This is a genomic window from Kumtagia ephedrae, assembly GCF_003012745.1.
Classification (GTDB): domain Bacteria; phylum Pseudomonadota; class Alphaproteobacteria; order Rhizobiales; family Rhizobiaceae; genus Kumtagia; species Kumtagia ephedrae.
Window position 1 is genome coordinate 1 of sequence record NZ_PXYK01000030.1, and the last position, 56,645, is coordinate 56,645.

Here is a 56,645-nt window from a genome sequence, read left to right on the forward strand (position 1 = left end):
GCAAAGCGCATGCCCCGTCCCTTTCTGAGTCTCGACAACCAGAAGGTAGACGGAAAATCCCCGTCTCTCGGGGCATGCGCCTGCGGCATTTCGATTCACCAACAACTTTCCCCGGACAGCCCTGCCGTAAACGGGGGAGGATCGACGGCGCGGCCGGCCGCGACCCTGGATCCTCCCCTGCGAAGCGGGGGAGGGGGACCACGCGAAGCGTGGTGGAGGGGGCGTTTGCGGGGCACGACCATGACTGATCTCACCGCCGCAGCCATGCTGGAGCAGCCCGTGGTCGGCCGCTCCTTCTGGGGCGATGCCTGGGCGCGGCTGAAGGCGAACCGCGCCGCCATGGTCAGCCTGATCTATCTCTGCCTGATGGCCGTCGTCTGCATCGTCGGGCCGTGGTTCGTGCCGCACCAGTACACCACCATCTATGCCGACTATGTGCGCACGCCGCCGAGCCTGTCCGCCTATCCCAAGGCCGAGATGATCGAGACAGCGCTGGGCGACGTGGTCAAGCGCATGCGCGTCGATCTGAAGGAATGGCGGCAGGAGGAGGAGCGGGTCTACGCGACAGTGACCTCCTCGCGCGAGATCGATGATCGCGTCACGCGCTATGTCGACCGTTCCGACACGTTCGACGATGCCAGGGTCGAGGAGAAGTCGGCCGACGGCATGACGATGGTGGTGAGCGGCGCCATCAAGCAGCAATATTTCCTGTTCGGCACCGACAACACCGGCCGCGACCTGCTTTCGAGGACGCTGATGGCGGGCCGCGTGTCGCTGGCGATCGGCCTGCTTGCCGGCGTCGTCGCGGTGGCGATCGGCGTGCTCTACGGCGCCACGGCGGGCTTCCTCGGCGGCCGCGTCGACGAGGTGATGATGCGCGTCGTCGACGTGCTTTATTCGCTGCCCTTCATCTTCTTCGTCATCATGCTGGTGGTGTTCTTCGGCCGCAACTTCGTGCTGATGTTCCTGGCGGTCGGCGCGGTGCTGTGGCTCGACATGGCGCGCATCGTGCGCGGCCAGGCGCTGTCGATCCGACGGCAGGAATATGTGCAGGCGGCCGAGGCGCTGGGCGTGTCGCGGCGCGGCATCCTCGCCCGCCACATCGTGCCCAACCTGCTCGGCGTCGTCGTCATCTACATGACGCTGCTGGTGCCGCAGGTGATCATTCTGGAGAGCTTCCTTTCCTTCCTCGGCCTCGGCGTGCAGGAGCCGATGACCAGCTGGGGCGTGCTGATCTCGGTCGGCGCCAAGAACATCGGCACGGCCAACTGGCTGCTGCTGTTCCCGGCGGTGTTCCTGGTGTCGACGCTGTTTGCGCTGAACTTCGTCGGCGACGGGCTGCGCGACGCGCTCGACCCGAAGGACCGCTGACGATGGCCGGGGGCGATCCGATCCTGGCGGTAAGAGACCTGCATGTGCGCTTCCGCACGCTCGACGGCACGGTCGAGGCGGTGAGGGGCATCAACCTTCACGTCGACGCCGGCGAGACGGTGGCGATCGTCGGCGAATCCGGTTCCGGCAAGAGCCAGACAATGATGGCGGCGATGAGCCTGCTTGCGTCCAACGGCAGTGCCGTAGGGACGGTCGATTATCGCGGACGCAACCTGCTCGACCTGCCGAAAAGCGAGCTGAACAGGATCCGCGGCTCCCGGATCAGCATGATCTTCCAGGAGCCCATGACCTCGCTCGACCCGCTCTATTCGATCGGCAGCCAGCTGATGGAGCCGATCCGGCGGCACCGCGGCCTCTCGGCGGCGCAGGCGAAGGCGGAGGCGATCCGGCTGCTGGAGTTGGTGCGCATTCCCGAGCCGCGGCGCCGCTTCAAGTCCTATCCCTACGAGATGTCCGGCGGCCAGCGGCAGCGCGTGATGATAGCCATGGCGCTCGCCAACGATCCAGACATCCTGATCGCCGACGAGCCGACGACGGCGCTCGACGTCACCGTGCAGGCGCGCATCCTCGAGCTGCTCGCCGAGCTGCAGCGGAAGCTCGGCATGGCGATCGTCTTCATCACCCACGATCTCGGCATCGTCCGCCGGCTCGCCGACCGCGTCTACGTCATGCGCTCTGGCGAGGTGGTGGAGGAGGGGGCGACGGAGGCGATCTTCGCGGCGCCGAGACACGACTACACGAAGATGCTGCTGGCGGCCGAGCCGACCGGTTGCAAGGCGTCGCCGCCGGCCGGTGCGCCGGTGGTGCTGGAGGGGCGCAATGTCGAGGTGACGTTCCAGATCGGCGGCGGGCTGTTCGCCGGTCCGCCGATGATGCTGCGCGCCGTCGACCGGATTTCGCTGGCGCTGAGGCAGCGGCAGACCATCGGCATCGTCGGCGAATCCGGGTCGGGAAAGTCGACGCTCGGCCGCGCCCTGCTCCGGCTGCTGCCGAGCCAGGGCGTCATCCGCTTCGGCAGGAAGGACATCGACGGACTGGACCGCGAGGCGATGCAGCCGCTGCGGCGCGAGCTGCAGCTCGTCTTCCAGGATCCGTTCGGCTCGCTGTCGCCGCGCATGACCGTCGGCCAGATCGTCACCGAGGGTTTGCTCGTGCATGAGCCCTCCCTGTCGAAGGCCGAGCGCGACCGGCGCGCGATCGAGGCGCTGCGCGAGGTCGGGCTCGACCCGGCGATGCGCAACCGCTACCCGCATGAGTTCTCCGGCGGCCAGCGCCAGCGCATCGCGATCGCCCGCGCCATGATCCTCAAGCCCAAGGTGGTCGTGCTCGACGAGCCGACCTCAGCGCTCGACCGCTCGGTGCAGAAGCAGATCGTCGAGCTGCTGCGCGACCTTCAGCAGGCGCACGAGCTGTCCTACCTGTTCATCAGCCACGATCTCGCCGTGGTGCGCGCCATGGCCGACTACATCATCGTCATGCGCGACGGCAGGATCGTCGAGCAGGGGGAGACGGCCGCGATCTTCGACGAACCGCGCGAGGATTATACCCGTACGCTGATGGCCGCTGCCATGGACGCCACCCGGTTCCGGGTCGCCGTCGGCTGAGCTTTGAAGAAAAAAGGACCCGGCGTTGGGGCAAGTAGCCGGGTCCCTAAGGCATATCCATCTGGAAGCCCGAACAGTAACGGGCCCGTGTAACGGCTGCGTGCCGCGCGGTGCCGGTCGAATGTAACCATGCGAAAAGATTGGTCATGTGCCCGCTGGGGGCGCAGCTTGCGGGCGGGCCCATGGAACGTTACGCTTGAGATGGCGTTGATACGCGTCACAGAGAGAGGAAGTTCCGCGCATGAAGAAGATACTGATCGTCCTGGCAGTCGCGGCCGCCGTCGCCGGCTGCACGAGAACGGAAAAGGGCGCAGCGATCGGCGGTCTGGGTGGCGCTGCGCTCGGCACGGCGATTTCGGGCGACGCGGGCGGCGCCATCATCGGCGGCATCGCCGGCGCTACGGCTGGCGCGCTGATTGGCAACGCGAGCGAGCCGGGCAAGTGCCGCTATCGCGACCGCTACGGCCGTGTCTACATCGCCCGGTGCTGATCCGGTAAGGTTCGCCGGCCGATAAGGTTTGCCGCGACGACGCCCGCGCCTCTTGCGCGGGCGTTTTGCGTTTCGGCGGAGCCTGGCTTGCCCTCGGACGGCCTTGCCGGACGCGGTGTGCAACCGGGTGCAAGTATGGGCGTTTCCATCCCGAGGAGACTTGCCATGTCCAGCTTCGCACGACCGCCCCGCCTGACCCCGGATGGAAAGCCGCAGCAGCCGCGCCGCACGGGCGAGCAGCCGGAACGCAGTACCGTCGACCAGGCCGAGGACCCGGAAATCGCCGGCGACACCGAAGACGGCGGCTACGCCAACACCGACGAGGCACGGCCGGACGAGGATGGTCTGGTGCGCCGCGGCGAGGATCGCGATCGGCCGCTTATCTGAAGTCTGTTCCCCAAAGAGATGTCGCAGTCACCTGCGGGCGTGGCAACGCGTTCCCTTTTTCGTCGAAAACTTGGATATAGCGGGTGAATTGTGCCGCAAATTCTTCGAATAACGGCGATTTTGGATAGCAGAAAACGGATTTCCTTGGCAGAAAGCGGGTCCGGCCTCGGCGTTCACCCATGCGAGATAGAATATGCTTTTCGGTTTGACCCTGAAAAAGAAGGCTGCCTCGCCGGAGAAGACGCCTACCCGGAAAAGGGGTCGTTCGAAGGAAAGTCAGGGCGAGAGCTGGCAGAGGGTGCTCGACAAGGTCGAGAAATTTGTCGTCGAGCGGCCGGACGACCACATAGCCAGCCTGCTGGCGCGCTTCCGCGAACTGGACATCGGCAGGAAGGATCCGAAGCTCTTCTACAAAAAGACAAATCTGGTCAGGCCGCTCGGCGAACGCATCGCCGCCTCGGGCGGCTACGATCTTGACGATACCTTGTATTATCCCGACGTATGCGAAGGCCGCTACACCACCTCGACTGTCAGCGTGATCCGCTATCTGATGGGCTGCATCCGTTCGGATACCCGGGCGGTGGTCGAATTCGGCAGCGGCTGGTCCAGCAATCTGTTCCAGCTCTATGTCGCCCTCGGCACCACGCGCTCGCGGCGTATCCACTATCACGGCGCCGAATATACTGACGAAGGGCAGGAATGCGGCAGGAAGATCGCCAAGCACGACGGCAAGATCAACTATACCGCCCATCCGTTCGACTACAGGAAGCCTGACGCCTCGTTTCTCAAGGACTGCAAGGGCCACGTCCTGGTCTTCACCAAGCACTCCGTCGAGCAGGTCGACCTCATCGACCCCGATCTGTACGAGCAGCTCTGGCAGTTGCAGGCCGACGTCACGCTCGTCCATTTCGAGCCGGTCGGCTGGCAGCGATCATCCGCGCTGATGGCGCGGCGCGCGGCCGACGATGACAAATTCTTCGACAAGATCGGCGAGCGCCTCGGCGGCGACGTAAAATCGGTCGACCGGCAGATGGCAAACGCGGCATGGTGGTCCTGGCGCAATGCCTACAACACCAACCTGCTGTCGATCGTCGAGGACTATACCGCCCGAGAGAAGTTCAAGCTCGTCAAGCGGGAATATGACTTCTCGGGCACGGCGAATGTCCTCAACCCGTCGACCCTGCTGCATCTCGAGCGCCGGGCCTGAGCGCGTAGGCCGCTCGGACGCGGGAGCTTCCGCATTCCGCTGCCGGCGCTGCACCGGTCCGCACTTTTGGCGGCCCGGAAGCTGCGGATCGCCCTATGTCGGCGCATTCTCGCGGATGAGGCCCTGCTTCTTCAAGGCAGCCCAGAACTCGCCGGGAATGGGATGCCCGATCAGGGCGACGTTCTCGTCGAGGTGCCGCTTCGTCCGGGTGCCGGGGATGTTCGTCGGGATCGCCGGATGGGCGAGCACGAACTGCAGCGCCGCCGCCTTGAGCGGCACGTCGTAGTCCCGGCACACCGCCTCGATCTTCGCGACCCGTTCGAGGATTTCCGGCCCCGCCTCGCTGTAATTGTAATGGGCGCCCTTGACCGCCCCTGCGGCGAGAATGCCGCTGTTGAAGCCGCCGCCGAGCACTATGGCGACGCCGCGCTCCTCGCAGAGCGGCAGGAAGGTGTCGAGCGCGTCCTGCTCCAGAAGGGTGTAGCGGCCGGCGAGCAGGAAGCAGTCGAAGTCGCGTTCGCGCAGCGCCGCCTCGCACACCTGCCATTCGTTGCAGCCGACGCCGATGGCCGACACCAGCTTTTCCGAGCGCAGCTTCTCGAGCGCTTTCCAGCCGCTGTCCATGGCGGTGCGGAAATGCTGCTTCTGCAGCTCCGGCCCGTGCGAAAAGACGTCGATGTCGTGGATGAAGGCGATGTCGATGCGCGACACGCCGAGCCGCTGCAGGCTGTCCTCGAAGGAGCGCATGCAGCCGTCGTAGCTGTAGTCGTGGACGACCTCGAACGGCGGCATGTCGACCCAGAAGAAGGAGGTGAGGCCGCCCGCCGGTACCGGCTTCAGCAGCCGCCCGACCTTGGTGGAGAGCACGTATTCGTCGCGCGGAAAGGCGCGCAGCGATTCGCCCAGGCGATGCTCGGACAGGCCGTGCCCATACATCGGTGCGGTGTCGAAATAGCGGAGCCCTGCATCCCACGCTCCCTTGATCACGGCGCGGGCATCCTCCTCCGGCACCGCGCGGAACTGGTTGCCGAGAGGTGCCGTGCCGAGGCCCATCGCCGTGACGTCGAGCCCCGTGCGCCCGAACTTCCTCTTTTGCGACGCCTTCATGTTCTCACTCCCTGTCACTTGATGAAGAGATATTTCGAGCGGTCGATGGTGAGCGATACCGCCAGGATGATGACCACGCCCTTGACGATGTCCTGGGTGAAGCTGTTGACCTCGGTCACGTCCATGCCGTTCGTCAAGATGGCGATGACCAGCACGCCGAGGAAGGTGCGGTGCGGACCGCCGATGCCGCCGGAGAGCGCCGTGCCCCCCATGACCACGGCAGCGATCGAATTCAGCAGCAGGCTGCCGCCGGCCGTCGGCGTGCCGGCGCCGACCTGTCCCGTCAGCATGACGCCGGCCAGGCCGCAGATCGCGCCGGCCAGCACGAAGGCGAGGATCTTGTAGAAGGTGACGGGTACGCCCGCATGCGCGGCGACGATCTCGCCGCCGCCGAGCGCATAGAGATAGCGGCCGAGTTTCGTACGGAAAGCGACGACCGTCAGCACCGCCGTGGCGATCAGCGCGAACCAGATGACGTTGGGCACGCCGAGCACCACCGATCCGTTGACGATGTCGGGCAGCAGGCTGTCCATGAACAGGATCGACTGTCCTTGCGATATCTGGTTGGTGACGCCGGAGAGGATGGACAGCATGCCGAGCGTGACGAGGAAGGACGGGACGCGCAGCATCGTCACCAGGCTGCCGTTGATCAGGCCGACCAGTGCGCCGACGCCGACGCCGGTGAGTATCGCGCCGGGTACGCCGAAGCGGTCGACGGTGAGCGCCGCCAGGATGCCGGCGAGCGTCACCAGCGCGCCGACCGACAGGTCGATCGAGCCGATCAGGATGACCACCGTGCCGGCCAGCGCGACCATCAGCAGCACGGCCGACTGCCGGCCGATGTTCAGCGCGTTGGCCGAGGAGAAGAACAGCGGGTTGATGTAGGTGAAGTAGGCGATCAGCACGACGATCGCCACCAGCGGCAGGATGATCGTTCGGAGGTCGAGGTCGCCCATGGTCTTGACTGCGCTTGCCGGTCTGTCGGCCATCTTCGCCCCTATAGCATGGCCGAAACCACGTCGACTTCGCGTGGCTTGGCGTCCCTAGGCGCCTCGACGACGGCGGAGACCGCGCCGTCGCGAAGCACCATGATACGGTTGGAGAGCCCGATCAGTTCGGGCAGGTTGTCGGAGACCAGCAGCACCGCGGCGCCTGCGTCCGCGATCTCGCGCATCAGCGAATAGATGTCTTCCTTGGCGCCGACGTCGAGGCCGCGGCCCGGATCGTCGAGAACCAGGATGCGGACGCCGCGCGCCAGCCATTTGGCGAAGACGATCTTCTGCTGGTTGCCGCCGGACAGCGTCCGGCAGGCGGCGGAGGGGCCGGGAGCGCGCACTTTGAGGCGCTGCATCCACTCGAGCGTCAGCGCCCGGCTGCGCCGCGACGACACGAGACCGAGCACGCCCAGCGCGATCTGCTTCAGATTGGGCAGGGTGAGGTTCCAGTCGACCGTGTCGGTGCCGATGATGCCGGCGACGGTGCGTTCGGCCGGCACGAAGCCGATGCCGTGGCGGATGGCGTCGCGCCGCGAGCCGCGCCGCAGGCGGGCGCCTGCCACAACGACATCGCCGTCGCTCTGCGCTTCGGCCCCGGCGACGATCCTGGCCAGCGTCGACTTGCCCGAACCGAGGACGCCGGCCACGCCGAGGATCTCGCCTTCGCGCAGTGCCAGGGAAACGCCGCGCAGATGCCCCGGCTTGGCGAGGCCGGCGGCTCTGAGCACGATGGCGGAGGCCGGCTCGCGCTGACTGGCCTCGCGATAATAGGCGTCGTTGCGCTGCCGGCCGACGATCAGTTCGTGCAGGCCTGTCTCGTCGATGCTGCCGATCGGACGCTGGTCGACGACCTGCCCGTCCTTGAGCGCCACGACCTCGTCGCAAGCCGCGAAGACGTCGGACAGGCGGTGCGAGACCAGCACGAAGGAGGCGCGCGCACGCCACCGGCGGATGCCGTCGAACAGTTTTGCGGCCTCGTTGTCGGAAAGCGCGCTGGTCGGCTCGTCGAGCAGGATGATCGGCTCGACCGGGTAGATCCGGCCGAGCGCGAACGCTTTGGCGATCTCGACGAGCTGCCGCTCGCCGAACGACAGGGAGCCGGTCAGCGCCGTCGGGGCGACATCGACCTGCAATTCGTCGAGCACGCTTCGGGCTTCCGCGATCATGGCGCGCCGGCGCAACCCACCGGCGATGGTGAATTTTTGCTCGCGCCCGAGAAAGATGTTTTCGAACACGGGCAAGGTCGGGATGAGGCCCTGTTCCTGGAACACCGTGGCGATGCCGTTGCGCGCCGCCTCGGTCGGATGGCCGAAGCGCACGGCCTGGCCGTTGATCGCGATCGATCCGGTATCCGGGCGCACGGTGCCGTTGATGATCGACAGCAGCGTCGACTTCCCCGCGCCGTTCTCGCCGACCAGGCCGAGCATCTGGTGTCGGCGCAGGACGAAGCTCACCCCGGACAAAGCCCTGGCGTCGGGATAGGTCTTGGAGATGTCGCGAAGCTCGAGAACCGGCGCGCCGGCCGGCGGCGGATCGTCCGGAATGTCCGGACGACCCGCCACGGTCTGTGCGATCACTTGAACGGGCCGCTCTTGTAGTGGTCGGCGTAGAGTTTCGTGACGGCGTCGAACTCGGCCTTCCACGCCGCCGCGTCGGCATAGGCGGGGTTGAGCTTGTCCTGTCCGTCCTGGCCGGCCCACTGGGTGGCCGGATCGATCGGATAGATGTTGTTCTGCGGGTCCCAATTGTCGGGATTGAGCGTGCGGCTCATCTTCGCCCAGTCGAAGGGCAGCTCGGCGCCCTGGTAGATTTTCTCGTTGATGGAGGCGGCGGTTTCGGCGGTTGCCGTCAGCGACCCGGTGTAGAGCAGTCGCTCCGCCAGGCGGGGTTTCCAGCCGGACAGCGCATCGAACAGCGTCACGGCGGCGAAGCCGGCCTGGTAGGGCGCGAGCGAGGTGTTGGTGGCCACGAACTGCTCGCCCTTCGCGACCTCCTGAAGGCCTTCCGACAGGCCGTCGATGCCCGCGATCTTCACGTTGGTCAGGTTGCGCTCCTTGAGCACGCTGAGGGCACCCAGCGCCATCGAGTCGTTTTGCGCGAACACCGCCTTCATGTTGGGATAGGCGGTGACCATGCTGAGCATGACGGTGCGCGCCTTCTCGCGGACCCAGTCGCCGCGCAGGCCGCCGACCAGCTTGATGCCCGGGAACTCGGCCGCCGCCTTCATCAGGCCGGCGGTGCGGGCATCGTCGGTGGGCGTGGCGAGGCCCTTGATGTGGACGACCTCGCCCTCGCCGCCGATCGACTTGAACAGTTCCTTGCCGACCTGGTAGCCGGCCTCGACGGAGTTGGCGGTCATGTAGTTGACGAAGTAGTCGCCGACGTCGGAGGGCGTGAACCAAGCCGGGATCTCCCAGATCGCGGTGTAGTAGACCTTGTTCTCCTGGCAGAGCTTGGCGATCATCGGCACTTCGCCGGCGGCGACGACGGTGTTGATCAGCATGTTGACGCCCTGGGTCGGCAGGCCTCGCACCTGGCTGATCTCGCGGGCGGCGTCATTGTCGTGATAGAGCTCGACCTGTTCGACGTTGAGCGCCCCGGCGGTCGCCTTGAAGCCCTTGATGAAGGCTGCCCAATAGTCGTTGGCCGGCGTGGCGACGCAGGTGGCGGCCTTGCCGGCCGGCGCCGCGAACGCCCGATTGGCGAAGGCGCCCGCTGCCGCGCCGACGGGCACCGCGATGCCGGCGGCCGCCGCAAGCTGCATGAAGGCACGGCGCGACACCGAATTCCGGATTGCCGGAATGGCCCTGACGATATCCTCTTCCCGAGACATGCTCACTCCCCTTGCTTTGTGGATCAACAATCGATTGCAGTATGTGTTGTGAAAACCCGCCGCAACCTCCCGAGAGCGATCAGGGTAACAATCGAATCGACCTGGTTTGCCAGACGCCGCTCCTTATCCAAGGTATTTCGGTTCCTCGGGAGGGCATGCGGTCCTGTATTTTATGCTTACGAGAAGACGTGTTGTCAATCGATTGCAAAGATTCTCATATCGGTAATGTCCTCGCTTCGGCATCGCTCAGCCCGGAATCCTGGATGTGTCGCGCCGAGAGCGGCGTTGACGGGCTTCATCGTCGGTAGGTCGGACCGCGTCCGCGGCGGCGGCCTTCAGGCTGGTTGAGGACATGGATTGCCGAGCGAAATGACTACGAAGAAGCCCTTACGATCAGCGATGGGGTGAACGACCGGCTCTCGACCGTGTAGCCGGGATTGCCGATCAGGTTGCGCACGAGCTCGCCCGCGTGCCGGCTGACCTCCTCGACCGGATAGTCGACCGTCGACAGCGGCACCGCCAGCACGCGCGACAGATGCGTGTTGTTGAACCCGACGATGGCCAGGTCGGCGGGGTAGCGCAGCCCGCGATGGCGCATCGCCTCGATGATGCCGAGGGCGAGCGCGTCGTTGTGGGCGAACACGGCGGTCGGCCGCGGGCTGGCCGCCAGCAGGGCGTCGAGGGCGCGCTTGCCGGCGGCTGATGTGGCGTTGTCGGCGAACACGCCGTGGGGAATCTCGGCGATGCCGCGGTCCCGGCACACTTCCGAAAAACCGCGTGCCCGCTGCTTGAAGGTGGCGGCCATCGGCGGGCCCTGGACCTGGCAGACCACCTTGTGGCCGCGATCGGCGAAGTGCGTGGCAACCATGGCGCCGCCGGCGCGGTCGTCGCAGAGTGCTGACGGGAAGCTTGCACCGGAGATCGCACGGATAGCCAGGACGACCGGCGCCTCCTTGGCCGCGTCGCGCAGCACGTCGGCATCGGTCTCGGTGGAGGCCAGCGAGACGATGGCGTCGACGCGGCGCGACAGGAAGGTCTGCACGAGGTGGCGCGTCGCCCCCGACTGGTCGAGCGTCTCGGCGATCAGCGGCGTCAGCGGCGGCACGACGCGCTGGTCGAGATGCCGGAACATCGTGCGGATGACGTTGATGAAGGTCTCGTTGCCGAGATCGGGCACGAGGACGCCCACCGTGTGCGAGCGTCCGCGCCGCAGCGAGGCAGCGGTCAGGTCGGGCCGGTAGCCGGCGGCGCGCGCTTCCTCGCGGATGCGCTCGCGGGTTTCGGCCGCGACCAGATGGGCCTTGTCCTCGCTGAGCGCGCGCGAGATCGTCGAGCGGTCGACCCCGAGCTTGCGCGCCAGTTCGCGCATGTTGAGCCGTGTCATGCCCGCTGGGGCCTCTCGCTAACGCATTGCCCGCACGCGATGTTTCGTTCCGCCATCGGCGTCTTCCTTTTCTCCCGGCTCGCCGGCGACAGGCGGCCGGGCCGGCTTGCTACCACAGGTGGATTTTTCATTTTGAACATATTTTTCCCCCGCAGCCATCCTGCTGGGGCTTACCCTCGCGTCCATCCGATTTCATGCCCTTCGCGGCCCTGAACCCGCAGGGTAACAAGTTCGACGAGCGCACGAAACATCCTTTGCAATCGATTGACAAGCGTTTTCTTGCGGATTAATCAGTCCCGCATCCACTTTGGGAGGAACGGATGGATACGAACAGTCTGGCGCGCTTCGCCATTGCCTTCGCCCTGACGACCGCAGCCGTGCCCGCCCTGGCGCAGGCGCCGGACGGAAAGCTCGACGGCGAGGGCAAGGAAATCGTCGTGCTCATGCCGAGCCGCAGCAACGCCTATCTGGCGCAGTGGATCCGCGGCGCGGAGAAGAGCGCGGCCGAGGCCAACTACAAGCTGACGGTCATCGAGAACAATTTCGACCAGACCGAGCAGGATGCCCAGACGCAGCAGCGTATCGGCTCGGCCAGCCAGCCGGCCGCCTATGTGTGGTGGCCGGCCGACAACCAGGCGGGACTGGCGACGCTGCGGCGCCTCAGCCGCACCGGCGTGCCGGTGTTCCAGGTCAACCAGGCGCTGCGCCCCGAGGCCGAGGACCTGGTCGTCGCCTATGCCGGCGTCGACGACTTCTTCAACGGCCAGGTGGCGGGCAAGAACGCCATCGCCGCGCGCGACGCCTATGTGGCGGCCGGCGGCAAGCTTGCGAGCGACGGCGGCAATCTGGTCATGCTGAAATTCATCCCCGGCTATTCCGCCGGCGACGACCGCGAGGCCGGCTTCCTGGAGGCAACCAAGGACAAGCCCTTCAACGTCATCGCCACCGAATATGCCGGCTTCGACAACGCCAGCGGCTACAAGGCGATGAGCCAGCTCATCCCCAGCATCCGCGGCAAGGGCGTGAACTTCGTCTACGGCCTGTCGGACGGGCCGGTGACCGGCGCGGTGCAGGCGCTGGAGGAGGTCGGCCTGGTGCCCGGCAAGGACGTCTATCTGGTCAGCGCCACCTGCATCGCCGACATCTCGGCCATCCAGACCGCCAAGGAGTTCGCCACCGGTGTGCAGGCCGCGGGGCTCGAAGGCTGGTTCTCGCTCAACGTGGTCGCCCGCTACTTCGAATACGGACAGCAGGTGACGGAGGGCCAGTATGTCGCGCCGGACACGGCCGACGCGCGGCCCGAGTTCAACTTCGCGCCGAGCAAGATCAACATCATCCCGAACCCGCAGGTCGTCGTCGGCACCGACAAGGACAAGGCGGGCGAGGTGCTCTCGAGTTTCAAGCTGTGGGGCGAGACCTTCCAGGACCACTGCGTCTACTGAACGCACTCCCGAGCGGGACGGGCCCAGGGTCCGTCCGCCCCGCGATCGACGGCGCCGGGTGCGGCGCCCCGACCAGCCAGACAGCGGCACGAAAAGCATGTTGGAAATCAGCGGCCTATCGAAGTCCTACGGACCGGTCCATGCGCTGACGGATGTGAGCTTCCGGGCGGAGCGCGGCAAGGTCACGGCGCTGCTCGGCGAGAACGGCGCCGGCAAGTCGACGCTGGTCAAGATCCTGTCCGGGCTGATCGCGCCGACTGGGGGCAGCATCCGCCTGGACGGCGAGAAGGTGGATCTGTCCACGCCCGGGCGGGCCGGACGTTCCGGCGTGGCGGTGGTGCAGCAGGAAATCAGCGTGCTGCCGAACCTCAGCGTGGCGGAGAACTTCATGCTGGCGCAGCCGTCGCGCTGGCTGTCGCGCCGGACGGCACCGGCGCTCTGCAGGCCCTATCTGCAACGCCTCGGCCTCGGCCATGTCGACCCGGCGAGATCCGTCGGGGAGCTGACCATCGGTGAGCGGCAACTCGTCGAGATCGCCCGCATGCTGGCGCAGGACGCACGGGTGCTCGTCCTCGACGAGCCGACCGCCGCGCTGGCCGACAGCGACATCGCGCTGGTGCATGAGGCGGTGCGCCGGCTGGCGCGGGAAGGCAATGTCGTCCTCTACATCACCCACCGGCTGAACGAGCTTGACGAGATCTGCGACCAGGCGGTGGTGCTGCGCAACGGCCGCCTCGCCGACCATTTTTCCACCGGAGATGCGACCATAACGCGGGTCGTCCACGCCATGATCGGGCGAAATCTGGATGAACTTTACCCGAATTCCGGTCTGTCCGGGAGAAAACCCGGCGCGCAGCCGGCGGTCAGCCTGAGGGGAGTTACCACCGCCGGGCTGGCGTCTCCCGTCGGCCTCGATCTGCGGCCGGGCGAGGTGGTCGCCACCTGCGGACAACTCGGCAGTGGGTTCGTCGAGCCGCTGCGGGCGATCGCCGGCGTCAGTCCGGTCACCGCCGGCAGCATCGCCTTCGACTCCGAGCGTACCAAGGCGGGCGTCGCCTATTGCTCCGACGATCGGCAGCTCGACGGCTTCTTCCGCGACCTGCCGGTATGGGAGAACCTGAGCGCGCCGGGCCTCGCCGCCTCTGGTCTCTGGGGCATCGCCAGCGCCTCAAAACTGCGCCGCGCCGTCGAGGGTATCGCCGAGCGCATGACCATCCTGCCGGCCTATCGCGAACGTCCGGTGCGGGCGCTGTCGGGCGGCAACGCCCAGAAAGTGTCGATCGGCAAATGGCTCTCCAACAATCCGCGCGTGCTGCTTTTGGAGGAGCCGACGCGCGGCGTCGATGTCGGCGCCCGCGCCGAAATATACCGGCTGCTGCGCGCGCTTGCCGACGAGGGGCTGGCGGTGCTGTTCGCCAGCACCGATCTCGACGAGGTTCTGGGTTTCGGCGAGCGCGTGCTCGTCTTCCACGGCAACCGACTGGTGCACGAAGCGCCGTCGCGGACGTTCTCCCGCGACGGGCTCGCCAAATGGATCACACATGGCGGACTTGAGCGTGAATGACGTCGCGGCACGGCAGGGTTCGGCGCAGCCGGCAAAGGGCGGCGGGCGCGCCTGGCTGCGCCGCGCCGCGCCGTTCCTGCCAATCCTCGCTCTGGCCGGCGTCGCGGCGCTAACTGTTGACGGCTTCGGCACCGCGCCCAACCTGATCGCCGTCGTGCAGGCCTCGGCCATCACCGGCATCGCCGCCATCGGTACCGCCGCGATCACCATCAGCGGCAAGTTTGTCAGCCTGGCGATCGAGCAGCAGGCTGTGACGGCGGCCTATATCTTCGCCGCGGCCGTCTCGGCCGGCCAGCCGGCCCTCGTCGCGGTGCTGCTGGCCTTCGCCGCCGCCGTCCTGCTCGGCGGTGCGCAGGGCTATCTGGTGTCGCGCGGCCTCAATCCGATCGTCACGACGCTCGCCTTCGGCTCCGTGCTGTTCGGCTCCGTGGTGATGCTGGCCGACAACCGCACCATCACGCTCAGCCCCAACCCCATCGCCTGGCTGGGCGGCGGCACCACCTTCGGCATTCCCAACCAGGCGATCGTCTTCGCCGTGCTGCTGGTGCTCGGCTCGTTGTTCCTGTCGCGCACCAAACTCGGGCGGCAGATGGTTCTGACCGGGGCCAATGCGCGCGCCGCCGACCTGGTCGGCGTGCCGACGCGGCGCATCGTCGTGTTCGCCTTCGTCGCCGCCGCACTTGCGGCAGCCCTGGTCGGCATCCTGGTGGTCGGCCAGGTCTCGCAGGCCAAGAGCGACATGTTCCGCGGCCTCACCATCGACGTGGTCGCCGCCATCCTGGTCGGCGGCATCGCCATCCAGGGCGGGGAAGGGCAGCTCTGGCGCGCCGGTTTCGGCGCCATCGTGCTCACCATGCTCGGCAACATCATGCTGCTGCTCGGCATCGACGCCGGCGTGCGCGATCTGATCAAAGGTCTGCTGGCGGGCGGCGTGCTGTTGTCGATGACGCTGCTGAAGGCGCGCAACCCATGACCAGGCTGCTCGATCTCGACGCCGGCTTCAAGGTCAGGCTTGCCGTCTGCGCCGTCCTGCTGGTCGTGCTGTCGGCCACCGTCCCGGGCTTCGCCACGATCTCCAACGCCGCCTCGATCACCGAGAACATCGGGCTGATCGCGCTGGTCGGCACCGGCATCATGCTGACCATGGTGGTTGGGCAGCTCGACCTCGCCGTCGCCTCGGTCGCCGCCGTCGCCGCGATCATGGCGCTGTCGCTGGCGGAAACCTCGCTGACGCTCGGCATCGTCGTCGCCCTGCTGACGGCGGGCCTCTACGGCGCCGTCATCGGCTACGTCATCGACCGCACCGGCGTGAACTCGCTGGTTCTCACGGTCTGCATGCTGATCGCTTTGCGCGGCCTGGCGCTGGTGCTCGCGCCGAAACGTCCGGCGATCCTGCCGGGGGACCTCTTCCACATTTCGGACGCGCTGGTCATTCCGTGGGGACCGGTGACGCTGCTCGGCATCATCGGTTTCGCCATCGTGCTGGCCGTCGGCTGGCTGATGCGCAACAGCAAGCTCGGGCTCTCCATGTATGCCGTGGGCGGCAATGTCGAGCGGGCGCGGGGTTCCGGCGTGTCGACCACACGGGTCTACATGGCCGCCTTCGCCGGCTCGGCGATGCTCGGCGCCACGGCCGGCATCCTCGCCGCGCTGCGCTCCGGCTCCGCGTCCGGCATCGGCTTCGACGGCTTCCTGCTGGCCGGCATCACCGTCGCGGTGGTCGGCGGCGTGCCGCTGGAGGGCGGGCGCGGCACTATCGTCAACGTGCTGCTCGGCGCGCTCATCATCCGGCTGATCTCGTCGGCGGTGGCGCTCGGCGGCATTCCGGGATCGTTCGAGAGCATCGTGACCGGCGCCATCCTGCTGGCGATGCTCCTGCTAGACTATCAGCTACGCCGCAAGGGAAGGACGCGCCATGCGCATGCCTGACGGGCGGACGGACCAGTATCCGAAATTTCGAGAGGAGAAGAGAAGATGAGCACACAAGGGAAGGGCGCCGTCGTCACCGGCGCCGCCAGAGGCATTGGCCGGCAGATCGCCACGGCGCTGATGGAGGACGGCTACGGCGTCGTCATCGCCGACATCGATCCGGAAGTCGGCGGCCGCACTGTCGCCGAACTCGGCAAGGCGCATCCGGACCGCGTCGTCTTCGCCAGGGTCGACGTGACCAGCCGGGACGACCAGAAGGCCGCGATCGCCATCTGCCGCAAGCAGTTCGGCGGCATCTCGGTGATGGTCAACAATGCCGGCTTCAACAAGCCCGAGCCTTTCCTGGAGGCGACAGAGAAAACCTGGCACGCGATCATGAACGTCAACGCGCTGGGCGTGCTGATCGGCATCCAGGAAGCCGCCAAGGCGATGATCGCGGACGGCACCAGGGGCAAGATCATCAACACCGCCTCGATCGCCGGGCGCACCGGCTTTGCCGACTTCGCGCCCTATTCGGCGAGCAAGGCGGCAGTGATCAGCCTGACCCAGGCGGCGGCGCGCGCGCTCGCCGGCAAGGGCATCACCGTCAACGCCTTCGGCCCGGGCGTCGTCGACACGCCGCTGTGGGAAAAGCTCGACGCCGACCTCTTGGCCATGGGCGCCAGCTCGGCGCCGGGCGAGGCGATGAACTCGCTGGCCAGCCAGATCCTGCTCGGCCGCGTCGCCAAGCCGTCGGACGTCGTCGGCACGGTGCGTTTCCTGTGGTCGCAGCAGTCGGATTACATGACCGGTCAGGTCCTGCTGATCGACGGCGGGATGATCCTGCAATGAGCGCGCGCACCGGAGTTCTGACGGGCGCCGCCGGCGGCATCGGCCGCGCCACCGCCGAGCGGCTGGCCAGGGACGGCTTTTCGCTGGTTCTGGTCGACCTCACCGACAAGGTGAAGGAGGTGGCGCGGGAAGTCGCCGCCTCCACCGGGGCGACGGTGGTCGGCGTTTCCGCCGACATCACCGACCCGGCGCACTACGGCGCCATCGACAGGGAGATCGCGGCGATCGGCGCGCCGCTGAAATTCCTCGGCCTGGTCGCCGGCGTGCTGCAGAAGGTCGGCTCGATCGAGACGCTCGACGTCGAGGAATGGGACCGCGTCTTCAACATCAACCTGCGCGCCAACCTCTTGCTGATGAAACACTTCATCCCGGCGCTCAGGGCAGCCGACGGCGCCTCGATCGTCACGGTGTCGAGCTGGTACGGCAAGAGCGGGCACGGCTTCTTCGGCGCCTACTGCGCGTCCAAGGCTGGCGTCATCTCGCTCACCCACACGGCCGCCGCCGAGCTTGCTGGCGACAAGATCCGCGTCAACTCGGTGGCGCCGGGCAACGTCGCGACCTCCATGCATCTCGACGCCCTGCACGAGGAGGCGGCCAAGCGCGGCGTCACTTTCGAGGCGATGAAGAAAACCGAATGGGACAAGATCCCGGTCGGCCGCGCCGCCGAGCCGTCGGAGATCGCCTCGGCGATTTCCTTCCTCGCCGGCCCGGACGGCTCCTATCTCACCGGCGCCACCATCGACGTGAACGGCGGGTGCCTGTTCTCATGAGCCTGGCGCGTCGGGAAAGGGCGGTCTCGGCCAGGCAGGGCGTGTCTCCCATGCTGGAGACGGCCCGGCTCGAGACCTTCTTTCTCGACATGTGGCGCATCCGCCGCTTCGAGGAGCGGGCGGCGGAACTGTTCAAGTCGGGCGTCATCAAGGGCACCGCCCATTCCTGCGTCGGTCAGGAGGCGATCGCCGTCGGCGCATGCGCGGCGCTCTCCGATGACGACTTCGTCGTCTCGCACCACCGCGGCCATGGCCACTGCATCGCCAAGGGCGCCGACATCGGCAAGATGATGGCCGAGCTGTTCGGCCGCGTCACCGGCTACGGCCACGGGCTCGGCGGCTCGATGCACATCGCCGCGCTCGACCGCGGCGTGCTCGGCGCCAACGGCATCGTCGGCGCCGGGCTGGGCATCGGCACGGGTGCCGCACTTTCGGCCAGCATCCGCGGCACCAGACAGGTATGCGTCGCCTTCTTCGGAGATGGCGCCGCCAACCAAGGCATTTTTCACGAGGCGCTCAATCTGGCGGCATTATGGAAGCTGCCGGTGATCTTCCTGTGCGAGAACAACGGTTACGGCCTGTCGCTTGCCGTCGAGCGCGCCTCGGCCGTTCCGCGCATCTCCGCCCGTGCTACCGCCTATGGCATTCCCGGCGAGACCATCGACGGCAACGACGCGGTGGCGGTGAAGGCCGCCGTCGACGCGGCGGTGGTGCGGGCGCGCTCCGGCGACGGGCCGAGCCTGGTCGAGGCGATGACCTATCGCTCGGGCGACCATTCGATGCGCACCAATTTGCCACGCTACCGCCCGCAGGCGGAGGAAGAGGCGTGGCGCCAACGCGACCCGATCGGCGCGATGGCGGCGCTGCTGCGGCAGCGGCAGGTCGGCCAGGCGCGGCTAGACGCCATCAGGGCGGAGGCCGATGCCGAGGTCGAGCAGGCGATCGCCGATGCGGAAGCCGCGGCCGAGCCGGAGATGGATATCCTGTTTCCGGCGGTGATTGCGCCGCTCGCCCCGGCCGAAGCCGAGCCGGAACCGGGCACGCGGCAAATCGGCTATGTCGAGGCGCTGCGCGAGGCCATGCACCAGGAGATGGCGCGCGACGACAGCGTGATCCTGCTCGGCGAGGACGTCGGCGGCATCGGCGGGCTGTTCCAGTGCAGCGCCGGCCTGCAGCAGGTGTTCGGGGCTGAGCGCGTGCGCGACACGCCGATCTCGGAGAACGTGATGGCGAACGCCGCCGTCGGCGCGGCGCTGACCGGCCTGCGGCCGATCGTCGAGGTGCAGTTCTTCGACTTCGTCACCCACATGATGGACGCGATCGTCAACCAGGCGGCGAAGCTGCGCTTCATGCTCGGCGGCGAGGCGCGTATCCCGCTGGTGATCCGCGGGCCGCAAGGCGGCGGCATCCGCCTCGGCGCGCAGCACTCGCAGTCGCTGGAGACGTGGTTCGCGCACATTCCCGGCCTGGTGGTGCTGGCGCCGTCCAATCCCTATGACGCAAAGGGCCTGCTCGCCGCAGCCATCCGCGACGACAACCCGGTGGTCTTCATCGAGCACAAGCTGCTCTACCAGCAGAGTCGGGGAACGGTGCCGGAGGCGGCTTACGCCCTGCCGATCGGCAAGGCGTCGATCCGGCGACCGGGCAGCGACGTCACCATCGTCGCCACCATGGCCATGGTGGATGTGGCACTCGCAGCGGCGCGCGAGCTTTCGCGCGACGGCATCGAGGCGGAAGTCGTCGACCCGCGCAGCCTGAGGCCGCTCGACGGCGAGACGATCATGACCTCGGTGCGCAAGACCAACCGCTGCGTCGTCGCCCATGAAGGCTGGACCAGCTACGGCTTCGGCGCGGAGATCTCGGCGCGCATCATGGAAGAGGCGTTCGACTGGCTCGACGCGCCGGTGGCGCGCGTCGGCATGGCCGAGGTGCCCATGCCCTACCATTCCGGACTGGAGCGCGATCTCATTCCCAACGCGGCGCGGATCGTGAGCGCCGCCCGCGACGTCTGCTATCGAAATTGACGGCGCGGCGCGGACTCATTTCTCGGACGAAAATGCAATCGATTGTCGAACTGCAGAGGAAAGCAATGACAAAACGGGTGGACGTGGAATTCAAGTCGGAGGGCACGACGGTGCGCGGCTGGCTGTATCTCGCCAGCGAAACGAAACGCTCGCCCACCGTGGTGCTGGCGGGCGGCTGGTGCTACGTGCGCGAGATCGTCATGCCGACCTATGCCAAGGCCTTCGCGGAGGCCGGCATCAACGCGCTGATCTTCGATTACCGCAATCTCGGCGTCAGCGACGGCGACGACCGCCAGCACCTCGACCCGTGGGCGCAGGTGAAGGACTACCAGAACGCCATCAGCTTCCTGGAGCGGCACGACCTCGTCGATCCCGAGCGCATCGGCGTCTGGGGCATCTCCTATTCCGGCGGCCACGCGCTCATCCTCGCGGCCATCGACCCGCGCGTCAAAACCATCGTCAGCCAGATCCCGGTGATCGACGGCTTTGAGAACATGCGCCGCGCCCACGGGACCATGCAATACCGCGCGCTCTGGGATCTGGTGCTGCGCGACCGCAAGCAGCGCTACGAGACCGGCGAGCGGCTCTATCTGCCGCACGCCACCGAGAACTCGGCGGAGGAGGTTTCCGCCTGGCCTTTCCCGGAGACCGTGCGCACGTTCCTGGCCATCAAGGCCTCGGAGGCGCCGCTCTACGAGAACAGGAGTTCCGTCGAGTCGGTCGATCTTCTCATGAATTACGATGTCGGCCCGTTCGTGAAGCGCATCTACAACACGCCGACACTGATGATCGTGGCGGAGGGCGACGATCTCACCCTGTGGGACCTGGAGATCGGCGCCTTCAACCAGATTCCGTCGGCCAGGAAGAAGCTGGAGGTGCTGCCGCACACCTCGCACATGACGCTTTATTCCGATCAGTCGAAGGTGAAGGTGGCCGCCGCCATGGCCCGCGACTGGTTCGTCGAGACGCTGAAGCCCTGATGGATGCTGGAACGGCTGGCGCGCGGATTTTTCGCGTGCCACCTTTCCATCGGCGGGCGGCCTGATGCCGGCCTGCGCTGGGAGGCGAGCATGACGAACGACCTTTCGGGCAAATCCGCCCTGGTGACCGGCGCCTCCGGCGGGCTGGGACTGCATTTCGCGCGGCTGCTGGCGGCGCAGGGCGCGGCGGTCGCGCTTGCGGCCCGCCGTATCGATGCGCTGGAGAAGGTCTGCGCCGATATCCACGAGGCCGGCGGGACGGCTCGCGCGATTGCGCTCGACGTCGCCGATGCCGGCAGCGTCGCCGCTGCCTTCGCCGGCGCCGAGCCGTTCGACATCGTCGTCAACAATGCCGGCGTCAGCGGCGCCGGCCGGGCGCTGGAGCTCAGCGAGGAGGCGTGGGACGCCGTCTTCGACGTCAACCTGAAGGGCGCGTTCCTGGTCGCAAAACATGCGGCGGCGGCCATGAAGGCAGCGGGGCGCGGCGGCGCGATCGTCAACGTCGCGTCCATTGCCGGGCTGCGCGTCGCCGGCGACCTCTCCGCCTATTCGGCGTCGAAAGCGGGGCTGGTCCAGCTGACCAAGGCGCTGGCGCTGGAATGGGCGCGCTTCGGCATCCGCGTCAACGCGCTCTGCCCGGGCTATGTCGAGACAGACATCAACCGCGACTTCTTCGCGACGCCGGCCGGCGAGGCGATGATCAGGCGTATACCGCAGCGGCGGCTGGGCCGGCCGGAAGACCTCGACGGCCCGCTGCTGCTGCTCGCCTCCGACGCCGGGGGCTACATGACGGGTGCGGTGGTCGCCGTCGACGGCGGCCATCTGCTGTCCTCGCTTTAGGAGCGGATCATGGATTTTCGCATTCCGGCTCGCGTCGAGGATTTCCGTACGCGCATCGCCGCCTTCGTCGACGAGCACATCCTGCCGCTGGAGGCGGACCCGTCCGCCTATGACGGGCACGGCAACATCGCGCTGCCCGTACTGGAGCCGCTGCGCGAAAAAGCGCGGGCGCAAGGCCTGTGGTGCCTGCAGCTCAAGCCGGAAAGCGGCGGACAGGGGCTCGGCAAGGTCGGCATGGCGGTCTGCTACGAGGCGATGAACCGCTCGATCTTCGGGCCGGTGGTGTTCAATTCGGCCGCGCCCGACGACGGCAACATGATGGTGCTGGAGGCGCTGGGCACGCCCGGGCAGAAGGAGAAGTGGCTGAAGCCGATCGTCGACGGCCATGTGCGCTCCTCCATCGCCATGACCGAGCCGCATCCCGGCGGCGGCTCGGACCCCTCCATGATCCGCACCAGGGCGGAGAAGCGCGGCGGCGGCTATGTCGTGACCGGCCGAAAATGGTTCATCACCGGGGCAGAGGGGGCGAGCCATTTCATCCTGATCGCGCGCACCTCCGACGATGCGCGCCACGGCCTCACCGCCTTCCTCTATCACAAGGACCAGCCGGGCTGGCGCATCGTCCGCCGCATCGGGATCATGGGGCCGGAGGAGCACGGCGGCCATTGCGAGCTGGAGTTTGACGGGCTGGAGATCCCCGAGGAGAACATCCTCGGCGGGCTGGCCCGCGGGATGAAGGTCACGCAGGTGCGGCTCGGGCCGGCGCGGCTGACGCACTGCATGCGCTGGCTGGGCCTTTCCAAGCGCTGCGTCGAGATCGCCCGGGAATACGCCGCCGAGCGCAGCGGCTTCGGCGTCCGGCTGGCCGAGCGCGAAAGCGTGCAGATGATGCTGGGGGATCTCGCCATGCGCATCGAGATCGGCCGGCTGCTGGTGATGAAGGCCGCCTGGGAGCTCGACCGCGGCGGCTTCGCCCGCAAGGAGGTGTCGATGGCCAAGGTGCATGTCGCCAACCTGCTGCACGACGCGGCCGACGTCGGCATCCAGATCAACGGCGCGCGCGGTTACTCCAAGGACACCGTGCTCGAATGGATCTACCGCTACGCCCGCCAGGCGCGGCTGGTAGACGGCGCCGACGAGGTCCACAAGATGGTGCTGAACCGCCAGCTTGCCGAGGAGGGCGCCGACTTCTGGTCATGGCCGGTCGAAGGGGAGGGGTCCGGTGCGTAGCGAGCCGCATCTGACGCCGCGCGCCGCCAACTTCCGGCCGCTTTCGCCCGCCGATTTCCTGGTGCGTGCCGTCGAGGCGCATGGCGGGCGCACCGCGGTGATCTGGCGGGAGCGGCGCTGGACCTATCGCGGCTTCGCCGGGATCGCGGCACGGCTTTCGGCCTGGCTGACCGGCGAAGGGATCGGGCAGGGCGACGTCGTCTCGTTCATGTGCGTCAACCGGCCCGAGATGCTCGCAGCCCACTATGCCGTGCCGGCGATCGGGGCCGTGCTGAACAGCATCAACACCCGGCTCGACGCCGACACGGTCGCCTACATCCTCGGCCATTGCGAAAGCCGCGTGCTGGTCGCCGACGCGTCCTGCGCCGTCGTTGCCCGCGATGCCGGCCGTCGCGCCGGGGTACGCGTCGTGCTGCTTGCCGATGCCGGCGCCGACGATGCCGAGACGCTGGACCTGCTGACCGACGACGGCGAGGCGCAGAACTTCGCCGTCACCGGCGTGACCGACGAATGGCAGCCGCTCTGCATCAACTACACCTCCGGCACCACCGGCCGGCCGAAGGGCGCGGTCTACCATCATCGCGGTGCCTATCTGAACGCGCTGGGCAACGTCACGGCGCTCGGTTTCACCCGGCACAGCGTTTACCTGTGGACGTTGCCGATGTTCCACTGCAACGGCTGGTGCCACACCTGGGCGGTGACGGCGGCGGGCGGCGTCCATGTCTGCCTGGACAAGGTCGAGCCCGGCCTGATCTTCCGGGCGATCGAGGCGGAAGGGGTGACGCATTTCGCCTGCGCGCCGGTGGTGCTCTACATGCTGCTTTACCACCCTGACCGCGCGCTGCGCCGGCCGGATAGGCGGGTGCTGGTCGGCACCGGCGGTGCAGCGCCGACCGCGACCCTGATCGAGCAGCTCGACGCGCTCGGCATCGACATCGTCCATCTCTACGGCCTCACCGAATCCTACGGGCCGGCGACGCTGTGCACGCTGTCCGACGCCCTGGAAGACGCGCCGGCCGGCGACAAGGCGGCCTTCCTCGCCCGCCAGGGTGTCAGCCATGCGACGGCGAACCGCGTCCGCGTCGTCGACGCGGAAGGCACCGACGTCGCTGCCGACGGCACGTCGATGGGCGAGATCGTGCTTGCCGGCAATACGCTGATGGCCGGCTACTACCGCGACGCCGCGGCGACCGAATCCGCCTTCGCCGGCGGCTGGTTCCACACCGGCGACCTCGCCGTGCGCCACGCCGACGGCGCCATCGAGCTCAAGGACCGCTCCAAGGACATCATCATTTCCGGCGGCGAGAACATTTCCAGCCTCGAGGTGGAAAGCGTGCTGCACCGGCATCCGGCCGTGCTGCTCGCCGCCGTGGTCGCGGCGGCCGATCCGAAATGGGGCGAGGTGCCGTGCGCCTTCCTCGAGCTGAAGCCGGACGCGCAGGTCGATCCCGATGAACTGCGCCTGTTCTGCCGCGAAAGGCTGGCGGGCTTCAAGGTGCCGCGCCGCTTCGTCTTCGGCGAATTGCCGAAAACGGCGACGGGAAAGATCCAGAAATTCGTGCTGCGCGATCGGGCGGCGGCATCCTGATCGGCGACGGAGAATACCTGCGGTGAACGGGGACGGTCTTGGACAAGATTGACTTCGATCCGGCGGCGCTTTCGCGCTTCCTGGCGGCGGAGCTCGGCGGGGACGGCGCGCTCGGGCTGGAGCGCATCGGCGGCGGCCAGTCCAACCCGACCTATTTCGTCGATTTCGCCGAACGGCGCATGGTGCTGCGCAAGCAGCCGTCGGGGCCGATCCTGCGCGGCGCGCACGCCGTCGACCGCGAGTTCCGTGTGTTGTCGGCGCTTGCCGGGACCGACGTGCCGGTGCCCGCGCCGATCCTCTTCCATGCCGAGGCGGAGCCGCTGGGAACCCCGTTCTATCTGATGGAGCGGGTGGAAGGCCGCGTCTTCCACGACGCGGCTCTGCCCGGTTGCACGCCGAAGGAGCGCGAGGCTCTCTATCGCGCCATGGCCGGGACGTTGGCGAAGCTGCACGCCGTGCGGCCCGACGCAGTCGGCCTGTCGGATTTCGGGCGACCCGGCAATTATTTCGAGCGCCAGCTCGCGCGCTGGAGCGGGCAGTGGCGGGACTCGCCGACCAAGAACATTCCGGACCTCGACGAACTCTCGGACTGGCTGGCCGGCAACCTGCCGCCGGACGACGGCCAGGTGTCGATCGCCCATGGCGACTTCCGGCTCGGCAATTTGATGTTTCATCCGGCGCAGCCGCGCGTCGTGGCGATCCTCGACTGGGAATTGTCGACGCTCGGCCATCCGCTCGCCGACCTCGGCTTCTGCTGCATGCCGTGGAACACGGCGCCGGACGAATATGGCGGCATACTGGGCCTCGACCGCGCCGCCCTGGGCATTCCCGAGCAGACGACGTTCGTCGGGCATTATTTCGCCAATGCCGTGCCGACGGCGGCGCTGAAACCCTTTCACGTCGCCTTTGCGCTGTTCCGCTTCGCCGTGATCTTTGTCGGCATCACCGACCGCGCCCGCCAGGGCAATGCGTCCGGCGAAGGAGCCGCCCGCCTCGCGCCGCTCGCGGCACGGTTCGCGCGACGGGGGCTGGATGTTGCGATGGGCGCCGGCCGGGCGACAGGCGAGGCTTGAAGCGGGGAGCGAAGGTCGAGCTATCGTGAAATCAGCAGGGACGCGCGCTGGCGAGTGTCCTGGATGTTCCGCTGTGGCTGCTCGGTCGCTGTCGGTGACGGTTCGCCCGATTTTCCTTTTTGCTCATCGACGAGGCTTAGCTCATCGGCAAGACGCCGGATTTGATCTCCGAGATTTCGGAAGTCCTCCGAAAGAGCCGTTTCCGAGGTTTTATCGCCCTCAGCTGTCGCAGCTTGGCGATCTCGGTAGGCTCTGAACCGAGCGTCCAAATTCTCTCGATCGACGCGGAGTCTGTCCACGCGCTTCTCGAACTTCCACAGACCGATGCCCGCCCAGGCGACAACTGCGACCACACCTGCGGCAAGCACGAGGACATCCGGCGTCATGTGCCTAATCCTTTCTCAAGCGCACGTCGTCCAAACATATGTAGGGCAAATGCCCCAGCGAGGCAAACGGCTACGGCAAAGGCAAGATCCAGTGCAGTGAGCATCACCACGTTGCTGATCCGGTAGAGAAAGCCGATCATGGGCGTGAACACGCCGATAGTGATGAGGCCGGTAGAGGCGCGATCCCAGGAGGCGGCGACATATTTGCTATGCTCCTTGGTATACTCGCCCTCGCGGCGCAGACGCTCCGCTTCTGCCGCGAGGATCTCCGCCTCGAGCTTGTCGTCGTCTCCTGCCATCCCAGGCCGCCCCTCCAGTCCCCAGCCGTTACATAATCCGTAGGGGAGCGGCTTGGCCAGAGCGTTGATCGTCTACGACCTCCGAGGCCAGTTCCTGGATTGCCGACCCGGACGCCCGATACGTAGCATCCGTGTAAAATTTTGATTGATCAAGCAATCAATTTATTGACAGCCAAGGTACCCCGAAGCAATATGCCGGCCGATCAGGCCAGCTCGTTTCCGGTCGCGAATGAAGCCCATCTTGCGTTTTCGCGCGAACGCCCGGTCTGCGCCTAACTATATGAAAAACAGCATTTTATTCGTGCGGCGCACGAACACGTACGAAGGGCGGAATCATGGATGGGGCACAAGTCGGCGCGCTGGAGCGGGAGATGGACGCGCGCCGTCATCTCCTGTCGCCGGCGGAGGAAATGGCCAAGCTTGGCTCCACAAGCCGCCCGCTTCTGGCCTACGGCGAGGGCATCCATGTGGTCGGAACGAACGGCCGCAGGCTGATCGACGGACCGGCCGGCATGTGGTGCACGCAGATCGGCTACGCCCGCAGGGAAATCGCGGATGCGATGTCCGAGCAGGCGCTGCGGCTTTCCTACAATTCGCCCTGGTACACCGTTAATTCGCCGGCCGCGGAACTCTCGGCGCGGATCGCGGCGATGACGCCGGGCGACCTCGACCGGGTCTTCTTCACCACCGGCGGATCGACCGCCGTCGACACGGCGCTCAGGTTCACCGAGTTCTTCAACAACGTGCTCGGCCGGCCCCTGAAGAAGCGCATCATCGTGCGCAAGGACGGCTATCACGGCAGCACCAGCCTGACGGCCGCCTGCTCGGGCCGCGAGGGCAATTGGCCCAATTTCGATATCCGGCAGGACCGGATCGCCTTCATCTCCAGTCCCAACATGCGGCTGGCCGAAGGCCGGTCCGAGGCCGAGTTCCTTGACTTTCTCGTCGACGAGTTCAGCAGCAAGCTCGCCGAGCTCGGGCCGGACACGGTGGCGGCGTTCCTCGCCGAGCCGCTGCAGGCCTCCGGCGGCGTCATCATCCCGCCGACCGGCTATCACGCCCGCATCAAGGCGATCTGCGAGGCGAACGACATCGTCTACATCTCGGACGAGGTGGTCACCGCCTTCGGCCGCTGCGGCGAATGGTTCGCGTCGGAAAAAGTGTTCGGCGTGGTGCCCGACATCATCACCTTCGCCAAGGGCGTCACCTCCGGCTACGTGCCGCTCGGCGGGCTGGCGATCTCCGAACGGCTGCTGGCGCGCGTCAGCGGCGACAACGCCCGGGGCAGCTCCTTCACCAACGGCTATACCTATACCGGCCATCCGGTGAGCTGCGCCGCGGCGCTGGCCAACATCAAGGTCATTGAAGGAGAAGGCATCCTCGAGCACGTTCGCGACGTGTCCGGCTATTTCGCCGAGGCGCTGAACAGCCTGTCGGGCCTGCCGCTGGTCGCCGACGTGCGGGCGAGCGGGCTGGTCGGCTGCGTGGAATGCCTCGCCGATACGGAACGCGCGGTCGCCGGCGACCTGGACCGCAGGCTCGGCGCGCGCATCGATGCCATCTGCTTCGACCTCGGCCTCATCGTCCGGCCGATCGGCCATATGTGCGTACTGTCGCCGCCGCTGATCATCACGCGCGCGCAGATCGACGAGATGGTCGCCATCCTGAGGCAGGGCATCCTGCGGGCGGCCGACGAGCTTGCGCGCGGTGAGATTTTCTAGGCCGCGGGCAGCGCGGCATCCGGGAACCAAGGAGAGCGGCAATGACGATAACGACGACCGATTGGCATCAGAAGGCGAAGGCCGCACGGCTTCCGTCGCGCCCGTTCATCGACGGCGGCTTTGTCGATGCGAGAACCAGCGAGACGTTCGACTGCATTTTCCCGGGCGACGGCCGGCTGGTTGCCAGGGTGGCCTCCTGCGGCGAGGCCGACGTGGATGCAGCGGTCCGCTCGGCGCGCGTGGCCTTCGAAGCCGGCGTCTGGTCGCGCATGCCGCCGGTCGAGCGCAAGAAGGTGCTCATGCGCTTCTCCGAGCTCATTCTCGCCAACCGCGAGGAGCTGGCGCTGCTGGAGACGCTGAATGTCGGCAAGCCGATCGCCAACAGCTTCAACGGCGACGTGCCGAGCGCGGCGAACTGCATCGCCTGGTATGCCGAGGCGATCGACAAGGTCTTTGGCGAGGTGGCGGCGACGGCGCACGACATGACGACGCTGGTCGTGCGCGAGCCGCTGGGCGTGGTCGCCGCCGTCGTGCCGTGGAATTATCCGCTGTCGATGGCGGCCTGGAAGCTCGGCCCGGCGCTCGCCACCGGCAATTCGGTGGTGCTGAAGCCCGCCGAACAGTCACCGTTCACGGCGCTGAGGATCGCCGAAATCGCGATCGAGGCGGGCATCCCCAAGGGCGTGCTCAACGTCGTCCCGGGGCTAGGCCACATAGCCGGCAAGGCGCTCGGCCTGCACATGGACGTCGATTGCGTCGGCTTCACCGGCTCGACCGAGGTCGGCGCCTATTTCATGCAGTATTCCGGCCAGTCCAACATCAAGCGCATCGGCCTCGAGCTGGGCGGAAAATCGCCGCAGGTGGTGCTGGCCGATTGCGACGATCTCGATCTGGCCGCGCAGACGATCGCCGCCGGCATCTTCGCCAATGCCGGTCAGGTCTGCAATGCCGGCTCGCGCCTGATCGTCGAGGACAGGATCAAGGACAAGCTTCTTGAGAAGATCATGGCGCACGCAGCGGCGCTGACTCCGGGCGATCCGCTCGATCCCACGACCAAGCTCGGCTCGCTGGTCACCGAGGAGCAGATGACGCGGGTGCTCGGCTATATCGACGCCGGGCGCGCCGACGGCGCCAGTGTGGTGGCCGGCGGCCGCCGCGTCAGACAGGAGAGCGGCGGCTTCTACGTCGAGCCGACCGTGTTCGATTCCGTCGCCAATTCCATGAAGATCGCGCGGGAAGAGATATTCGGGCCGGTGCTCTCGACCATCACGGTGCGCGATTTCGACGAGGCGATGACGGTTGCCAACGACACCATCTACGGCCTCGCCGCCGGCGTCTGGACGGGCAGCGTGAAGAACGCCCACCGCGCCGCCAAGGCGATCAGGGCAGGCGTCGTCTGGGTCAACTGCTTCGACCGCGGCCTGTTCTCCGTGCCGTTCGGCGGCTTCAAGCAGTCCGGCTTCGGCCGCGACAAGTCGCTGCACGCGATGGACAAATACTCCGACCTCAAGGCGATCTGGTTCGCCCACTGAGCAGAAAGCCTCCCGCCGCGGCGGGAGGCCTTTCCATATCCGGCACGGAGCGGAAGATGGGCAAGAGGCAGGAGGTGCTGGCGACGCCGGTGCCCGACTATGCGGAGCGGCGGCGGTTGATCGAGGCGGAGCCGCTGCCCGAGAACATCGGCGCTCTGATCGACGCGGCGGCGGCGGAGGCCGGCGACGCGCTGCTGTGGGATTTCTTCGAATCCGGCGAGACGATCACCTATGAGGGCATGCGGCGCGGCGTCAACGGGCTGGCGGCCGAGCTGCTGGCCGCGGGCATTACCAAGGGCACGCATGTCGGCGTCATGCTGCCGAACATCGCGGCCATGCCGCTCACCTGGCTCGCCATCGGCCGCATCGGCGCGGTGATGGCGCCGATCAACGTCAGCTATCGCGAGCGCGAGCTGGCGCATGTGGTCGACCTGGCGGAGCTCACCTGGATCGTCGCCCACAGGGACTGCCTGCCGGTGATTTTTGCCGCCCGCGACAGCGGCCAGATCGACATTGCACTCTCCCACATAATCGTGGTCGGCGGCGCCGAGCCGGGCATGATCGCGTGGGAGGAGTTGGCTTCGCGGCCGCGCGAGGTCTTCGCTTCGCCGGAGCCGGTCGGCCATGACGACCTGCTCAACATCCAGTTCACCTCGGGCACCAGCGGCTTCCCGAAGGGCTGCATGCTGACGCAGCGCTACTGGATCGGCGCCGGCAAGGTGAACGCGTTGCGCGACGGCCGAGACTACCGGCGCATCCTCGCCTCGACGCCGTTCTTCTACATGGACCCGCAATGGCTGCTGCTGATGACCATCTTTCAGCGCGGCACGCTCTACGTCGCCGCGCGGCAGAGCACCAGCCGTTTCATGGAGTGGGTGCGGCGCTACCGCATCCAGTTCTGCCTGCTGCCCTGGGTACTGCACAACCAGCCCGACCATCCGGACGATGCCGACAACGAGATCATCCGCTCCAACGTCTACGGCGTGCCGCGCGACCTGCATGCGAAGTTGGAGGCCCGCTACGACCTCAACGCCCGCGAGGCGTTCGGCATGACCGAACTCGGACCGGCGATGTTCATGCCGATCGAGCGCAGCGACATGGTGGGGTCCGGCTCCTGCGGCGTGCCTTGCCCCTTCCGGGAATGCAGGATCGTCGACGACGAGGGCCGCGCGCTCGCCGCCGGCGAGACCGGCGAGCTGCTGGTGCGCGGGCCGGGCATCATGCTCGGCTACTACAACAATCCCGAGGCGACGGCCGAGGTATTCACCGACGGCTGGTTCCGCACTGGCGACCTGTTTCGCACGGACCGCGACGGCAATTTTTACATCGTCGGCCGCAAGAAGGACATGATCCGCCGCAGCGCCGAAAACATCGCCGCTCGCGAGGTCGAGTCGGTGCTGAACGCCATCGCGCTCGTCGCCGAGGCCGCGGTGATCGGCGTGCCCGACGCGCTGCGCGGCGAGGAGGTCAAGGCCTACGTCAAGCTCAAGGACGGTTTCGGCCGCTCCGACGAGACGGTCCGCGCCATCATCGCCGGGGCGGGGCAGGGGCTGGCGCCGTTCAAGGTGCCGCGCTTCTACGCCTTCGTCGAAGAGTTCCCGCGCACGGCATCGCTGAAGATCGCCAAGCCGCAGCTTTCCGCCGGCATGGCGGACCTGCGCGCCGGAAGCTTCGACCGTGTCGAGAACCGTTGGATCCAGGGATGAGCGCATGAGCCGGCACTATGACGCGATCATTGTCGGCGGCGGCCACAACGGCCTGGTCTGCGGCGCCTATCTGGCGCGGGCCGGGGTAAAGGTGTGCGTGCTTGAGCGGCGCCATCTGACCGGCGGCGCCGCCGTCACGGAAGAAGTCTGGCCGGGATACAAGGTCTCCACGGCTTCCTACGTCATGGGGCTGATGCAGCCGAAGGTGATTCTCGACCTCGAGCTGCCGAAATATGGCTTCGAGGTCATTCCATCGGCGCCGAGCGTCTTTCCGCTGGAGGGCGGCCGCTATTTCACCATGTGGGGCGACCCGGAAAAATTCCGCGCCGAGATCGCCAGGTTTTCGGCACGCGACGCGGCCGCCTATCCGGCCTATCGCGAGCACATGCTGGGGCTGGCGCCCTTCATGAAGCAGCTCATCTTCGAGATCCCGGTCGATCCCGGCAGCGGCAAGCTCGCCGACGTCGGCCGGCTCGCCGCTTTCGCCTGGCGATTCCGAAAGATCGGCAGCCGCTTCTACGACATCTACAATTTGCTGACGCTGAGCGCCTACGACTATCTCGGCCGCTGGTTCGAAGCCGACGAGGTCAAGCTGGTGCTGGGCTTCTTCGCCGGCGGCGGCGGGGCGAACTCCAGCCTCAAGACGCCGGGATCGGCCTATATGCTCGCCAGGGGCATCGTGCGCGACAACACCACCGCCGCCGGTCCGTCGGGCTTCGTGAAAGGCGGCATGGGCGCGATCTCCGATGCCATCCGCCGGTCCGGCGAAGCGCATGGCATGGAGGTCCGCACCGGCGCCGAGGTCAAGAGAATCCTGAGCACGTCCGGCGTCGCGCGCGGCGTCAGGCTGGGGGGCGGAGAGGAGCTTTTCGCAAAGATCGTGGTTTCCAACGCCAATGCCAGGACGACCTTCCTGAAGCTGCTGGATGGCGCCGTCCTGCCGGAGGAATTTCTGCGCGACATACGCGCGATGCGCACCGAATCCACGGTCTTCCGCGTCAATCTGGCGCTGGACGGCCTGCCCGAATGCCCATCCTTCCCGGCGGCGGAGATCGGCTTCGACTATCCGATCCAGCTCACCATCGCCCCCAGCCTGGACTACATGGAGGAGGCGCATCGCCAGTCGTGCCAGGGCGGCATGGCGGAAAGCCCGTTCCTGATCGTCAAGGTGCCGACGCTGGCCGATCCGTCGCTGGCGCCGCGGGGGCATCATGTGATGACGGTCTTCGGCGGGCATGCGCCATACACACTGGCGGAGGGCAGCTGGGACGAACGGCGCGACGAGCTTTACGCCAGGGTCCTGTGGGTGCTGGAGGGCCAGTTCCCGCAGATCCGCAGGCATATCCTCCATCACCAGGTGCTGACCCCGCTCGACCTGGAGCGGATCTTCGACCTGCCCAACGGCCATGTGCATCACGGCGAGATCAGCGCCGACCAGATGTTCTTCCGCCGCCCTGCCGCGCATTTTTCCGATTACCGCAGCCCGGTGGCGCATCTCTACCAGTGCGGGGCCTCGACGCATCCGGGCGGCGGCGTCACCGGCATGCCGGGACACAACGCCGCAAGGGTCATCCTCGCCGACCGCAAGCGCTGGAGCTGAGGAATGCTGATCGACTTCTCCAGCCGCCCGCCGGCACCCGGCTTCAACCCGCCGGCGCCGCATCTGCAGAACTACCGGCGCGTCTATGCGGCGAGCGAACGCCGATCGGCCGAAAGCAGCGCGGCGGCGGATGTGGAGGCTTATCTTGCGACCTACGAGGCGCTGGGCGCGCGTCATGTGGTGCTGAAGGCGCGCGACGTGGAGACGACCTTCGGCTTTCGGATCGCCAACGAGACGGTGGCCGACTTCTGCCGTGCCCACGGCCCGCGCTATCTCGGCTTCGCCGGCGTCGACCCGCACAAGGGCAAGGCGGCGGTCGACGAATTCGACCACGCCGTCCGCAATCTCGGGCTGCGCGGGCTCAACCTGCAATGCTTCGAACTGAAGCTGCGGCCGAACGATCCCTTGCTCCATCCGCTCTACGAAAAGGCGCTGGAGCTCGACGTGCCGGTGAACATCCACTGCGGCATCAACTTCTCGGCGGCGACGCCGATGTCCTATGGCCGGCCGGAATATCTGGACGAGGTGATGGTCGCGTTTCCGGGGCTGCGGGTCTGTGCCTCGCCGCCGGGCTGGCCGTGGGTCACGGAGCTGATCGGCGTGTGCTGGCGCCATCCCACGCTCTATATCGGCGTGCTTGCGGTGCGGCCGAAGCTGCTGGCAAAGCCGCATTCGGGTTATGAGCCGCTGCTGCAATACGGCCGCACCATCTTGCAGGACAAGATGATCTTCGGGTCGAGTTTTCCGATGATGCCGGCCGCCGCGGCTGTCGAAGAGCTGAAGGCCTTGCCGATGGAAGACGCGGTCAAGCGCAAATGGCTGCACGACAATGCCGCGCGGTTTCTCAACCTGGGCGATCCGGTATGAGAACGCGTCCGGACATGGCAACCCGGCTCGATTGACATTCCTCCGGTATCGACACAGAGGTTTTCTGCTGCCGCTCATCCTACGGTTGCCTGCCCTTCCGGCAGCCGTTCATAAGAAACCCTCGATGGAACCTCGTTTCGCATGGGCCGAACCGCGCTGAAGCAGAAAGCGAAGGGACGCAACGGCGCTGCCCTGACCCGCGAGGACCAGGTGGCGGAGCGCCGCCAGAGCCTGCTGGACGCCGCCGTGGCGGTGATCGCGCGCGAGGGACTGGTGGGGATCACGATCCGCAGCATCGCGGCCGAGGCCGGATGTAGCTACGGCGTCGTTTCCTTCCACTTCAACTCGAAGGAAGGCATCATCCTCGCCGCGCTCGACTACACGGTCGAGGAGTATGAGCAGGCGCTCAAGCTCGACGCCGGCACGCCGGCCGCGCGCCTCAAGACCATGATCGAGAGCGATTTCGGCGGCAAGGTCGCGAGCGCCCGGCGGCTGGCGTTCTGGCTCGCCTTCTGGGCCGAGTCCGTGCGCGTGCCCAGCTACCGCAAGCGCTGCGCCGAACTGAAGGCGCGCTACAACGCCTATGCCGAGGCCGATGTCGCCGCGCTCGCCGAGGCGCGGGGCGTGAAGGTGGACGCGGGACAGGTGGCACGCTCGCTCAACGCCATGATCGACGGTTTCTGGATCGCCAACCTGGTCATGGACAATGCCGGCCCGGCCGGACAGGCGGCGGCCAAGCAAGCATGCTTCGCCTTCCTGCGCGCCATCTTTCCAGAGGATTTCTGACGCGCTTGCTCAGCGCGCGGCCTCGAAGCCGGTGAGCACGTTGACGGCGTTGACGCCGATGTCCTCGACCGCATAGCCGCCCTCCATCACGAACAGGGTCGGGATGCCGAGGCTGGCGATTGTCCGGCCCATCGTGGTGAAATCGGCGTTGACCAGGCGAAAACGCGAGATCGGGTCGCCGCCGAACGTGTCGACACCGAGCGAGACGACCAGCGCCTCTGCCCCGAAGCCGGCGATCCGGGCAAGCGCTTCGGCAAGCGCCGGAGCGTAGGTCGCGTAGTCCGAGCCCCAGGCCAGCGGTATGTTGAGGTTGAAGCCGGCGCCTTCGCCTTCGCCGGTCTCGTCGGCATAGCCGCTGTAATAGGGATACTCGTGTTGCGGATCGGCATGGATCGAGACCGTCAGCACGTCGGCGCGATCGTGGAAAATGTCCTGCGTGCCGTTTCCATGATGGTAGTCGACGTCGAGCACCGCGACCTTGTCGAGACCGCGGTCGAGCCAAGCCTGTGCGGCGATCGCCGCGTTGTTGAGGAAGCAGTAGCCGCCGAAATAGTCGCGGCCCGCATGATGGCCGGGCGGGCGGCACAGGGCGAAGGCGCATTTGTCCGCTCCTGCCGCGATCTCCATGGCCGTGAGCGCGGTGTCGGCGCCGGCGGTTGCCGCCGTCCAGGTGCCGGCCATGATCGGGCTCGACAGGTCGATGCAATAGCGGCCGAGTTCCGCGCCCGGACGGTTCGTCCGCACCCGCGACGAACGCGGCGGCGGCCAGGCGTTGGGGAAGGCGTCGATCGGCCCGTTCTCGGTCGACCACGTCTCCCAGGCAGTAGCGAGGAACGTGACGAAGTCGCGGTCATGCACCTTGAGGATCGGATCGGTCCCGAAACTCTTCGGCTCGATCACAGGCCCCAGGGAAACGGCGTTGACCCGCTCCAGGACGAGCTCCGCCCGGCGCGGCATCTCGAAGCTCGGCACCTTCCTGCCGCGGATGAATTCCGCTTCGGCGTTCTGCAGGACATGGTGCGGGGAGTGGACGGTTTTCATCGCAGGACATCACATTGGAGAGCGGGACGAGGCGTCACCGCAGGCTGCGTTTTCAGGCGGCGGCGGGAATGCGCGGCCGCGCTTCGGGCCGGGTGAACCATCCGCCGACCGCCGTCTCGAAAGCAAGGCCGGCGCGGAAGACATCCGCATCGCTGTATGTCTTGCCGACGATCTGGATGCCGGTGGGGACCCCGTTGGCGGCGTGGCCGGACGGCACGCTGAGCACCGGGCAGCGGCTCAGCATGTTGAAGGGATAGGTCATGATCCAGCCATAGCGTGGATCGACGGGCTTGCCGTTGATCGTCAGCCCGTTGTCTGGATCATGCTCCGCGCCGACCGCCGGCAACGCCAGCGTCGGGCAGACGAAGACGTCGAAATCTTCCATCAGCGGTCCGAAGGTCGAGTACATCGCGCCGGCCGTGTAGAGCGAGGCCAGGAAATCCCGTGGCGCGACCGTCTGCGATGCCTCGGCGAAGGCCCTGCCATATTTGGTCAGCATCGCGGCCCGCTCGTCGAGATATTCGGCCACCCAGGCCCCGAAGATCGTGCGCAGATAGTCGTCGGCCGCCTTCTCGGTCTGTTTCGTCCAGCCGATATCGACCTCCACCACCTCGGCGCCGAGGGAGCGGAAGATTTCGAGAGCCGCAAGCGTGTTGCGGCGGACGTCGTCGTCGACCTCGTAATAGCCGAGGTCGAGCGAGTAGGCGATCTTCCAGCCGCGGATGCCGCGGCGATCGACGGGGAGTTTCAGTTTCGGCTTCAGCGAGGCGATGTCGTTGGGATGCGGTCCGCACATGACGTTCTGCATCAGCAGGCAATCCTCCACCGAGCGCGCCATCGGGCCGGGGTGGTTGTAGAAATCGAGGTTGAACGGGGGCGTCGCCGGGTTGCGACCGTAGGGCGGCTTGAAGCCGACGAGACCGCAGGCGGACGCCGGTATGCGGATCGAGCCGCCGATGTCGGAGCCCGTCGCCAGGCTGGCCATGCCGCCCGCCAGGGCCGCGCCAGATCCGCCGGAGGAGCCGCCGGGGGTATAGTCGAGGTTCCACGGATTGCGGGTCACGCCCCATAGACGCGAATGGGTGAAGCCCTCCGACGAGAATTCGGGCGTGGTGGTGCGCCCGTGCACGACGGCGCCGGCATCGATCAGCCGCTGCACCACGGGTGTCGTCGTCTGCGCGACGTTGTCCTTGTAGATCAGCGACCCGAACGTCGTCACCTTGCCGGCGATGGTGTTCTCGTCCTTGATTCCCGTCGGCAGCCCTTCCAGGGGGCGAAGGTCGGCGGCATCAGCCGCATAGCGGGCCTCCGCCTTGCGCGCTTCCTCCATCGCTTCCTCTGCATAGACGAAGCAGACGGCGTTGATGCTGTCCTTGGTCTCTTCGATCCGCCGCAACTGCGCCTGGAGCAGTTCGACCGGCGAAAGCGTACGGCTCCTGAAACGGCGCAACGCTTCCGCGGCGGGCAGATAGCAGAGATCGAGATCGGACATGGAAGGGCCTGACGTGAGAGGTGTATGGAAATCAGCAAAAAATGATTGATCGGTCAATCAAAAATTGTTTGACAAACGATGCTTCGGGTGCCTAGCTTGCGGAACAAAGATGGCAGCCAAAAGCCATTCCGCCGGACGCTCGCATGAGTCCGCCGGCCGCCGGAGCCGGCCACCAAAATGGGGAACCAACATGTCGGATGCTCGACTGCGTGAAATGCAATTCTGGGCCGAAAGATTGCGCAAGGGCGGGATTTCGCGCCGCGAGTTCCTCGGCCGGGCGGCGGCGCTCGCGGCGGCTGCTGGCGTCGGCTCGAGCCTCACGCCCTCGCTCCTGCATGCCGAGGAGCCGAAGCAGGGCGGCTACGCGCGGTTCGGCATGTCGGATGCCTCGCAGCAGGACACGCTCGATCCCGGCACCTGGCCGGCAAGCTTCGCGCAGGCGGCCTTCAACGGCTCGCTCTGCAACAACCTGACCGAGATCGCCGCCGACGGCAGCATCATCGGCGATCTCGCCGAAAGCTTCGAGCCCGCCGACGGCGCCAGGAAGTGGATCTTCAAGATCCGCAACGGCATCACCTTCCATGACGGCAAGAGCCTGACGGTGAAGGACATCCAGGAATCCTTCCACCACCACATGGGCGACGCCTCGTCTTCCGGCGCCAAGTCGCTGCTGTCGCAGGTGGAGACGATCGAGGCGGACGGTCCGAACACGGTCGTCTTCAACCTGAAGTCCGGAACGGCGGATTTTCCCTACCTCGTCGCCGACTACCACCTGTCGATCATGCCGGCCAAGGAGGGCGGCGGCATCGACTGGCAGCGCGGCGTCGGCACCGGCAGCTTCATCCTGGAGAATTTCGAGCCGGGCATTGCCGTCAAGATGAAGCGCAACCCGAACTATCACAAGGACAACAAGCCCCACTTCGACGAGGTCGAGTTCGTCGCCATCATGGATGCGACGGCCCGCCTCAACGCCTTCATCACCGGCGAGGTGGAGTTCATCGGCGATCTCGACGTCAACAACATCGCACTGATCGAGCGCAATTCAGACCTGGCGGTCGGCCGCATCCCGAGCCTGCGCCATTTCACCTTCGACATGGACACCTCGACGGCGCCTTTCGACAACCCCGACGTGCGCATGGCATTGAAATACGCGCTCGACCGCGACGACGTCATCCGCAAGGTGTTCCGCGGCGAGGCGATCAAGGGCAACGACACGCCGGTCGCCTCCGAGATGCCGTTCTACTTCGATCCGCAACCGCAGCATGACTACGACGTCGACAAGGCCAAGGCGTACCTGGCCAAGGCCGGCCTGTCGTCCCTCGACATCGATCTTTCGGTTTCCGAGGCCGCCTTCCCCGGAGCAATCGCTGCGGCCGTGCTCTACAAGGAGCATGCCGCCAAGGCCGGCATCAACATCAACGTCGTCCGCGAGGCCGACGACGGCTATTGGGAGAACGTGTGGCTGAAGAAGCCCTTCAACGGCTGCGACTGGTATGGCCGCGCCACCTGCGACTGGCTGTTCTCGACGGCCTATGCCGCCGACGCCTCCTGGAACAACACCCACTGGAAGAACCCGCGCTTCAACGAGTTGCTCATCGCCGCGCGTTCCGAGACCGACCAGGAGCAGCGCGCCAGCCAGTATCGCGAGATGCAGCAGATCATTCACGACGACGGCGGCGTCATCACCGTGGCGTTCGTGAACTGGATTGTCGGCATTTCGAAGAAGATCGGCCACGGCGAGATCGGCGGCATCTTCCCGTGCGACAACCTGCGCATGACGGAACGCTGGTGGATGGCCTGACCATTGCGCGCCGGGCGGCGTTGACGGATGCCGCTCGAAATGGTCCCGACATCGTCGCCCACGCGGCGAGCCGGACCTGCGGTGTGCCGGCGCCGGCTCGGGCGTAGCGTGCCGGACGGACAGGCCGTCCTGGAATCAGAGCAATGACGGGGACATCGATATTGGCTTCAGGGTCCCATCCGATCCTCAACATGACGGTGCAGCGGCTGGGTCTCGGCCTGCTGAGCCTGGCGATCGTCTCGGCGATCATCTTCACGGCGGTCAGCTTCCTGCCGGGCGACTTCGCCACCGCCATTCTCGGGCGCTCGGCAACGCCGGAAACGGTCGCCGCCTTCCAGCAGAAGCTCGGCCTGGACAAGCCATGGCCGCAACGCTACGTCGACTGGCTCGGCGGCGCGCTGGTCGGCGATTTCGGCGATTCCTTCTCGTCGCGGCTGGTCAGCACCGTCATCGGGCCGCGGCTGGCGAACACCCTGGCGCTGGCGGCGACCACGGCGGTCATCGCCGTGCCGCTGGCGGTCTTCCTCGGCATCGTCTGTGCGCGCTATCGCAACAAGCCGGTCGACCGTTTCCTCAGCTCGGCGACGCTCGCCTCAATCTCGCTGCCCGAATTCTTCATCGCCTATGTGCTGATGCTGGTGCTGGCGACAAAACTTCACATCTTCCCGTCGCTGTCCAGCATCCGCCCCGGCATGGGCCTTGGCGAGCATCTCTACCGCATGGCGCTGCCGATCATGACGCTGCTGTTCGTGACGCTGGCGCACATGATGCGCAACACGCGCGCCGCGCTCATCGGTGTGATGTCAAGACCCTATATCGAGATGGCGCGGCTGAAGGGCGAGCCGGAGATGCGGATCGTACTGCGTCATGCCCTGCCCAATGCGATCGGGCCGATCGCCAGCGTCATCGCCATCAACCTCGCCTACCTGATCGCCGGCGTCGTCGTGGTGGAGGTGGTGTTCGTCTATCCCGGCATCGGCCAGACCATGGTGGATGCCGTGCGCAACCGCGACGTGCCCGTCGTCCAGGCCTGCGCCCTGATCTTCTCGGCCGCCTACATCGTTCTGAACCTGATCGCCGACATCATATCGATCGTCAGCAATCCCCGACTGCTGCATCCGCGGTGAGGCCGGCCATGTCCGATTCCGCGATTGTCACGCCTCCGGAAAGCCTGGTGCGCCGCAGCCTCAAGGGGCTGCGCGGCGCACCGCCCACGGCCATCGTCGGCCTTGTCATCGTGACCGCCTACATCCTCGTCGCCGCCCTGGCGCCCTGGATAGCGCCCTATGGCGAATACCAGGTGGTCTCGGACATGCCGTTCGCGCCGTGGAGCTCCGAAAACCTGCTCGGCACCGACCAGCTCGGGCGCGACTTCCTGACCCGCATCATCTACGGCGCCCGGAATTCCATCGGCATCGCCCTGGTGACGACGGTGCTGGCCTTCGCCATCGGCGGCTTCTTCGGCATCATGGCGGCGGCCTTGCGCGGCTGGGCCGACCAGATCCTCAGCCGCTTCGTCGACGCGGTCATGTCGATCCCGGACCTGATCCTCACCTTGATGCTGCTGGCGATCTTCGGCCCGGCGGTGGTGAACCTCATCCTGATCATCGCCGTGCTCGATTCCACCCGCATCTTCCGCATCTCGCGGGCGGCGGCGATGAACGTGGTGACGCTCGACTTCGTCGAGGCGGCATCGGCGCGCGGCGAGGGGCTCACCTGGCGCATCGTGCACGAGATCCTGCCCAACATCCTGCCGATCCTCATCTCCGAATTCGGCATGCGCTTCTGCTTCGTCTTCCTGATGATCGCCGCGCTGTCCTTCCTCGGCGTCGGACTGCAGCCGCCGATGGCGGAGTGGGGATCGATGGTCCGCGACAACGCCGCGCTGATCAACATGGGCGACATCACGCCGCTCATCCCGGCGGGCGCGATCGCTCTGCTCACCGTCGGCGTCAACTTCGTCGCCGACTGGTTCCTCGGCAAATCGAGCGGTCTCGCCGATGACGAATGAGCTTTCAGTCGTGGCAGCCGGCGACACCGTGCTCTCGATCTCCGACCTGAGGATCGAGGCGCGGGTCAAGGACGAGTGGCTGGAGATCGTCAAGGGCGTCAGCCTGACCTTGCGCCGCGGCGAGGTGCTGGGGCTGGTCGGCGAATCCGGGGCGGGCAAGTCCACCATCGGCCTTGCTGCGCTCGGCTATTTCCGCGCCGGCTGCCGCCTCGCCGGCGGCAGCGTGCGCTTCGGCGGGACCGACCTGCTCGCCATGCCCGAGAGCCGGCGCCGCGCGCTCCGCGGCACGAAAATAGCCTATGTGGCGCAAAGCGCGGCCGCGTCCTTCAACCCCGCCAAGCGGCTGATGGACCAGATCGTCGAGGCGGCGGTGACCCGCGGCGGCATGCCGAGGCGCGACGCAGCGGCCAGGGCGGTGGCGCTGTTCCGCTCGCTGCAGCTGCCGGACCCGGAGCGCTTCGGCGACCGCTACCCGCATCAGGTGTCCGGCGGTCAGTTGCAGCGGGCGATGACAGCGATGGCGATGATCTGCCAGCCCGACCTGATCGTCTTCGACGAGCCGACCACGGCGCTCGACGTCACCACGCAGGTCGAGGTGCTGCTGTCGATCCGCAAGGCGATCCAGGAGCATGGCGTCGCCGTGCTCTACATCTCGCACGATCTCGCCATCGTCGCACAGATGGCGCACCGCGTCATGGTGCTGCGCTACGGCGAGGCGGTGGAGGAAGCGCCGATCGCGTCGATCATCGACGCGCCGAGACATCCCTATACGAAGTCGCTGTGGGCCGTGCGCAATCTGCAGGGAGCCAGCCACGCAGCCACGGGCGACGACCTCTTGCGCGTCGAGCAGATTTCGGCCTCGTACGGCACCTTCAAGGCCCTGGACGGCATCGATCTCGCGGTGGGGCGCGGCCAGACCGTCGCCCTCGTCGGCGAATCCGGCTCCGGGAAGTCGACGCTCGGCCGGGTGATCGCCGGACTCCTGCCGCCGGACGGTGGAACGCTCCGCTTTGACGGAGCCGTCCTGCCGCCCGTCGTGCGCAAGCGCGGCAAGGACATGCTGCGCCGCGTCCAGATCATCTACCAGTCGGCGGATACGGCGCTCAACCCGCGCCACAGCGTCCGCAAGATCCTCGGCCGGCCGCTCGCCTTCTTCCATGGCCTTTCCGGCGCGCAACGGGAAAGACGCGTCCTCGAACTGCTGCGCATGGTGGAGCTGGAGGAGAGCTACGCCGACCGGCTTCCGGCGCAATTGTCCGGCGGGCAGCGGCAGCGGGTGGCGATCGCCCGCGCGCTGGCGGCCGAGCCGGAACTGATCATCTGCGACGAGATCACCTCGGCGCTCGACCAGATCGTCCAGGCCGGCATCCTGACCATGCTGGCGGATTTGCAGCGGCGCCTCGGCGTGTCCTACCTGTTCATCACCCACGACATCGAGGTCGTCCGGGCGATTGCCGACCGCGTCGTGGTGCTGAACAAGGGGCGGATCGTCGACCAGGGCGCCAAGGCGGACGTCCTGTCTCCGCCCTTCCAGGACTATACGCGCCTGCTGCTCGAATCCGTGCCGGAGATGACGCCCGACTGGCTCGACCGGCTTGTCGAAAGGCGGGCGGCATAGCGGCCTGCTTGGAACCCCGGCAAATCCGGACTTTTTATGGGCCATGGACGACGTTTGTTCCGTTCATGGCCGACGAACGGTACGGCAGCAGTGAGCGCACTGCTTGCCGACACATCGGAAGGCTTCGGCGGCCGCCTTTTAGTCGGCTTACGCGATTCGCTGATTGCAAACTTTATCTTGTATTTAGTTCGCAAACCGCTATCTCTTGGAGAGATGAAGGAGATTGCGTACAGCAAAGCCGCTCTCAAGGCCCTGATGCGCATGCCGGCGAATACGGCGGCGCTCATCCGATCCAAGATTGAGCAATATGCCCGCGAGCCGGAAACCCTTGCCAATAATGTCAAGACGCTGGCGGGCATGGATGGAGTCCTGCGGCTGAGGGTCGGCGACTGGCGGGTGGTCTTCACCGAGACGGGCGACGTCGTCGCCATTATCAGGGTCGCGCCGCGCGGCGGCGCCTACGAATAGGAAGACGCAACATGGCTGAACAGATCATCGTTACCCCTGGTGGGGAGCGGCTTGTCGTCCTGCCGGAGGCCGAATTTCGCGCGCTGCGCGAGGCGGCCGAAGATCGCGAGGATGCCGAGGCCGTCCGCACCTTCCGCGACCGGCTGGCGGCCGGAGCAGAGGAGCTTGTTCCAGCCGAGATCGTGAATCGGCTCCTCGACGGCGAGAACAAGGTGCGCGTCTGGCGTTCCTATCGCGGGCTCTCGGCGCGCGAGCTCGCCGAGAAGTCCAGCCTCAGCGCACCCTATATTTCCGAGATCGAGAGCGGCAAGAAGGAGGGCAGCCTGTCGGCGATGAAGAAGATCGCGGACGCCCTCGATGTCGACCTGGATGACATCGCGTAAAAGGTGCGACGATCTCGCCCGTTCATGCGGTGGTCGACGGCCGAGGTCCTGCGGGACGTCGGGTGCCGTTTGAGTTTCAGGTGGGATGACATACTGGCCGAATCCCAACCACTCGATTTTTCTGGTCGGAGTGGCAGGATTCGAACCTGCGACCCCATCGTCCCGAACGATGTGCGCTACCAGGCTGCGCTACACTCCGCGACCAGACGGGCGGCTTATAACCGTCGCCGGCAAAAGCCGCAAGCGGGAAACGACCGGTTCGCAGCGGTTTCCCAAGGCCGATTCAAAAACTGCGGAAACGGCCGCAACAGGCTGAATTTCCGCAGGTTTCCGTCAGGACGGGGAGCCCGGCGCGCCAGCCCCTCAGTAGGGGCTGGCGACGTCTCCGGTCTCCACATAGACCGACTTCACCTGCGAATAATGGCGCAGCGCCTCCAGCGCGTTCTCGCGGCCGATGCCCGACTGCTTGTAGCCGCCGAAGGGCACCTCCACCGGCGTCAGGTTGTAGGCGTTGATCCAGCAGGTGCCGGCCTGCAGCTCGGCGACGACGCGATGGGCGCGCGGCAGGTCGCGGGTGAAGACGCCGGCGGCGAGCCCGAATTCGGTGTCGTTGGCGCGCGTCACCACCTCGTCCTCGTCGTCGAAGGAGAGCACCGTCATCACCGGGCCGAAAATCTCCTCGCGGGCGATGCGCATGGAATCGGTCACGTCGGTGAAGATGGTAGGCTCGACGAAGCAGCCGCCTTCAAAACCCTGCAGCGACGGCACGCCGCCGCCATGGCGCAGCGTTGCGCCTTCGTCCCTGCCGATGGCGATGTAGCCCAGCACCTTGTCGTGCTGCGCCTTGCTCACCAGCGGCCCCATCTGCGTCTCCGGGTCGAGCGGATCGCCGATCCGGATCGTCTTCGTACGCTCGACCAGCCGCTCGACGAAGCGGTCGTGCAGGCCCTTCTGAACGAAGACGCGCGTGCCGTTGGAGCAGACCTGGCCGGTCGAATAGAAATTGCCGAGCATGGCACCGCCGACGGCGTTTTCCAGGTCGGCGTCGTCGAAGACGATCAGCGGCGACTTGCCGCCGAGCTCCATGGTGGCGTGCTTCATCAGCGAGCCGGCGAGCGACAGCACCTTCCTGCCGGTCGGCACCGAGCCGGTCATCGATACTTTTGCGACCGCCTCGTGGGAGGCCAGCGCCGCGCCGACATCGCCAAAACCCTGAACGACGTTGAAGATGCCGTCCGGCAGGCCGGCCTCGGTGTAGATCTCGGCAAGCGCCAGTGCCGAGAGCGGCGTGTTCTCCGAGGGCTTGAACACCATGGCGTTGCCCATGGCGAGTGCCGGCGCCGACTTCCAGCCGGCGACCTGGATCGGGTAGTTCCAGGCGCCGATGCCGACGCAGACGCCGAGCGGCTCGCGGCGCGTATAGGCGAAGGGACCGCCGAGATCGGTGTAGTCCCCGCCGAAAGCCGCCACCGCGCCACCGAAATATTCGAGCGCGTCGGCGGCGGAGGCGGCGTCCGCCACCAGCGTCTCCTGGATCGCCTTGCCGGTGTCGAGCGTCTCCAGCCGCGCCAGCTCGGCGTTGCGCTCGCGCAGCAGGTCGGCGGCGCGGCGCAGGATGCGGCCGCGCTCTACCGGCTTCAGCCGCGCCCAGGCGGGCTGCGCGGCGCGCGCCGCCTCGACGGCGAGCTCGACCGTGTTGGATGTCGCCGCATGCAGCATGGCGATGGTCTCGCCGGTGGCGGGATAGGTCACCGGCAGGGCCGGGCCCTGCTCGTCCTCGACGTGGCGGCCATTGATGTAGTGCGAGGCTTTCGGCTGGGCTTTCATATTTCCTCTGCGTCGGGGCTGGTGGGGCCAATTTGCTCAGAGAGGCGCAACGCGAGAGCCGTCAGTTGTTCCGCCCATTTCGTAACCCTCGCCATTTCTTCCAAAGGAATTGCGTCAAACGCTAGGTGGCCGTCTGAGAATCGTTCAAATGCAGCGAAAAGAACGTACTCCGGATCCTTCTCCCATATGCCAACGCACCGAGAATGGACAATCCGGTTGCGCACGAACGAATTCCTCTCAAGGTTTTTCTTTAGCTTCTTGAAGAACATTGAGGCGGACTTTCCAGAAGAATTGTCTGGAAAATTGCGTCTAAGTCTCGCCGGCTTGTCAGAAGTTGGCATCTTGCCAAATTCACCTGCGGCAACGTCAAGCTCGGTGTCTTCAGTAGCGGCTAGGAGTATTCCCAAAGCGCCGTCAAGCGTTCCCCAAGCCAGTACGACGTCCAGAATGGCATCACGGTGTCGCTGTTCCAAATCCGGAAGGATTTCATCGGGTTGCGGCGTGACCTGGCTCTTGGCTCCCATTTGCCCTCACCGGTCGCTCTCGCGCCAGCGCGGATTGTACCACGGCTGCTGGTTGGAGGGCGGCAGCGGCCCGCGGCCGAGGATGTGGTCGGCGGCTTTCTCGCCGGTCATGATCGACGGCGCGTTGAGGTTGCCGTTGGTGACACGCGGGAAGATCGAGGAATCGGCGACGCGCAGGCCGTCTACGCCTATGACCCGGCATTCGGGGTCGACGACGCTCGTCAGGTCGTCGGCGCGGCCCATGCGGCAGGTGCCGCAGGGATGGTAGGCGCTCTCGGCGTGCTCGCGGATGAAGGCATCGAGTTCGTCGTCGCTCTGCACATGCGATCCCGGCGACAGTTCGGCGCCGCGATAGGCCTGGAAGGCGGGCTGGCCGAAGATTTCGCGGGTCAGCCGGATGCAGTGGCGGAAATCGGCCCAGTCCTCGGCGTGCGACATGTAGTTGAAGCGGATCACCGGCTTCGCCCGGGGATCGGGCGAGCGCAGGCTGACGGTGCCGCGCGACTTCGAGCGCATCGGCCCGACATGCGCCTGAAAACCGTGCGACTTAGCGGCCGACTTGCCGTCATAGCGGATCGCCGCCGGCAGGAAGTGGAACTGGATGTCGGGATAGTCGACGCCCGCCCTGGAGCGCACGAACGCTGCCGCCTCGAAATGGTTGGTGGCGCCGAGGCCGGTCTTGAAGAACAGCCATTCGGCGCCGATCATCGCCTTTGAGAAGGGGTTCAGCACCGAATAGAGCGTGACCGGCTGCGTTGCTTCCTGCTGGATGTAGAGCTCGAGGTGATCCTGCAAATTGGCGCCGACGCCCGGGCGGTCCGCCACCACCTCGATGCCGTTGGCCCTGAGCTGCGCGGCCGGGCCGATGCCGGACAGCATCAGCAGCTTCGGCGAGTTGATCGAGGAGGCCGCGACGATCACTTCGCGGCGGGCGCGGATGGTTAGGATCCGCTTTCCCGTCTCGATCTCGACGCCTACGGCGCGGTGGTTCTCGATGACAATTTTTCGCGCGAAGCCTTTGACGAGACTCACGTTCTGCCGCTTCAGCGCGGGCCGCAGATAGGCGTTGGCGGCGGACCAGCGGCGGCCGCGATGGATGGTCTGCTCCATCGCGCCGAAACCTTCCTGCTTGGAGCCGTTGTAGTCGTCGGTGAGTTCGAAGCCGGCCTGCGCCCCCGCCTCGACGAAGGCGGCATAGAGCGGGTTCTTGCGGGCGCCGCGCTGCACATGGAGCGGACCGTCGGTGCCGCGCCAGCCGTCCTCGCCGCCGCGCACGTTCTCCATGCGCTTGAAATAGGGCAGCACGTCGGCATAACCCCAGCCGGTGGCGCCCGTTTCGGCCCAGTGGTCGAAGTCGCCGGCATGGCCGCGCACATAGACCATGCCGTTGATGGAGGAGGAGCCGCCCAGAACCTTGCCGCGCGGCGTGGCGAGCACGCGGCCGCCGAGATGCGGCTCCGGCTCGCTGGCAAAACCCCAGTCGTAGAGGCTCATATTCATCGGGAAGGACAGCGCCGACGGCATCTGGATAAGCGGGCCGATGTCGGTGCCGCCAAATTCGATGACGATGACGGAGTGCTTTCCGTCCTCCGAAAGGCGATAGGCCATGGCCGAGCCGGCCGAGCCCGAGCCGACGATGACGAAATCCGCCTCAGGCATCGGCGACATGCCTCATGAAGTCGGCGAGCGAGACGTTGCCGCCGCTGGCGATGACGAGCACCGTCTTGCCGCTGACGTCGACGGCGCCCGACAGCAGGCCGGCGAGCGAGGCCGCGCCCGACGGCTCCAGCACTAGCTTCAGCCGCTCGAAGGCGATCCTCATCGCGGCACGCACGGCGTTGTCGCTGACAGTCATGCCCCGTACCCCGGCCGCCTGCACGGCCGCGAAGGGCGCCACGCCCGGCCGCCGCGCCATCAGCCCGTCGCAGATCGACGGCGCCACCAGCGGCATGGTCTCGATCCCGCCATGGGCGATCGAATTGCCCATGCCGTTGAAACCCTCGGGCTCGACGCCGTGGATCGCGGTACGCGGCGAGAGATAGTGGAAGGCGAGCGACACGCCGCCGATCAGCCCGCCGCCGCCGACCGGGCAGAACAGGATGTCCACCCGAGCGTCGCGCGCGGAAAGCTGGTCGAGGGCCTCCAGCCCCGCGCCGCCCTGGCCGGCGACGATCTCGGGATCGTCGAAAGGATGGAGAAGCACGAGGTTCTCGTCGGCCGCGATCTGCCGGGCGCGCTCGGAAGCGACTTCCTCCCGCGGCCGCTGGCCGTGGTCGGTGACGACCACCGTGGCGCCGTAGCCGGCGGTGGCGTCGCGCTTGGCGGCCGGCGCGTCGATCGGCATGACGATGGTGACGGGAATGCCGAGCGCCTGGCCGGCGGCGGCGAGCCCCTGCGCGAAATTGCCGGAGGAATAGGCGACGACGCCGCGCTTCGCCTCCTCGGGCGAAAGCTGCTTCAGCCGCCAATAGGCGCCGCGCACCTTGAAGGAGCCGGCCCATTGCAGCGATTCCGGCTTGACGAAGACGCGCGCCGCGCCGGTGCGGCTGGCCAGCGCCGCCGATTCCAGCATCGGCGTGACCTGCGTGGCCTTCGACGTCGCCGCGTAGGCGCGCCTGAGATGGTCGAGATCGGGGATCATTTCGCCCTCAGACTGTCGTAGGAGACCATGACGTGCTCGGCATAGGCCGGCCTTGCGGTGAGCCGCTCGTAGTAGGCGCGCAGGTTGGGCGTGTCGGCGCGTTCGAAATCGAGCGTGTAATAGCGGTAGAGCGGCGCCCCCACCACCATGTCGGCGAAGCAGACATCCTCGCCGCCGAGATAGGCGCCCTCGGCCAGCCGGGCGTCGAGCATGGCGGCGAGCGTCTTCAGCCGCTTCTCCGCAGCCGCGATCGCCGCCAGGTCGCGCTTGGCCTCGGGCACGGCGATCGACGGCCAGAAGATGCCGGTGAGGAAGGCCGGGCCGAAGCTGGTCTTGATCCACTCCGCCCATTTGTCGACCGTGGCGCGCGCCGTGGGCGAGACCGGCCAGAACTGTCCGTCGCCATAACCGGCGCCGAGATAGCGCACGATCGCCGCGCTCTCCCACAGGAACGGGCCGTCGCCGTCGCGCAGCACCGGCACCAGCCCATTGGGGTTCATGGCGAGGAAGTCCGGCGTGTCGTTGCCGCCGAAGGCGCCGCCCACGTCGTGGCGCTCGCAGGCAAGGCCGAGTTCGGCCAGTGCCCATATGACGGTCTGCACGTTGACGGAGGTGGCTCTGCCCCAGACGGTGATCATCTCACTCTCCTCGCGGGAAACGCTTGCTCTCTTCGAGCACGTTGAGATCCATGTGGTTGCGCATGTAGCGCTCGGACGCCTTTTGCAGCGGCTGGAATTCCCAGGGGTAGTAGGCGCCGTTGCGCAGGGCCGGATAGACCACCCAGCGCCGCGCCTGGCTCTCGCGCACGGCGGCGTCGAAGGCCGCCATGTCCCAGCGGGCGCGCACCTTGGCCATGAAACCCTCGACCAGCGCCGCATTGGCCGGGTCGGCGGCGAGGTTCTTTAGCTCGAGCGGATCCGATTCAAGATCAAACAGTTGCGGCGGGTCGATCTCGCAATGCACGAACTTGTAGCGGCCCTCGCGGATGGCCACCAGCGGCGCCTGCGAGCCCTCGGCGGCATATTCCATCAGCACCGGCGTCGTACGCGGCTGCCCTTGCATCAGCGGAACCAGCGTTTCGCCGTCGGTCCACGGGCGGATGGCGCCGATGTCGATGCCGGCGAGGTCGCAGAGCGTCGGCGCGATGTCGAGATTGGAGACCGGCGTCTCGACCAGGCCGGCCGGAATGCCCCTGCCGGCGATCATCAGCGGCACCCGCGCCGAGCCGTCGAAGAAGTTCATCTTGAACCACAGGCCGCGCTCGCCGAGCATGTCGCCATGGTCGGAACAGAACACGACGACGGTGTCGCCGAGCATGCGCGTCGCTTCGAGCACGCCGAGAATCTCGCCGACCTTCTCGTCGATGTAGGAGATCGAGGCGAAATAGCCGCGCCGTGAGCGGCGGATGTCTTCCGCCGTGATGTCGAAGCTGCCGTAGTCGCTGGCGTCGTAGAGGCGCTGCGAATGCGGATCCTGCTTTTCCCGCGCGATGAAGGGGACGGCCGGATCGAGCGCCGGGCAGTCCTCGTAGAGGTCCCAGTGCTTGCGCCGTGCCACATAGGGGTCGTGCGGATGCGTGAAGGAGACCGTGAGGCACCACGGCCGGCGCTCCGCGTCGTCGCAATGCCGGGCATGGTCGTAAAGCTTCTGGATCGCGTGGAAGGCGACCTCATCGTCATATTCGAGCTGGTTGGTGATCTCGGCGACGCCCGCACCGGTAACCGAGCCGAGATTGTGGTACCACCAGTCGATGCGCTCGCCGGGTTTTCTGTAGTCCGGCGTCCAGCCGAAATCGGCGGGATAGATGTCGGTCGTCAGCCGCTCCTCGAAGCCGTGCAGCTGGTCCGGGCCGACGAAATGCATTTTTCCGGAGAGGCAGGTCGAATAGCCGGCGGCGCGCAGGTGATGCGCGAAGGTGGGGACCGACGAGGCGAACTCGGCGGCATTGTCGTAGACGCCGGTGCGCGACGGCAGCTGGCCGCTCATGAAGGCGGCGCGGCCCGGCGCGCATAGCGGCGAGGCGGTATAGTTGTTTCTAAAGCGCGCGGAACGGCTTGCCAGCGCCTCCAGATTCGGTGCGTGAAGGAAATCCGCCGGGCCGTCCGGAAACAGCGTGCCGGCAAGCTGGTCGACCATCAGGATGAGGATGTTGGGACGCCGGGTCATGCGCTGCACTGCTTCAGCTTGGTCTCGACATAGTCCTCGACCAGCGCCGTGGCGCTGATCGGGTGCGGAAGGCCGTCGCGCAGGGCGCGGCGAATGTAGAGCCCGTCGATCATGGCTGCGATGGTTTCGGCCATGCGCTCGGCCTCGCGGCGCCCGGTGAGAGGCACGAGCCCGCTCATCAGGTTGGAGTAGAGCCGGCGGCTGTAGACGCGCAGCAACCGGCGCAGCGGCGTCGACTTCTGCGCCTCCCCATAGAAGGCAAGCCAGGCGTGCACGGTCTCCTGGCGGAACTGGCTGACGGAGAGGTTGACGCGCACCACCGCGGAGATGCGCTCGCGCGGCGTGCGGGTCTTGGCCAGCGCCGCCACCGTGTCGCGGCCGAGATCGGCGAGCAGGTGCCGCATCGTCGCCTGCAGCAGGTCCTCCTTGGCGCCGAAATAATGGTGGGCGAGCGCCGACGACACGCCGGCGCGGCCGGCGATGTCGGACATGGTGACGTCGAGCGTGCCCCGGTCGCTGATCGCCGAGATCGCGGCATCGATGAGGGCACGCCGGCGCAGCGGCTCCATTCCGAGCTTGGGCATTGGTCTTCTCCTGCGGCGAATTTATTTTTTATTGACGGGTCAATCAACAAAAATCGGCTGACCTGTTTCGGTTACCCAAGCGGCACCGAACAACCACTTCCATCTTTACCGCACTGCAAAAGCCGTTCATGATTGAACAGATTTGACGGCGTTGGAATTCCGCCGTTTTTGGCGCAACATGCACTACTCAGAGGAGGTCGCCATGACCGCATGCATCGTCGGCTGGGCGCATTCGCGTTTCGGCAAGCTGGAGGGCGAGACGCTCGAGGGCCTGATCACCAAGGTGGCCGCCGAGGCGCTCGAGCATGCCGGCATCGGCCCGCAGGACGTCGGCGAGATCGTGCTCGGGCATTTCAATGCGGGCTTCTCGCCGCAGGATTTTACTGCGAGCCTCGTCCTGCAGACCGACGACCGGCTGCGCTTCAAGCCGGCGACGCGCGTCGAGAACGCCTGCGCCACCGGTTCCGCGGCGGTGCGGCAGGGCATCCGGGCGGTCGAGGTCGGAGCGGCGAAGTTCGTCCTGGTCGTCGGCGCCGAGCAGATGACCACCACGCCTGGCCCTCAGGTTCAGCAGAATCTGATCCGTGCCTCCTATATGCCGGAGGAGGGCGACATTCCCGCGGGCTTCGCCGGCCAGTTCGGAAAGATCGCCGCGGCCTATTTCCAGCGACATGGCGACCAGTCGGACGCGCTTGCCGCGATCGCCGCGAAGAACCACAGGAACGGCGTCGACAATCCTTATGCCCATATGCGCAGGGATTTCGGCTACGAATTCTGCCGCCAGGAGAGCGACAAGAACCCGTTCGTCGCCGGGCCGCTGAAGCGCACCGACTGCTCGCTGGTGTCGGACGGCGCGGCAGCCCTGGTGTTGACCGACGCGACCACGGCGCTCTCAATGCGCCGCGCCGTCGCCTTCCGCGCCAACGAGCACGTGCAGGACTTCCTGCCGATGTCGAAGCGCGACATTCTTCTCTTCGAGGGCTGCGAGGAGGCGTGGACGCGGGCGCTGAAATCGGCCGGGGTGACGCTCGACGATCTCTCCTTCGTCGAGACGCATGACTGCTTCACCATCGCCGAGCTGATCGAATACGAGGCGATGGGTTTGGCGCCTCGCGGCCAGGGCGCCAAGGTCGCGCTGGAGGGCCAGACGGAGAAGGGCGGCCGGCTGCCCGTCAACCCGTCGGGCGGGCTGAAGGCCAAAGGCCATCCGATCGGCGCCACCGGCGTATCGATGCATGTGCTGACCTCCATGCAGCTCACCGGCGAGGCCGGCGGCATCCAGGTGAAGGACGCAAAGCTCGGCGGCATCTTCAACATGGGCGGTGCCGCGGTCGCCAATTACGTCTCCATCCTCGACCGCATCAGATGAAGCACTCGGCCGTCGTGACCGGTGGCGCCTCGGGGATCGGCATGGCCGTGGTGAAGCGGCTGCTGGACGAGGGCTGGCCGGTCGCGCTGGTCGATGCCGACGAGGCGGCGCTGGCGACGGCCGAAGAAGCTTTTTCAGACGAGAACGCGGTCTTCCTGGCCGCCGACGTGACCGACGAGGACGAGGTGGCGGAGGCTTTCGATGCGGTCATCGACCGCCTCGGCCTGATCGGCGGCCTGGTCAATTCGGCCGCCATCATCAGCGATCTTTCGGTGGAGGAGACCAGCGCCGAGCTGTTCCGCCAGATCCTCGATGTCAACCTGGTCGGTTCCTTCATTGCCGCCAAGGCGGCGCTGGAGCGCATGGGCGCCAGCCTGTCGATCGTCAACATCGCCTCGGTGTCCGGCCTGCGCGCCAATGCCGGCCGGGTCGCCTATGGCGCGTCGAAGGCCGGCGTGAAGCTGATGTCGGAGGTGATGGCCACCGAATACGGCCATCGCGGCGTGCGGGTGAACTGCGTCGCGCCGGGCCCGATCGAGAGCCCGATGACGGCGCGCCTGCACGGCGCGGAGCAGCGCCGGCTGTGGCTGCGCCATGTCCCGCAGGGCCGCTACGGCGAGCCGGAGGAAGTGGCCGCCGCCGTCGCCTTCCTGCTGTCGCCGGAGGCAAGCTACGTCAACGGCCACACGCTGGTGGTCGACGGCGGATTTCTGCCGACGGGGATCGTCGGCGACAGGTGAGATTGCCGCAACGGCTTCGCCGCCAACCTGAAGCCGTGGACGAGGGCGCTTGGCACCCAATCCCTGGGGATGAAAAATCCGCAGCCGAGAATATTTTCCGGCCTGTTCAGTTGCTTACAGCCGTGGCCGCGAAAATCCCGGCCTTTTTATCCCCCACATCTCCGCCTCCCTTATCCTTGCCGGCAGTTCCTCCCGCGGGAACGCCGGTCGCGACGGTGGTTTGGTGGGGAGGGACCGGCGCCTCCGGTGCGGGAAGACGTAGCCCGCGCCCGGGGAGGCCCGTCCGAAGGTTCCTCCTCTGCAACTATGTGCGGGGCGCACTGGACGAGTGCTGCGGCATGGCCAGCCGAGGCGACGCAAGAAGCCGGAGCCGGAGCTATAGCGAAGCGGAACGGGATGGTGCCCGAAATCGCCGGCGGGGCGCGCAGGCCGCGCCATGTTTTTACTAAAGAGGCTCGGCCCAGCGCCCCGCTTCCCGACTTTTCCCTCCGAGGCAGGGAGCGCTCTTTGAACAATGGCCAGACTGCGAAGGCAGGGCGTGGCGAGGATGGAGGCTGGATGCGTGAGACAGTATCATTCGGCTGTGTCGCCGTCGCCGCCCGTGGCCGCCTGTGCCACGCCGGAAAGTGACACCGTCCCGAAGGCCGGTATCTTCAGCCCCGGTTCGGTGATGTCCACTCCCGCGACCAGGCCGAGGAAATGCATCTCCAGCCCGCTGGTGATGCCTGCGGAAAAGCCGAGATAGCCGCCGAGCGTCGCGTGCAGATCGCGGGTTCCCGGCAACCAGGCGACCGACGCGAATCCCGGCGCGAAATCGCGGCCGGTAGCGTTGGACGGCATTTTCGCGCCGAGCTCGGGCACGGCGGCAAGGACGTGGGCGACGAAGCTGTTGGAGTTCGGGCCGGGCCAGATTCGATAGTCTCCGGGCCTGCCATAAGGATAGGCGGCGATCGCCGCCTCGACCTTGGGGATCAGCCGCTCGGCCTCGCCGCCGGAAATCTTGCGCACGACGGTGGGCAGGTTCGAATACCAGCGCGCATCGGCGGGGTAGCCGTTGCGGCGCACCGGCGAGCCCCAGCCGACCTTGTCGTAGCGCTGGTAGGAGGATGCCCCGGCCGCCTTGGTGACGATCCAGCTATGGACGGAAAGCGCGCCCTTCAGCCCGCCGGTTCGCGCCGCCATCACATAGATCGCGGCTTCCGGGTCGTCTTGCGGCTCGGCCAGCAGGCCGGAGGAGGACCAGTCGGCGTCGCGCCACGAGCTGGGATGCTCGCCCAATTGCCACCAGGCGATCGCCGCCAGAGCCGGTGCCACGAAGACGACGAGCAGGAACAGAAACAGGCGCTTGACCAGCCGCATCTGGCGGAACCTCGACATTTGGGGCAAGGATGGACAGGGCGCCCGCCCGCCGAAATGAGACGATTGAAGATGGTGAAATCGTGACCGATCCGGTGCTGGTCGAGGTGCTGCGCTGCGGCCATGTCGAGAGCGCGCATCGCGGCGCCGTCGCAGTGGTCGATGCCGACGGCAGGACGGTGCTGGAGATCGGCGACGTCGGCCAGCCTGTGTTCCCGCGCTCGGCGGTGAAGGCGATCCAGGCGTTGCCGCTGGTGGAAAGCGGCGCTGCCGACGCCTGCGGCTTCGGCGACCGGGAACTGGCGCTGGCCTGCGCCTCGCATGGCGGCGAGCCCGCCCATGTCGAGTTGGCTGCGGCCATGCTCGCCAGCGCCGGTCTCGACGAGGCGGATCTGGAGTGCGGCGTCCACTGGCCGAGCCATTTCGAGTCGAGCCTCGCTTTGGCACGCTCGCGTGGCGAGCCCGGCGGTCTGCACAACAACTGCTCCGGCAAGCATGCCGGCTTCCTCTGCACCTGCCGCCATCTCGGCGTCGATCATCGCGGCTATGTGGCGGCCGACCACCGCTCGCAGCAGCTGGTGCGCGAGGCGATGCAGGCGGTGACCGGCGCCGGGCATGGCGAGGAGAACGGCGCCACCGACGGCTGCTCCATTCCGACCTATGCCGTGCCGCTGAAAAGCCTGGCGCTCGGCTTCGCCCGCATGGCGACAGGGCAGGGGCTTGCTCCGGCGCGCGCCCGGGCGGCGAAGCGGCTGCTGGCTGCCTGCATGGCCGAACCGTTCTTCGTCGCCGGGACCGGCCGCGCCGACACCAGGCTGATGCAGGCGGCGCCCGGAAAAATCTTCGTCAAGGTCGGCGCTGAAGGTGTCTTCTGCGCCGCCCTGCCGGAACTCGGCTGCGGCATCGCCCTGAAATGCCTCGACGGCGGCGAGCGCGGCGCCGCCGCCATGGTCGCCGCGGTGCTGGCCCGGCTGCTTGGTGGCCATGACGCCGACCTTGCCGGAAGGCTGATGGCGATGGCGCATCCGCCGGTGCTGAGCCGCAAGGGCGCGACGGTGGGCCTGGTCCGCCCGGCCGCGGCGTTGACGGGGTAGCGCCCGTCAGCTCACGTGGTTGCGCTCGACGGTGAGATGGCCGTAGCCGCTGCCCGTCTCGGCCATGTCGCCGGTGACCGCCTCGCTCCAGCGGAAGCCGACCACCGCGCCGGCGGGTGCGGCTTCGACGACGTTGTCGGCGATGACCGCCGGCCCGCAACCCTCGACCACGCTGACGGCGATGCCGGTATGGCTGTTGCGGATGACGTTGCTGGTCGCCGAGACGTTGCGCATGTAGGGCCCCCAGCCGATCTTGATGCCGTAGAGCGGAGCCTCCTCGACGACATTGCCGGTGACGGTGGTGTCGGCCTCCACCGTGATGCCTACCCCGAAGCCGGGCGGGTCGGCCGGGTAGGGGCCGGCGGTGACGAGATTGCGCACGATGTTGCCGCTGACGATCGCCATGCGGCCGCCCTCGTTGTAGTTCACGACGGAGATGCCGTTTGCCGCCCCGTTGACGACATTGCCGCCGATCACCGCGCCCTCGAAGGCGAATTCGGCATAGATGGCGGTCTCGCCGCTGCGCACGCACGTATTGTTGGCGATCTGGATATCGCCGCTGCTGTTGGCGCGGATCGCCGAGAAGGCGCAGTCCACGATCGAATTGTTGGCGATCATGACATGGTCGGCACGGAAGGCGTTGATGCCGTTGCCGTAGGGCCCGGTGCCGCCCCTGCGCGCAGCGATGCGCTCGACGCGATTGTTCGTCACCATGGTGAAATCGTCGGCCGCCTGCCAGCGATGGACCAGGATACCGCCATTGGCGCAGTCGGTGACGCTGTTGCCGGCGATCGACAGCCGTCCGGCCTCGACCGAATAGATACCGGATTCCCCGGCTCCCGAGATGGTCGTCCGCTCGATGCGGCCGGACACGCCTTCGAGTGCCAGGCCGTTGCTGCCGCTGCCGAGGATCTGGCAATCGTCGACGACGAGATGACTGATGCGGCGCAGATCGACGAGACC

50 protein-coding genes and 1 tRNA gene (1 of these 51 running past the window's edge) are annotated in these 56,645 nt (G+C 66.9%); 32 read left to right on the forward strand and 19 right to left on the reverse strand.

Going from position 1 to position 56,645, the window contains the following annotated elements; all coding sequences use genetic code 11:
• The first annotated feature begins 240 nt into the window (after positions 1-240).
• From C7I84_RS24135 to C7I84_RS24155, 5 genes are all read left to right on the forward strand, one after another.
• Entirely contained in the window at positions 241-1,371 is a 1,131-nt protein-coding gene (locus tag C7I84_RS24135) for an ABC transporter permease (RefSeq protein WP_106774781.1), read from the forward strand.
• Positions 1,372-1,373: 2 nt separating this feature from the next.
• On the forward strand, positions 1,374-2,996 hold the full coding sequence (locus tag C7I84_RS24140; protein WP_106774782.1) for an ABC transporter ATP-binding protein: 1,623 nt from the start codon (positions 1,374-1,376) through the stop codon (positions 2,994-2,996).
• A 241-nt stretch (positions 2,997-3,237) separates the two neighbouring features.
• On the forward strand, positions 3,238-3,486 hold the full coding sequence (locus C7I84_RS24145) for a glycine zipper domain-containing protein (protein ID WP_106774783.1): 249 nt from the start codon (positions 3,238-3,240) through the stop codon (positions 3,484-3,486).
• Positions 3,487-3,651: 165 nt separating this feature from the next.
• Positions 3,652-3,873, forward strand: a complete 222-nt coding sequence (locus C7I84_RS24150; RefSeq protein ID WP_106774784.1) for a hypothetical protein — start codon at positions 3,652-3,654, stop codon at positions 3,871-3,873.
• A 298-nt stretch (positions 3,874-4,171) separates the two neighbouring features.
• Positions 4,172-5,080, forward strand: coding sequence for a hypothetical protein (locus C7I84_RS24155; RefSeq protein WP_133170149.1), 909 nt, complete (start codon positions 4,172-4,174; stop codon positions 5,078-5,080).
• Positions 5,081-5,173: 93 nt separating this feature from the next.
• Here the strand turns inward: C7I84_RS24155 and C7I84_RS24160 are convergent, their stop codons facing one another.
• From C7I84_RS24160 to C7I84_RS24180, 5 genes are all read right to left on the reverse strand, one after another.
• Positions 5,174-6,187, reverse strand: coding sequence for an aldo/keto reductase (locus C7I84_RS24160; protein ID WP_106774786.1), 1,014 nt, complete (start codon positions 6,185-6,187; stop codon positions 5,174-5,176).
• 14 nt (positions 6,188-6,201) lie between these two features.
• Positions 6,202-7,176, reverse strand: coding sequence for an ABC transporter permease (locus tag C7I84_RS24165; protein ID WP_106774787.1), 975 nt, complete (start codon positions 7,174-7,176; stop codon positions 6,202-6,204).
• Positions 7,177-7,184: 8 nt separating this feature from the next.
• Positions 7,185-8,759, reverse strand: a complete 1,575-nt coding sequence (locus C7I84_RS24170; protein WP_106774788.1) for a sugar ABC transporter ATP-binding protein — start codon at positions 8,757-8,759, stop codon at positions 7,185-7,187.
• Complete coding sequence (locus C7I84_RS24175; RefSeq protein ID WP_106774789.1) at positions 8,756-10,015, reverse strand: sugar ABC transporter substrate-binding protein; 1,260 nt, start codon at positions 10,013-10,015, stop codon at positions 8,756-8,758. The genes C7I84_RS24170 and C7I84_RS24175 overlap by 4 nt, the downstream gene beginning before the upstream one ends.
• A 373-nt stretch (positions 10,016-10,388) precedes the next feature.
• Entirely contained in the window at positions 10,389-11,399 is a 1,011-nt protein-coding gene (locus C7I84_RS24180; protein ID WP_106774790.1) for a LacI family DNA-binding transcriptional regulator, read from the reverse strand.
• A gap of 320 nt (positions 11,400-11,719) precedes the next feature.
• On the opposite strand from C7I84_RS24180, the gene C7I84_RS24185 reads away from it, so the two are divergent.
• The 12 genes from C7I84_RS24185 (at position 11,720) to C7I84_RS24240 (ending at position 25,670) form a co-directional block, all read left to right on the forward strand.
• Positions 11,720-12,841 (forward strand): sugar ABC transporter substrate-binding protein, encoded by a 1,122-nt coding sequence (locus C7I84_RS24185; RefSeq protein ID WP_106774791.1) that lies wholly within the window; start codon positions 11,720-11,722, stop codon positions 12,839-12,841.
• A 97-nt stretch (positions 12,842-12,938) separates the two neighbouring features.
• Positions 12,939-14,405 carry a sugar ABC transporter ATP-binding protein gene (locus C7I84_RS29820; protein WP_165816195.1) on the forward strand — a complete coding sequence of 489 codons (1,467 nt, stop codon included), beginning with the start codon at positions 12,939-12,941 and terminating at the stop codon, positions 14,403-14,405.
• Entirely contained in the window at positions 14,383-15,378 is a 996-nt protein-coding gene (locus C7I84_RS24195) for an ABC transporter permease (protein ID WP_165816196.1), read from the forward strand. Before C7I84_RS29820 ends, C7I84_RS24195 begins: the two co-directional genes overlap by 23 nt.
• Entirely contained in the window at positions 15,375-16,334 is a 960-nt protein-coding gene (locus C7I84_RS24200; RefSeq protein WP_106774793.1) for an ABC transporter permease, read from the forward strand. The genes C7I84_RS24195 and C7I84_RS24200 overlap by 4 nt, the downstream gene beginning before the upstream one ends.
• A 45-nt stretch (positions 16,335-16,379) precedes the next feature.
• The gene (locus C7I84_RS24205; protein ID WP_106774794.1) at positions 16,380-17,165 is read left to right on the forward strand and encodes an SDR family oxidoreductase; all 786 of its coding nucleotides are present in this window, start codon (positions 16,380-16,382) and stop codon (positions 17,163-17,165) included.
• The gene (locus C7I84_RS24210) at positions 17,162-17,935 is read left to right on the forward strand and encodes an SDR family NAD(P)-dependent oxidoreductase (protein WP_106774795.1); all 774 of its coding nucleotides are present in this window, start codon (positions 17,162-17,164) and stop codon (positions 17,933-17,935) included. The genes C7I84_RS24205 and C7I84_RS24210 overlap by 4 nt, the downstream gene beginning before the upstream one ends.
• Before the next feature lie 50 nt (positions 17,936-17,985).
• Entirely contained in the window at positions 17,986-19,959 is a 1,974-nt protein-coding gene (locus tag C7I84_RS24215) for an alpha-ketoacid dehydrogenase subunit alpha/beta (protein WP_106774796.1), read from the forward strand.
• A gap of 65 nt (positions 19,960-20,024) precedes the next feature.
• Positions 20,025-20,939: an alpha/beta hydrolase gene (locus C7I84_RS24220; protein WP_106774797.1), complete on the forward strand. Its 915-nt coding sequence runs from the start codon at positions 20,025-20,027 to the stop codon at positions 20,937-20,939.
• Between the two features lie 90 nt (positions 20,940-21,029).
• A complete protein-coding gene (locus tag C7I84_RS24225; RefSeq protein WP_106774847.1) occupies positions 21,030-21,779 on the forward strand; it encodes a glucose 1-dehydrogenase in 750 nt (249 codons plus the stop codon).
• Between the two features lie 9 nt (positions 21,780-21,788).
• Positions 21,789-23,009: an acyl-CoA dehydrogenase family protein gene (locus tag C7I84_RS24230; RefSeq protein ID WP_106774798.1), complete on the forward strand. Its 1,221-nt coding sequence runs from the start codon at positions 21,789-21,791 to the stop codon at positions 23,007-23,009.
• A complete protein-coding gene (locus C7I84_RS24235) occupies positions 23,002-24,597 on the forward strand; it encodes an AMP-binding protein (RefSeq protein WP_106774799.1) in 1,596 nt (531 codons plus the stop codon). The genes C7I84_RS24230 and C7I84_RS24235 overlap by 8 nt, the downstream gene beginning before the upstream one ends.
• Positions 24,598-24,635: 38 nt before the next feature.
• Positions 24,636-25,670 (forward strand): phosphotransferase family protein, encoded by a 1,035-nt coding sequence (locus C7I84_RS24240; protein ID WP_106774800.1) that lies wholly within the window; start codon positions 24,636-24,638, stop codon positions 25,668-25,670.
• A 20-nt stretch (positions 25,671-25,690) separates the two neighbouring features.
• Here the strand turns inward: C7I84_RS24240 and C7I84_RS24245 are convergent, their stop codons facing one another.
• Both C7I84_RS24245 and C7I84_RS24250 read right to left on the reverse strand, forming a co-directional pair.
• Complete coding sequence (locus C7I84_RS24245) at positions 25,691-26,056, reverse strand: hypothetical protein (protein WP_106774801.1); 366 nt, start codon at positions 26,054-26,056, stop codon at positions 25,691-25,693.
• Positions 26,053-26,355, reverse strand: coding sequence for a hypothetical protein (locus tag C7I84_RS24250; RefSeq protein WP_106774802.1), 303 nt, complete (start codon positions 26,353-26,355; stop codon positions 26,053-26,055). The genes C7I84_RS24245 and C7I84_RS24250 overlap by 4 nt, the downstream gene beginning before the upstream one ends.
• Positions 26,356-26,690: 335 nt before the next feature.
• Here C7I84_RS24250 and C7I84_RS24255 point away from each other — a divergent pair, with 335 nt between their 5' ends.
• The 6 genes from C7I84_RS24255 to C7I84_RS24280 all read left to right on the forward strand — a co-directional run bounded on the left by C7I84_RS24255 (position 26,691) and on the right by C7I84_RS24280 (position 34,567).
• A complete protein-coding gene (locus tag C7I84_RS24255; protein WP_106774803.1) occupies positions 26,691-28,076 on the forward strand; it encodes an aminotransferase in 1,386 nt (461 codons plus the stop codon).
• 41 nt (positions 28,077-28,117) lie between these two features.
• Complete coding sequence (locus C7I84_RS24260) at positions 28,118-29,608, forward strand: aldehyde dehydrogenase (protein WP_106774804.1); 1,491 nt, start codon at positions 28,118-28,120, stop codon at positions 29,606-29,608.
• Between the two features lie 56 nt (positions 29,609-29,664).
• Positions 29,665-31,314, forward strand: coding sequence for a class I adenylate-forming enzyme family protein (locus tag C7I84_RS24265; protein WP_106774805.1), 1,650 nt, complete (start codon positions 29,665-29,667; stop codon positions 31,312-31,314).
• Between the two features lie 4 nt (positions 31,315-31,318).
• The gene (locus tag C7I84_RS24270; protein ID WP_106774806.1) at positions 31,319-32,914 is read left to right on the forward strand and encodes a phytoene desaturase family protein; all 1,596 of its coding nucleotides are present in this window, start codon (positions 31,319-31,321) and stop codon (positions 32,912-32,914) included.
• Positions 32,915-32,917: 3 nt separating this feature from the next.
• The gene (locus tag C7I84_RS24275; protein ID WP_106774807.1) at positions 32,918-33,781 is read left to right on the forward strand and encodes an amidohydrolase family protein; all 864 of its coding nucleotides are present in this window, start codon (positions 32,918-32,920) and stop codon (positions 33,779-33,781) included.
• Positions 33,782-33,922: 141 nt separating this feature from the next.
• Complete coding sequence (locus C7I84_RS24280; RefSeq protein WP_106774808.1) at positions 33,923-34,567, forward strand: TetR family transcriptional regulator C-terminal domain-containing protein; 645 nt, start codon at positions 33,923-33,925, stop codon at positions 34,565-34,567.
• Between the two features lie 9 nt (positions 34,568-34,576).
• Here C7I84_RS24280 and C7I84_RS24285 read toward each other — a convergent pair whose 3' ends face one another.
• The gene (locus tag C7I84_RS24285; protein ID WP_106774809.1) at positions 34,577-35,608 is read right to left on the reverse strand and encodes a histone deacetylase family protein; all 1,032 of its coding nucleotides are present in this window, start codon (positions 35,606-35,608) and stop codon (positions 34,577-34,579) included.
• A 52-nt stretch (positions 35,609-35,660) separates the two neighbouring features.
• Complete coding sequence (locus tag C7I84_RS24290) at positions 35,661-37,100, reverse strand: amidase (protein WP_106774810.1); 1,440 nt, start codon at positions 37,098-37,100, stop codon at positions 35,661-35,663.
• A 190-nt stretch (positions 37,101-37,290) separates the two neighbouring features.
• On the opposite strand from C7I84_RS24290, the gene C7I84_RS24295 reads away from it, so the two are divergent.
• The 6 genes from C7I84_RS24295 to C7I84_RS24320 all read left to right on the forward strand — a co-directional run bounded on the left by C7I84_RS24295 (position 37,291) and on the right by C7I84_RS24320 (position 43,381).
• Positions 37,291-38,901, forward strand: coding sequence for an ABC transporter substrate-binding protein (locus tag C7I84_RS24295; protein WP_106774811.1), 1,611 nt, complete (start codon positions 37,291-37,293; stop codon positions 38,899-38,901).
• A 161-nt stretch (positions 38,902-39,062) separates the two neighbouring features.
• The gene (locus tag C7I84_RS24300) at positions 39,063-40,028 is read left to right on the forward strand and encodes an ABC transporter permease (RefSeq protein WP_425351393.1); all 966 of its coding nucleotides are present in this window, start codon (positions 39,063-39,065) and stop codon (positions 40,026-40,028) included.
• 8 nt (positions 40,029-40,036) lie between these two features.
• Positions 40,037-40,912: an ABC transporter permease gene (locus C7I84_RS24305; protein ID WP_106774813.1), complete on the forward strand. Its 876-nt coding sequence runs from the start codon at positions 40,037-40,039 to the stop codon at positions 40,910-40,912.
• On the forward strand, positions 40,902-42,530 hold the full coding sequence (locus C7I84_RS24310) for an ABC transporter ATP-binding protein (RefSeq protein ID WP_106774814.1): 1,629 nt from the start codon (positions 40,902-40,904) through the stop codon (positions 42,528-42,530). The genes C7I84_RS24305 and C7I84_RS24310 overlap by 11 nt, the downstream gene beginning before the upstream one ends.
• A 90-nt stretch (positions 42,531-42,620) precedes the next feature.
• Positions 42,621-42,998, forward strand: coding sequence for a type II toxin-antitoxin system RelE family toxin (locus tag C7I84_RS24315; RefSeq protein ID WP_342587181.1), 378 nt, complete (start codon positions 42,621-42,623; stop codon positions 42,996-42,998).
• A gap of 11 nt (positions 42,999-43,009) precedes the next feature.
• Positions 43,010-43,381: a helix-turn-helix domain-containing protein gene (locus tag C7I84_RS24320; protein ID WP_106774816.1), complete on the forward strand. Its 372-nt coding sequence runs from the start codon at positions 43,010-43,012 to the stop codon at positions 43,379-43,381.
• A gap of 122 nt (positions 43,382-43,503) precedes the next feature.
• Here C7I84_RS24320 and C7I84_RS24325 read toward each other — a convergent pair.
• The 8 genes from C7I84_RS24325 to betI all read right to left on the reverse strand — a co-directional run bounded on the left by C7I84_RS24325 (position 43,504) and on the right by betI (position 51,123).
• Positions 43,504-43,580, reverse strand: a tRNA-Pro gene (locus C7I84_RS24325).
• A 164-nt stretch (positions 43,581-43,744) separates the two neighbouring features.
• Positions 43,745-45,208 (reverse strand): betaine-aldehyde dehydrogenase, encoded by a 1,464-nt coding sequence (gene betB / locus C7I84_RS24330; RefSeq protein WP_106774817.1) that lies wholly within the window; start codon positions 45,206-45,208, stop codon positions 43,745-43,747.
• Positions 45,205-45,732, reverse strand: a complete 528-nt coding sequence (locus C7I84_RS29825) for a hypothetical protein (RefSeq protein WP_133170151.1) — start codon at positions 45,730-45,732, stop codon at positions 45,205-45,207. Before C7I84_RS29825 ends, betB begins: the two co-directional genes overlap by 4 nt.
• A gap of 6 nt (positions 45,733-45,738) precedes the next feature.
• Positions 45,739-47,391 (reverse strand): choline dehydrogenase, encoded by a 1,653-nt coding sequence (gene betA, locus C7I84_RS24340; protein ID WP_106774848.1) that lies wholly within the window; start codon positions 47,389-47,391, stop codon positions 45,739-45,741.
• Entirely contained in the window at positions 47,384-48,373 is a 990-nt protein-coding gene (locus tag C7I84_RS24345) for a threonine/serine dehydratase family protein (protein WP_106774819.1), read from the reverse strand. Before C7I84_RS24345 ends, betA begins: the two co-directional genes overlap by 8 nt.
• Complete coding sequence (locus tag C7I84_RS24350; protein WP_106774820.1) at positions 48,370-49,011, reverse strand: glutathione S-transferase family protein; 642 nt, start codon at positions 49,009-49,011, stop codon at positions 48,370-48,372. Before C7I84_RS24350 ends, C7I84_RS24345 begins: the two co-directional genes overlap by 4 nt.
• Position 49,012: 1 nt before the next feature.
• A complete protein-coding gene (betC, locus tag C7I84_RS24355) occupies positions 49,013-50,539 on the reverse strand; it encodes a choline-sulfatase (protein WP_106774821.1) in 1,527 nt (508 codons plus the stop codon).
• Positions 50,536-51,123: a transcriptional regulator BetI gene (gene betI / locus C7I84_RS24360; protein ID WP_106774822.1), complete on the reverse strand. Its 588-nt coding sequence runs from the start codon at positions 51,121-51,123 to the stop codon at positions 50,536-50,538. The genes betC and betI overlap by 4 nt, the downstream gene beginning before the upstream one ends.
• A 202-nt stretch (positions 51,124-51,325) precedes the next feature.
• On the opposite strand from betI, the gene C7I84_RS24365 reads away from it, so the two are divergent.
• Both C7I84_RS24365 and C7I84_RS24370 read left to right on the forward strand, forming a co-directional pair.
• Positions 51,326-52,492, forward strand: a complete 1,167-nt coding sequence (locus C7I84_RS24365; RefSeq protein WP_106774849.1) for an acetyl-CoA acetyltransferase — start codon at positions 51,326-51,328, stop codon at positions 52,490-52,492.
• Entirely contained in the window at positions 52,489-53,232 is a 744-nt protein-coding gene (locus tag C7I84_RS24370) for an SDR family NAD(P)-dependent oxidoreductase (RefSeq protein ID WP_106774823.1), read from the forward strand. Before C7I84_RS24365 ends, C7I84_RS24370 begins: the two co-directional genes overlap by 4 nt.
• A 573-nt stretch (positions 53,233-53,805) precedes the next feature.
• On the opposite strand, the gene C7I84_RS24375 is transcribed toward C7I84_RS24370, so the two are convergent.
• Positions 53,806-54,591, reverse strand: a complete 786-nt coding sequence (locus C7I84_RS24375; RefSeq protein ID WP_106774850.1) for a DUF3750 domain-containing protein — start codon at positions 54,589-54,591, stop codon at positions 53,806-53,808.
• Positions 54,592-54,671: 80 nt separating this feature from the next.
• Here C7I84_RS24375 and C7I84_RS24380 point away from each other — a divergent pair, with 80 nt between their 5' ends.
• Positions 54,672-55,682 carry an asparaginase gene (locus C7I84_RS24380; RefSeq protein WP_106774824.1) on the forward strand — a complete coding sequence of 337 codons (1,011 nt, stop codon included), beginning with the start codon at positions 54,672-54,674 and terminating at the stop codon, positions 55,680-55,682.
• Between the two features lie 6 nt (positions 55,683-55,688).
• On the opposite strand, the gene C7I84_RS24385 is transcribed toward C7I84_RS24380, so the two are convergent.
• On the reverse strand, positions 55,689-56,645 hold the 3' portion of the coding sequence (locus C7I84_RS24385) for a TIGR03808 family TAT-translocated repetitive protein (protein WP_106774825.1). The gene runs 423 nt beyond the window's last position; the window shows 957 of its 1,380 coding nt (coding positions 424-1,380); its start codon lies off the right edge, out of view; it ends in the stop codon at positions 55,689-55,691.

Excerpts from the sequence above, each read along its gene's own strand:
- C7I84_RS24375 (WP_106774850.1), bottom strand. The coding sequence starts at position 54,591 with ATGCGGCTGGTCAAGCGCCTGTTTCTGTTCCTGCTCGTCGTCTTCGTG.
- C7I84_RS24365 (WP_106774849.1), top strand. The coding sequence starts at position 51,326 with ATGACCGCATGCATCGTCGGCTGGGCGCATTCGCGTTTCGGCAAGCTG.
- C7I84_RS24285 (WP_106774809.1), bottom strand. The coding sequence starts at position 35,608 with ATGAAAACCGTCCACTCCCCGCACCATGTCCTGCAGAACGCCGAAGCG.
- C7I84_RS24275 (WP_106774807.1), top strand. The coding sequence starts at position 32,918 with ATGCTGATCGACTTCTCCAGCCGCCCGCCGGCACCCGGCTTCAACCCG.
- C7I84_RS24210 (WP_106774795.1), top strand. The coding sequence starts at position 17,162 with ATGAGCGCGCGCACCGGAGTTCTGACGGGCGCCGCCGGCGGCATCGGC.
- C7I84_RS24165 (WP_106774787.1), bottom strand. The coding sequence starts at position 7,176 with ATGGCCGACAGACCGGCAAGCGCAGTCAAGACCATGGGCGACCTCGAC.
- C7I84_RS24270 (WP_106774806.1), top strand. The coding sequence starts at position 31,319 with ATGAGCCGGCACTATGACGCGATCATTGTCGGCGGCGGCCACAACGGC.
- C7I84_RS24350 (WP_106774820.1), bottom strand. The coding sequence starts at position 49,011 with ATGATCACCGTCTGGGGCAGAGCCACCTCCGTCAACGTGCAGACCGTC.
- C7I84_RS24215 (WP_106774796.1), top strand. The coding sequence starts at position 17,986 with ATGCTGGAGACGGCCCGGCTCGAGACCTTCTTTCTCGACATGTGGCGC.
- C7I84_RS24180 (WP_106774790.1), bottom strand. The coding sequence starts at position 11,399 with ATGACACGGCTCAACATGCGCGAACTGGCGCGCAAGCTCGGGGTCGAC.
- C7I84_RS24195 (WP_165816196.1), top strand. The coding sequence starts at position 14,383 with ATGGCGGACTTGAGCGTGAATGACGTCGCGGCACGGCAGGGTTCGGCG.
- C7I84_RS24245 (WP_106774801.1), bottom strand. The coding sequence starts at position 26,056 with ATGACGCCGGATGTCCTCGTGCTTGCCGCAGGTGTGGTCGCAGTTGTC.
- C7I84_RS29820 (WP_165816195.1), top strand. The coding sequence starts at position 12,939 with ATGTTGGAAATCAGCGGCCTATCGAAGTCCTACGGACCGGTCCATGCG.
- betC (WP_106774821.1), bottom strand. The coding sequence starts at position 50,539 with ATGACCCGGCGTCCCAACATCCTCATCCTGATGGTCGACCAGCTTGCC.
- C7I84_RS24260 (WP_106774804.1), top strand. The coding sequence starts at position 28,118 with ATGACGATAACGACGACCGATTGGCATCAGAAGGCGAAGGCCGCACGG.
- C7I84_RS29825 (WP_133170151.1), bottom strand. The coding sequence starts at position 45,732 with ATGGGAGCCAAGAGCCAGGTCACGCCGCAACCCGATGAAATCCTTCCG.
- C7I84_RS24250 (WP_106774802.1), bottom strand. The coding sequence starts at position 26,355 with ATGGCAGGAGACGACGACAAGCTCGAGGCGGAGATCCTCGCGGCAGAA.
- C7I84_RS24370 (WP_106774823.1), top strand. The coding sequence starts at position 52,489 with ATGAAGCACTCGGCCGTCGTGACCGGTGGCGCCTCGGGGATCGGCATG.
- betI (WP_106774822.1), bottom strand. The coding sequence starts at position 51,123 with ATGCCCAAGCTCGGAATGGAGCCGCTGCGCCGGCGTGCCCTCATCGAT.
- C7I84_RS24140 (WP_106774782.1), top strand. The coding sequence starts at position 1,374 with ATGGCCGGGGGCGATCCGATCCTGGCGGTAAGAGACCTGCATGTGCGC.
- C7I84_RS24265 (WP_106774805.1), top strand. The coding sequence starts at position 29,665 with ATGGGCAAGAGGCAGGAGGTGCTGGCGACGCCGGTGCCCGACTATGCG.
- C7I84_RS24280 (WP_106774808.1), top strand. The coding sequence starts at position 33,923 with ATGGGCCGAACCGCGCTGAAGCAGAAAGCGAAGGGACGCAACGGCGCT.
- C7I84_RS24185 (WP_106774791.1), top strand. The coding sequence starts at position 11,720 with ATGGATACGAACAGTCTGGCGCGCTTCGCCATTGCCTTCGCCCTGACG.
- C7I84_RS24225 (WP_106774847.1), top strand. The coding sequence starts at position 21,030 with ATGACGAACGACCTTTCGGGCAAATCCGCCCTGGTGACCGGCGCCTCC.
- betB (WP_106774817.1), bottom strand. The coding sequence starts at position 45,208 with ATGAAAGCCCAGCCGAAAGCCTCGCACTACATCAATGGCCGCCACGTC.
- C7I84_RS24320 (WP_106774816.1), top strand. The coding sequence starts at position 43,010 with ATGGCTGAACAGATCATCGTTACCCCTGGTGGGGAGCGGCTTGTCGTC.
- betA (WP_106774848.1), bottom strand. The coding sequence starts at position 47,391 with ATGCCTGAGGCGGATTTCGTCATCGTCGGCTCGGGCTCGGCCGGCTCG.
- C7I84_RS24290 (WP_106774810.1), bottom strand. The coding sequence starts at position 37,100 with ATGTCCGATCTCGATCTCTGCTATCTGCCCGCCGCGGAAGCGTTGCGC.
- C7I84_RS24310 (WP_106774814.1), top strand. The coding sequence starts at position 40,902 with ATGACGAATGAGCTTTCAGTCGTGGCAGCCGGCGACACCGTGCTCTCG.
- C7I84_RS24305 (WP_106774813.1), top strand. The coding sequence starts at position 40,037 with ATGTCCGATTCCGCGATTGTCACGCCTCCGGAAAGCCTGGTGCGCCGC.
- C7I84_RS24220 (WP_106774797.1), top strand. The coding sequence starts at position 20,025 with ATGACAAAACGGGTGGACGTGGAATTCAAGTCGGAGGGCACGACGGTG.
- C7I84_RS24150 (WP_106774784.1), top strand. The coding sequence starts at position 3,652 with ATGTCCAGCTTCGCACGACCGCCCCGCCTGACCCCGGATGGAAAGCCG.
- C7I84_RS24145 (WP_106774783.1), top strand. The coding sequence starts at position 3,238 with ATGAAGAAGATACTGATCGTCCTGGCAGTCGCGGCCGCCGTCGCCGGC.
- C7I84_RS24295 (WP_106774811.1), top strand. The coding sequence starts at position 37,291 with ATGTCGGATGCTCGACTGCGTGAAATGCAATTCTGGGCCGAAAGATTG.
- C7I84_RS24175 (WP_106774789.1), bottom strand. The coding sequence starts at position 10,015 with ATGTCTCGGGAAGAGGATATCGTCAGGGCCATTCCGGCAATCCGGAAT.
- C7I84_RS24205 (WP_106774794.1), top strand. The coding sequence starts at position 16,380 with ATGAGCACACAAGGGAAGGGCGCCGTCGTCACCGGCGCCGCCAGAGGC.
- C7I84_RS24160 (WP_106774786.1), bottom strand. The coding sequence starts at position 6,187 with ATGAAGGCGTCGCAAAAGAGGAAGTTCGGGCGCACGGGGCTCGACGTC.
- C7I84_RS24255 (WP_106774803.1), top strand. The coding sequence starts at position 26,691 with ATGGATGGGGCACAAGTCGGCGCGCTGGAGCGGGAGATGGACGCGCGC.
- C7I84_RS24230 (WP_106774798.1), top strand. The coding sequence starts at position 21,789 with ATGGATTTTCGCATTCCGGCTCGCGTCGAGGATTTCCGTACGCGCATC.
- C7I84_RS24135 (WP_106774781.1), top strand. The coding sequence starts at position 241 with ATGACTGATCTCACCGCCGCAGCCATGCTGGAGCAGCCCGTGGTCGGC.
- C7I84_RS24345 (WP_106774819.1), bottom strand. The coding sequence starts at position 48,373 with ATGATCCCCGATCTCGACCATCTCAGGCGCGCCTACGCGGCGACGTCG.
- C7I84_RS24200 (WP_106774793.1), top strand. The coding sequence starts at position 15,375 with ATGACCAGGCTGCTCGATCTCGACGCCGGCTTCAAGGTCAGGCTTGCC.